Annotated in this window: 54 protein-coding genes and 2 pseudogenes (2 of these 56 running past the window's edge); 34 read left to right on the forward strand and 22 right to left on the reverse strand. The window is 37.6% G+C overall.

All coding sequences use genetic code 11. The features are described from left to right. Positions 1 to 866 carry the 3' portion of a glutathione S-transferase family protein gene (locus tag C9J45_RS05110; RefSeq protein WP_107261579.1) on the forward strand. 124 nt of this gene lie to the left of the window's left edge, so 866 of the gene's 990 nt are visible here — the last part of the coding sequence; its start codon lies off the left edge, out of view; its stop codon occupies positions 864 to 866. Between the two features lie 68 nt (positions 867 to 934). Here C9J45_RS05110 and C9J45_RS05115 read toward each other — a convergent pair whose 3' ends face one another. Then, complete coding sequence (locus C9J45_RS05115) at positions 935 to 1,585, reverse strand: HAD family phosphatase (RefSeq protein ID WP_107261581.1); 651 nt, start codon at positions 1,583 to 1,585, stop codon at positions 935 to 937. A gap of 210 nt (positions 1,586 to 1,795) precedes the next feature. Between C9J45_RS05115 and cqsA the strand changes: the two are divergent. Then, positions 1,796 to 2,966, forward strand: a pseudogene (gene cqsA, locus C9J45_RS05120) (alpha-hydroxyketone-type quorum-sensing autoinducer synthase). 62 nt (positions 2,967 to 3,028) lie between these two features. Here cqsA and C9J45_RS05125 read toward each other — a convergent pair. After that, a complete protein-coding gene (locus C9J45_RS05125; RefSeq protein WP_107208500.1) occupies positions 3,029 to 5,056 on the reverse strand; it encodes a hybrid sensor histidine kinase/response regulator in 2,028 nt (675 codons plus the stop codon). Positions 5,057 to 5,422: 366 nt separating this feature from the next. Between C9J45_RS05125 and betI the strand changes: the two genes are divergently transcribed. The 6 genes from betI to choV all read left to right on the forward strand — a co-directional run bounded on the left by betI (position 5,423) and on the right by choV (position 12,363). After that, positions 5,423 to 6,019, forward strand: coding sequence for a transcriptional regulator BetI (gene betI / locus C9J45_RS05130; protein ID WP_105062357.1), 597 nt, complete (start codon positions 5,423 to 5,425; stop codon positions 6,017 to 6,019). A gap of 16 nt (positions 6,020 to 6,035) precedes the next feature. After that, a complete protein-coding gene (gene betB / locus C9J45_RS05135) occupies positions 6,036 to 7,496 on the forward strand; it encodes a betaine-aldehyde dehydrogenase (protein WP_107292250.1) in 1,461 nt (486 codons plus the stop codon). An 18-nt stretch (positions 7,497 to 7,514) separates the two neighbouring features. Beyond that, on the forward strand, positions 7,515 to 9,215 hold the full coding sequence (betA, locus tag C9J45_RS05140) for a choline dehydrogenase (RefSeq protein WP_107208503.1): 1,701 nt from the start codon (positions 7,515 to 7,517) through the stop codon (positions 9,213 to 9,215). 54 nt (positions 9,216 to 9,269) lie between these two features. Beyond that, entirely contained in the window at positions 9,270 to 10,205 is a 936-nt protein-coding gene (locus C9J45_RS05145) for a choline ABC transporter substrate-binding protein (RefSeq protein ID WP_107261588.1), read from the forward strand. A 131-nt stretch (positions 10,206 to 10,336) separates the two neighbouring features. Continuing rightward, positions 10,337 to 11,179 (forward strand): choline ABC transporter permease subunit, encoded by an 843-nt coding sequence (gene choW / locus C9J45_RS05150; RefSeq protein WP_006645056.1) that lies wholly within the window; start codon positions 10,337 to 10,339, stop codon positions 11,177 to 11,179. Positions 11,180 to 11,181: 2 nt separating this feature from the next. Beyond that, on the forward strand, positions 11,182 to 12,363 hold the full coding sequence (gene choV, locus C9J45_RS05155; RefSeq protein WP_107292251.1) for a choline ABC transporter ATP-binding protein: 1,182 nt from the start codon (positions 11,182 to 11,184) through the stop codon (positions 12,361 to 12,363). A 52-nt stretch (positions 12,364 to 12,415) separates the two neighbouring features. On the opposite strand, the gene C9J45_RS05160 is transcribed toward choV, so the two are convergent. Together C9J45_RS05160 and C9J45_RS05165 are read right to left on the reverse strand one after the other, a co-directional pair. After that, on the reverse strand, positions 12,416 to 14,302 hold the full coding sequence (locus tag C9J45_RS05160; protein ID WP_107292252.1) for an FAD-dependent oxidoreductase: 1,887 nt from the start codon (positions 14,300 to 14,302) through the stop codon (positions 12,416 to 12,418). Between the two features lie 311 nt (positions 14,303 to 14,613). Next, positions 14,614 to 15,472, reverse strand: a pseudogene (locus tag C9J45_RS05165) (LysR substrate-binding domain-containing protein). A gap of 147 nt (positions 15,473 to 15,619) precedes the next feature. On the opposite strand from C9J45_RS05165, the gene C9J45_RS05170 reads away from it, so the two are divergent. Further along, a complete protein-coding gene (locus tag C9J45_RS05170) occupies positions 15,620 to 16,270 on the forward strand; it encodes a CatB-related O-acetyltransferase (RefSeq protein ID WP_107208507.1) in 651 nt (216 codons plus the stop codon). A gap of 69 nt (positions 16,271 to 16,339) precedes the next feature. On the opposite strand, the gene C9J45_RS05175 is transcribed toward C9J45_RS05170, so the two are convergent. Next, positions 16,340 to 17,746: an amidohydrolase gene (locus tag C9J45_RS05175; RefSeq protein ID WP_107247151.1), complete on the reverse strand. Its 1,407-nt coding sequence runs from the start codon at positions 17,744 to 17,746 to the stop codon at positions 16,340 to 16,342. 317 nt (positions 17,747 to 18,063) lie between these two features. Here C9J45_RS05175 and modA point away from each other — a divergent pair, with 317 nt between their 5' ends. The 3 genes from modA (at position 18,064) to modC (ending at position 20,845) form a co-directional block, all read left to right on the forward strand. Further along, a complete protein-coding gene (gene modA, locus C9J45_RS05180) occupies positions 18,064 to 18,834 on the forward strand; it encodes a molybdate ABC transporter substrate-binding protein (protein WP_107247152.1) in 771 nt (256 codons plus the stop codon). A 230-nt stretch (positions 18,835 to 19,064) separates the two neighbouring features. Then, positions 19,065 to 19,754, forward strand: a complete 690-nt coding sequence (gene modB / locus C9J45_RS05185) for a molybdate ABC transporter permease subunit (protein ID WP_107208510.1) — start codon at positions 19,065 to 19,067, stop codon at positions 19,752 to 19,754. Next, positions 19,754 to 20,845 carry a molybdenum ABC transporter ATP-binding protein ModC gene (gene modC / locus C9J45_RS05190; protein WP_107208511.1) on the forward strand — a complete coding sequence of 364 codons (1,092 nt, stop codon included), beginning with the start codon at positions 19,754 to 19,756 and terminating at the stop codon, positions 20,843 to 20,845. Before modB ends, modC begins: the two co-directional genes overlap by 1 nt. Before the next feature lie 66 nt (positions 20,846 to 20,911). On the opposite strand, the gene C9J45_RS05195 is transcribed toward modC, so the two are convergent. Then, complete coding sequence (locus C9J45_RS05195) at positions 20,912 to 21,922, reverse strand: DUF2955 domain-containing protein (protein ID WP_107247153.1); 1,011 nt, start codon at positions 21,920 to 21,922, stop codon at positions 20,912 to 20,914. 62 nt (positions 21,923 to 21,984) lie between these two features. After that, a complete protein-coding gene (locus tag C9J45_RS05200) occupies positions 21,985 to 23,052 on the reverse strand; it encodes an HlyD family secretion protein (protein WP_107247154.1) in 1,068 nt (355 codons plus the stop codon). Between the two features lie 117 nt (positions 23,053 to 23,169). Here C9J45_RS05200 and C9J45_RS05205 point away from each other — a divergent pair, with 117 nt between their 5' ends. After that, a complete protein-coding gene (locus C9J45_RS05205) occupies positions 23,170 to 24,033 on the forward strand; it encodes a LysR family transcriptional regulator (protein ID WP_107292253.1) in 864 nt (287 codons plus the stop codon). A gap of 29 nt (positions 24,034 to 24,062) precedes the next feature. Here C9J45_RS05205 and C9J45_RS05210 read toward each other — a convergent pair whose 3' ends face one another. From C9J45_RS05210 to C9J45_RS05240, 7 genes are all read right to left on the reverse strand, one after another. Further along, a complete protein-coding gene (locus C9J45_RS05210; RefSeq protein WP_107247155.1) occupies positions 24,063 to 24,815 on the reverse strand; it encodes an alpha/beta fold hydrolase in 753 nt (250 codons plus the stop codon). Between the two features lie 19 nt (positions 24,816 to 24,834). Next, a complete protein-coding gene (locus C9J45_RS05215; protein ID WP_107292254.1) occupies positions 24,835 to 25,911 on the reverse strand; it encodes a DUF2817 domain-containing protein in 1,077 nt (358 codons plus the stop codon). A gap of 84 nt (positions 25,912 to 25,995) precedes the next feature. Then, positions 25,996 to 26,271 carry a hypothetical protein gene (locus C9J45_RS05220; RefSeq protein WP_107247157.1) on the reverse strand — a complete coding sequence of 92 codons (276 nt, stop codon included), beginning with the start codon at positions 26,269 to 26,271 and terminating at the stop codon, positions 25,996 to 25,998. Between the two features lie 142 nt (positions 26,272 to 26,413). Then, positions 26,414 to 27,097, reverse strand: a complete 684-nt coding sequence (locus tag C9J45_RS05225) for a DUF4336 domain-containing protein (protein ID WP_107208518.1) — start codon at positions 27,095 to 27,097, stop codon at positions 26,414 to 26,416. A 137-nt stretch (positions 27,098 to 27,234) separates the two neighbouring features. Then, positions 27,235 to 28,140 carry a DMT family transporter gene (locus tag C9J45_RS05230; RefSeq protein ID WP_107292255.1) on the reverse strand — a complete coding sequence of 302 codons (906 nt, stop codon included), beginning with the start codon at positions 28,138 to 28,140 and terminating at the stop codon, positions 27,235 to 27,237. Between the two features lie 312 nt (positions 28,141 to 28,452). Next, complete coding sequence (locus tag C9J45_RS05235) at positions 28,453 to 29,736, reverse strand: sodium:proton antiporter (protein ID WP_199187082.1); 1,284 nt, start codon at positions 29,734 to 29,736, stop codon at positions 28,453 to 28,455. A 287-nt stretch (positions 29,737 to 30,023) separates the two neighbouring features. Further along, positions 30,024 to 30,746 (reverse strand): glycerophosphodiester phosphodiesterase family protein, encoded by a 723-nt coding sequence (locus C9J45_RS05240; protein WP_107208520.1) that lies wholly within the window; start codon positions 30,744 to 30,746, stop codon positions 30,024 to 30,026. Positions 30,747 to 31,092: 346 nt separating this feature from the next. On the opposite strand from C9J45_RS05240, the gene C9J45_RS05245 reads away from it, so the two are divergent. From C9J45_RS05245 to C9J45_RS05255, 3 genes are all read left to right on the forward strand, one after another. Then, the gene (locus tag C9J45_RS05245) at positions 31,093 to 31,671 is read left to right on the forward strand and encodes a nucleoside triphosphate pyrophosphohydrolase family protein (RefSeq protein ID WP_107247158.1); all 579 of its coding nucleotides are present in this window, start codon (positions 31,093 to 31,095) and stop codon (positions 31,669 to 31,671) included. Between the two features lie 87 nt (positions 31,672 to 31,758). Further along, complete coding sequence (locus C9J45_RS05250; protein ID WP_107292256.1) at positions 31,759 to 33,105, forward strand: MATE family efflux transporter; 1,347 nt, start codon at positions 31,759 to 31,761, stop codon at positions 33,103 to 33,105. 36 nt (positions 33,106 to 33,141) lie between these two features. Next, positions 33,142 to 33,960 (forward strand): alpha/beta fold hydrolase, encoded by an 819-nt coding sequence (locus C9J45_RS05255; RefSeq protein WP_107208523.1) that lies wholly within the window; start codon positions 33,142 to 33,144, stop codon positions 33,958 to 33,960. Positions 33,961 to 34,054: 94 nt separating this feature from the next. Here the strand turns inward: C9J45_RS05255 and C9J45_RS05260 are convergent, their stop codons facing one another. Continuing rightward, the gene (locus C9J45_RS05260) at positions 34,055 to 34,864 is read right to left on the reverse strand and encodes an alpha/beta fold hydrolase (RefSeq protein ID WP_107292257.1); all 810 of its coding nucleotides are present in this window, start codon (positions 34,862 to 34,864) and stop codon (positions 34,055 to 34,057) included. Between the two features lie 380 nt (positions 34,865 to 35,244). Here C9J45_RS05260 and C9J45_RS05265 point away from each other — a divergent pair, with 380 nt between their 5' ends. Further along, entirely contained in the window at positions 35,245 to 35,700 is a 456-nt protein-coding gene (locus tag C9J45_RS05265) for a helix-hairpin-helix domain-containing protein (RefSeq protein ID WP_107208525.1), read from the forward strand. A gap of 90 nt (positions 35,701 to 35,790) precedes the next feature. Here the strand turns inward: C9J45_RS05265 and C9J45_RS05270 are convergent, their stop codons facing one another. Further along, a complete protein-coding gene (locus C9J45_RS05270; RefSeq protein WP_107291085.1) occupies positions 35,791 to 36,894 on the reverse strand; it encodes a nucleotidyltransferase family protein in 1,104 nt (367 codons plus the stop codon). Positions 36,895 to 37,152: 258 nt separating this feature from the next. Here C9J45_RS05270 and cobU point away from each other — a divergent pair, with 258 nt between their 5' ends. The 8 genes from cobU to C9J45_RS05310 all read left to right on the forward strand — a co-directional run bounded on the left by cobU (position 37,153) and on the right by C9J45_RS05310 (position 44,339). After that, positions 37,153 to 37,707 (forward strand): bifunctional adenosylcobinamide kinase/adenosylcobinamide-phosphate guanylyltransferase, encoded by a 555-nt coding sequence (gene cobU / locus C9J45_RS05275; protein ID WP_107208527.1) that lies wholly within the window; start codon positions 37,153 to 37,155, stop codon positions 37,705 to 37,707. A 15-nt stretch (positions 37,708 to 37,722) separates the two neighbouring features. After that, the gene (locus tag C9J45_RS05280; RefSeq protein WP_107247160.1) at positions 37,723 to 38,349 is read left to right on the forward strand and encodes a histidine phosphatase family protein; all 627 of its coding nucleotides are present in this window, start codon (positions 37,723 to 37,725) and stop codon (positions 38,347 to 38,349) included. Between the two features lie 35 nt (positions 38,350 to 38,384). Next, positions 38,385 to 39,851: a cobyric acid synthase gene (locus C9J45_RS05285; RefSeq protein ID WP_107292258.1), complete on the forward strand. Its 1,467-nt coding sequence runs from the start codon at positions 38,385 to 38,387 to the stop codon at positions 39,849 to 39,851. A gap of 730 nt (positions 39,852 to 40,581) precedes the next feature. Further along, positions 40,582 to 41,061 (forward strand): hypothetical protein, encoded by a 480-nt coding sequence (locus C9J45_RS05290; RefSeq protein ID WP_107208530.1) that lies wholly within the window; start codon positions 40,582 to 40,584, stop codon positions 41,059 to 41,061. 325 nt (positions 41,062 to 41,386) lie between these two features. Beyond that, positions 41,387 to 41,992 carry a histidine phosphatase family protein gene (locus C9J45_RS05295; RefSeq protein ID WP_107208531.1) on the forward strand — a complete coding sequence of 202 codons (606 nt, stop codon included), beginning with the start codon at positions 41,387 to 41,389 and terminating at the stop codon, positions 41,990 to 41,992. A gap of 506 nt (positions 41,993 to 42,498) precedes the next feature. Then, a complete protein-coding gene (locus tag C9J45_RS05300) occupies positions 42,499 to 42,774 on the forward strand; it encodes a hypothetical protein (protein ID WP_105062330.1) in 276 nt (91 codons plus the stop codon). A 189-nt stretch (positions 42,775 to 42,963) separates the two neighbouring features. Beyond that, the gene (locus C9J45_RS05305; protein ID WP_107208532.1) at positions 42,964 to 43,893 is read left to right on the forward strand and encodes an SPFH domain-containing protein; all 930 of its coding nucleotides are present in this window, start codon (positions 42,964 to 42,966) and stop codon (positions 43,891 to 43,893) included. After that, the gene (locus tag C9J45_RS05310) at positions 43,890 to 44,339 is read left to right on the forward strand and encodes an NfeD family protein (RefSeq protein ID WP_107208533.1); all 450 of its coding nucleotides are present in this window, start codon (positions 43,890 to 43,892) and stop codon (positions 44,337 to 44,339) included. Before C9J45_RS05305 ends, C9J45_RS05310 begins: the two co-directional genes overlap by 4 nt. A gap of 35 nt (positions 44,340 to 44,374) precedes the next feature. Here C9J45_RS05310 and C9J45_RS05315 read toward each other — a convergent pair whose 3' ends face one another. Then, positions 44,375 to 45,658: a winged helix-turn-helix domain-containing protein gene (locus C9J45_RS05315; RefSeq protein WP_107208534.1), complete on the reverse strand. Its 1,284-nt coding sequence runs from the start codon at positions 45,656 to 45,658 to the stop codon at positions 44,375 to 44,377. A gap of 319 nt (positions 45,659 to 45,977) precedes the next feature. Then, positions 45,978 to 46,430 (reverse strand): DUF3069 domain-containing protein, encoded by a 453-nt coding sequence (locus C9J45_RS05320; protein ID WP_107292259.1) that lies wholly within the window; start codon positions 46,428 to 46,430, stop codon positions 45,978 to 45,980. Between the two features lie 235 nt (positions 46,431 to 46,665). Between C9J45_RS05320 and C9J45_RS05325 the strand changes: the two genes are divergently transcribed. From C9J45_RS05325 to C9J45_RS05345, 5 genes are all read left to right on the forward strand, one after another. Next, a complete protein-coding gene (locus tag C9J45_RS05325; RefSeq protein WP_107208536.1) occupies positions 46,666 to 47,640 on the forward strand; it encodes a diguanylate cyclase in 975 nt (324 codons plus the stop codon). A gap of 187 nt (positions 47,641 to 47,827) precedes the next feature. Next, positions 47,828 to 48,487, forward strand: coding sequence for a YceH family protein (locus C9J45_RS05330; RefSeq protein ID WP_199187080.1), 660 nt, complete (start codon positions 47,828 to 47,830; stop codon positions 48,485 to 48,487). Between the two features lie 124 nt (positions 48,488 to 48,611). Next, positions 48,612 to 48,920 (forward strand): GIY-YIG nuclease family protein, encoded by a 309-nt coding sequence (locus tag C9J45_RS05335; RefSeq protein ID WP_107292260.1) that lies wholly within the window; start codon positions 48,612 to 48,614, stop codon positions 48,918 to 48,920. Positions 48,921 to 49,102: 182 nt separating this feature from the next. Further along, on the forward strand, positions 49,103 to 49,642 hold the full coding sequence (locus tag C9J45_RS05340) for a YaeQ family protein (RefSeq protein ID WP_199187085.1): 540 nt from the start codon (positions 49,103 to 49,105) through the stop codon (positions 49,640 to 49,642). A 436-nt stretch (positions 49,643 to 50,078) separates the two neighbouring features. Further along, positions 50,079 to 50,744, forward strand: a complete 666-nt coding sequence (locus C9J45_RS05345; protein ID WP_107247165.1) for a YdcF family protein — start codon at positions 50,079 to 50,081, stop codon at positions 50,742 to 50,744. A gap of 138 nt (positions 50,745 to 50,882) precedes the next feature. Here the strand turns inward: C9J45_RS05345 and C9J45_RS05350 are convergent, their stop codons facing one another. Continuing rightward, the gene (locus C9J45_RS05350) at positions 50,883 to 51,239 is read right to left on the reverse strand and encodes a YibL family ribosome-associated protein (RefSeq protein WP_006643799.1); all 357 of its coding nucleotides are present in this window, start codon (positions 51,237 to 51,239) and stop codon (positions 50,883 to 50,885) included. A gap of 281 nt (positions 51,240 to 51,520) precedes the next feature. Between C9J45_RS05350 and C9J45_RS05355 the strand changes: the two genes are divergently transcribed. Continuing rightward, entirely contained in the window at positions 51,521 to 51,838 is a 318-nt protein-coding gene (locus C9J45_RS05355; protein ID WP_107292261.1) for a DUF4144 family protein, read from the forward strand. Here the strand turns inward: C9J45_RS05355 and C9J45_RS05360 are convergent. Continuing rightward, positions 51,835 to 52,713, reverse strand: a complete 879-nt coding sequence (locus C9J45_RS05360) for an AraC family transcriptional regulator (protein WP_107292262.1) — start codon at positions 52,711 to 52,713, stop codon at positions 51,835 to 51,837. The two genes, C9J45_RS05355 and C9J45_RS05360, sit on opposite strands and share 4 nt — an antisense overlap. Before the next feature lie 284 nt (positions 52,714 to 52,997). Here C9J45_RS05360 and nagE point away from each other — a divergent pair, with 284 nt between their 5' ends. Continuing rightward, positions 52,998 to 54,479: an N-acetylglucosamine-specific PTS transporter subunit IIBC gene (gene nagE, locus C9J45_RS05365; RefSeq protein ID WP_107292263.1), complete on the forward strand. Its 1,482-nt coding sequence runs from the start codon at positions 52,998 to 53,000 to the stop codon at positions 54,477 to 54,479. Positions 54,480 to 54,629: 150 nt separating this feature from the next. On the opposite strand, the gene hemB is transcribed toward nagE, so the two are convergent. Continuing rightward, on the reverse strand, positions 54,630 to 55,622 hold the full coding sequence (gene hemB, locus C9J45_RS05370) for a porphobilinogen synthase (RefSeq protein WP_107292264.1): 993 nt from the start codon (positions 55,620 to 55,622) through the stop codon (positions 54,630 to 54,632). Positions 55,623 to 55,827: 205 nt separating this feature from the next. Here hemB and C9J45_RS05375 point away from each other — a divergent pair, with 205 nt between their 5' ends. Both C9J45_RS05375 and C9J45_RS05380 read left to right on the forward strand, forming a co-directional pair. Continuing rightward, positions 55,828 to 56,007, forward strand: coding sequence for a delta-aminolevulinic acid dehydratase (locus C9J45_RS05375; protein WP_107247169.1), 180 nt, complete (start codon positions 55,828 to 55,830; stop codon positions 56,005 to 56,007). Beyond that, positions 56,004 to 56,894: an acyltransferase gene (locus C9J45_RS05380; RefSeq protein WP_107292265.1), complete on the forward strand. Its 891-nt coding sequence runs from the start codon at positions 56,004 to 56,006 to the stop codon at positions 56,892 to 56,894. Before C9J45_RS05375 ends, C9J45_RS05380 begins: the two co-directional genes overlap by 4 nt. A 520-nt stretch (positions 56,895 to 57,414) precedes the next feature. Here the strand turns inward: C9J45_RS05380 and C9J45_RS05385 are convergent. Then, positions 57,415 to 57,671, reverse strand: the 3' portion of a protein-coding gene (locus C9J45_RS05385; RefSeq protein ID WP_107207234.1) for a hypothetical protein. Its footprint extends 37 nt past the window's final position; 257 of the gene's 294 nt are visible here — the last part of the coding sequence; its start codon lies off the right edge, out of view — the gene reads right to left on this strand; its stop codon occupies positions 57,415 to 57,417.

Raw genomic sequence — 57,671 nt, forward strand, 5'->3', positions numbered from 1 at the left:
CTTCTGGAGAAGCGGGCTTTAAAGCTGAACCTCATCGTTATCACTTATACGTTTCCCTTGCTTGCCCTTGGGCGCATCGAGCGATTATTTATCGTAAATTAAAAGGGTTAGAGCCCTTGATTTCAATGTCTGTAGTTAATGCTTTCATGGGCGAGGACGGGTGGAATTTTGCATTAGGTGATGATGTAGTTGTCGATCCCATCATTAATGCTGAGTTTATGCATCAAATTTATACCCATGCAGATCCTCATTATACAGGGCGAGTTACGGTACCTGTGCTGTGGGATAAACAAAATCAAACCATAGTAACAAATGAATCAGCCGAAATTATTCGTATGTTCAATAGTGCTTTTGATGATGTTGGCGCAAATAGCAATGATTTTTACCCAGAAGCACTACAAACAGAAATTGATGCCTTAAATGATTTTGTCTATGTAAATATAAATAATGGTGTATACCGTGCTGGCTTTGCAACTACTCAAGAAGCTTATGATGAAGCCGTTGTGACACTGTTTAATGCGTTAGATGCGATTGAAGCGCGGTTAACGGAAAATCGATACTTACTTGGTGATAAAATAACAGAAGCAGATTGGCGTTTATTTACCACGTTAGTGCGATTTGATGCAGTATACGTTGGACACTTTAAATGTAATCTTAAACGGTTAGTTGATTACCCAAACATTTGGGGATATTTACGCGATTTATACCAAGCCCCCGGTATTGCTGACACGGTTAATATTGATTATATCAAAGCCCATTACTATGGCAGCCATGAAACCATTAACCCTACGCGTATTATTCCTAAAGGGCCTGTATTAGACTTTTCTGAGCCACATTGTCGTGAAAAATTGGGTGCTGAGTTATAGGTATAGTCAATATAAGAAAAGGGCATCACAGCTGGATGGTGATTGCCCATGTCTATATCAATGATGAGTTACTGCTTAAGTTTTGCAAGTACTTCATTCATTGATGTATATATCCCATGGCCTAATGCTTCAACTTCATCACTGGGCTGCACTAAATCAATTACCTGAAATGTTTCCATGCCAGCTGAAACTGCAGCTTTAACACCATTATTTGAATCTTCAAAAGCAATACACATACTAGGGTTAACGTTTAAACGCTTTGCTGCGAGTAAGTAAACCTCAGGATCAGGTTTGCCATTTGTCACTTCATCACCAGCTGTCACCGCTGAAAAATAGCCACTTAAACCAGCCATGGCTAATTTTTTTAATGCTAATTGCCGATTGGTGGAGGTTGCTACAACCATAGGTATATTCTGTGTTTGTAACCAATTAAGTAGATCAATAACACCATCTTTTACAGGAATAGCTTCATTTTCAACAATGTTTAAGTAAGCCTGTTTCCATTGCTTGCGAAATACAGGGTAGTCCATGGTTTCGCCATAACTGACTCGTAATAGATCTTCAACGCCAGCCTCATTGCGTCCAATGATATTTAAGTAGGTCTGTTCAAGGTAGGGAAGGTTAAAGTCCTGACAGGTTTGTTTAAATATATCCATACAGACACGCTCTGTATCGAGTAATAAACCATCCATGTCGAAAATAGCAGCGTTGTATGTCATATTATTAACTAATTTATAAATAAAGAAGTGATATTTTACAGATAAAATGCAGTTATTTAAATATGACTATTTGTAAATTTAAACAAATTAGTTAGTGAGATTAATGTTAATTTTTTATGAAAAAAATGATTAATAATATTATTATTTAGAATGAGGAAAGTATTATTGTTAATATTGTTACTCCTATTAACAAAAGTAAGAGTAATAAAAATGAAAAATATTAACGTAAAATCACTTCCAAACTTTATAAAAAAAAATTGATGCTCATCTAGAGGCAGATATTTACTCCCGAAAAAATAAAAAGCACTTAGTATTAGGTAAAATTCCCTCCGATACTTCAATTACATTACAAAGTAATGATTATCTCGCCATCACAGGGCATGAATATATTCGTCAGAAGCACTTAAAAGCCATCACAGATCATAAACATGAAGTAGTGATGTCTGCGGTCTTCCAGCATCAAGCTGAAAGTGGCGATACATTTGAAGAACAATTAGCTGCGTTAACAGGTTTTGAAAAATGTGTGCTGTCCCAGTCGGGCTGGGCGGCAAATGTCGGATTAATTCAAACTCTGATCCCTAAAGGTACACCGATCTATATCGATTTCTTTGCTCATATGTCGTTATGGGATGGAGCAAAACGTGCAGAGGGAAATATTCAAACATTTCTGCATAACAATATGCGTCATCTTGAAAAGCAAATTAAACGTGAAGGTCCTGGGTTAATCATGGTTGATTCGGTGTACAGTACAATCGGTACAGTTGCACCATTGCATGATTTAGTTGAAATAGCTAATCGTTATGGTTGCGCCTTATTGGTAGATGAATCTCACTCGCTGGGCACACACGGTAAAAATGGTTCAGGATTAGTCGCTGAATTAGGCTTAACCGATCAAGTTGATTTCTTAACGGCGAGTTTAGCAAAAGCCTTCGCTTACCGAGCAGGAGCGATTTTATGCAGTAAAGATGTAGCGAAATCGTTCCCATTTACGGCATATCCTGCCATTTTCAGTTCAGCACTGTTAAATCATGAGCTAGAAATCTTAAAAGCGACATTGGATGTCATTAAAGATGCAGACGATAAGCGTAACCAGCTGTTTATTCAGTCTGAGAAATTACGTAGTGGTTTAGTTAATCTTGGTTATAAGATTAAGAGCCAGTCACAAATTATTGCACTTGAAAGTGGTAATGATGAAGATACAGAAGTGATCCGTGATTATTTAGAATCTCGAGATGTATTTGGTTCTGTGTTCTGCTCACCAGCGACCCCTAAAAATAAAAATGTGATCCGCTTTTCTTTAAATAGTGATGTGAGTGACGAACAAATATCGACGTTACTTACTGTGTGTCGAGAGATGCGAGAGGAGCTATCGTTAAAGTAATAGAATAAATTCTTACCCATTATTGCTTTACGTTTACGTAAACGATAGTGGGTAAGTGTATTCTAGTTAATAAAGCGCTCAATACTGGAAAATATTTGCTCTTTAGTTGCAGGTTTGAAAATAAATCCATTCATACCGACTTTGCTAAGCTCTTGCTGTTGTTTTTCATCAAGTGAGGCTGAGAAACAAATAATGGGGGTATTTTTATGTGATTCATATCTTTTATTTGAACGAATTTGTTTTGTTGCTTCTAAGCCTCCCATTAAAGGCATTTCTAAATCTATCATAATAAGATCTACTTGACTTAGCTCAAGACTTTTTAGTGCATTAATACCATTCTCGGCATGAATAACATGAAAGCCACTGCGTTGCAGGAGTATTCCTGTATACATGCGTAATGACATATTATCGTCTACAAGTAGAATACTTTTTGTCTCTGTTGTAGATCGCGGTGTACTTTTTGGATTATTAAAGTGAATAAAAAAGAATCGACAGATATGATCAGTGAAATCATTCTCAATTTTACTAGCATTGATTAGTTTGTAGTTAATTTTTTCATTTAATATTAAATTTATTGCTTTAGGTTCACGGTATAAATACAAGACTTTCGTTGTTAATAATGCGAGTTTATCTTGTAACTTAGAGAAGTAATAATCATGTTCAGTGTAACTATCCAGATTAACAATAATCATATCTACTTGATCAAGAGACATGTCAATTAATTTAAATGGGCTAGTCGTGTTAAAATTGTAGCCATGAGAAAAGGAGTTTTTCTGAAGTTCAAAAACATCACTGTTGTTATCACCTATGTATAATAGGCGTTTTTTAGACATTAACTCATACTTTAGCTTATTGACTGATTTTGAATCGATTTTAGGTAAAAGTATAGTGAACTCAGTCCATTCACCTAACTTGGATTGACAGCTGATTACCCCACCAAATGCTGTGATCACTTTTTTACAAAAAGGCAAACCTAAACCTGAGCTATTTTTTTTACCATGTGTAAAGAAATCATCAAAAATAGCATCAAGATTATTCTTTGGAATACCAATACCTGTGTCTCTTATTTTTATAATATTATTGTTTTTATTAATATCGATATTAATATCAATACTGAAATTATTCTTTTCTTTGTAATAAAATGCGTTTTTCATAAGATTGAAAATGACATAACGAAATAAAATATCACTACCAAAATAATTTGTGTCTTTATTGAAATTAACTGAAACTAAACTTCTATCTTGTGAAGATTGATAGCCATAGCTTTCTACAGAGCTTTTAATAATATTAACAATAGAATATTCTTGAAATGTGTTTTTTGAAATAGCGTGTTCATTAATAGAGCTTAATAGTAAGTTAATTGTTTCATTACTATTATTAATAACAGTCATATTACTTCTAATGATAGATTTTAGCTCATTAGCATTATCTTTTTGGTTATCATTTTTTTGGCGAAGAATATCAAGCATGAGTTCCATGGAAGAGTAAAGAGAACTAAAAGGGTTTCTCATCTCATGGGCAATACCGGCACTAAAGCTACGAGCAAAAAGTAATTGATCTTCGTAATGAATGTGATTTCTATAATGTGAAGCAATACCTGTCACATATGAAAAACTAATAACTGCAATATAGCCCCAATGAAAATTATCACTGTTTATCGGATGGAAGCCATAAGAAAATAATGCGCCTAATGATATACCAATAATGGAGATTACGCTGATAATATAAGCATCGTAAATCAATAATATTGATAAAAATAGTGCAGCCATGAAAGACATGACCCAAGGGATAGACCAATCATTCATAATCAGCATAAAGCTGAAAAAGAAAGGCAGTCCTATGGTGATTGTAGCAATGAAATGAATCGCCTTATAACGTAAAAACCAATAAGGAAGATGATCTTTTAAAATGAATGGGATAAACAAACTGCCACAAAATAACCTGAGTAAAAAGTTCTCATAGGGTTGAGGAAAAAGATAATGCCAAACAAAGAAGTATAGTGGAAAACCAATGCTACCAAGATAGCCTATAATGATTAAATTAGGCTCAAAGTAACGGTAAACATTATTAATTCTATTTTTTATACTCATTGTCTATGAACTTCTAGTTATTAGCTTGAATACTATAAACCAAAATAACTAAATAAAAAAAACAAATTGAGTTTATGCTATAGAGCTCACCTTACTAATATTTCATTTCTCTCGTTACATATCATTTCTTAACGTTTAATAATTGCTCGTAATATGTCTCGGTTATTCGACTAGTATGTATCACTTTTTAATTTATACACTCATTGTTAATATTTTGTTACATTCGATATTGTGTTGATAATCTAGCGATTTTCTTTGCTTTGATGGTTTTTTAAACTGTGATTTTGGTTTTATTTTGATTTAATGTAAAAAATATGTCACATTTATACTTAATTGATCGTTCAATAAAAAATAGATGGGAGCATTATGCCAAAGGTTGGAATGCCTGATATTCGTAAACCACAGCTTGTAAATGCCACGATGGCAGTCATTGAACGAGTTGGCTTACATGCAGCAAGTATCTCGTTGATCAGTAAAGAAGCAGGAGTATCAACGGGGATTATCAATCACTATTTTGGTGGTAAGCATGGTTTATTAGAAGAGACTATGCGTGAAATTTTACGTCGTTTATCAATGAGCGTTACAACGTCATTAAGCCAGATACCCCGCAATAATCATCAAGCTCGAATTAATGCCATTATCATGAGCAATTTTGATGGTTACCAAGCAGAAAATAAAGTAGCGAAAACATGGTTAGCATTTTGGTCTTACGCTATGCATGACGCACAGTTGGGTCGTCTACAGCAAGTTAATGAAAAACGTTTGCTATCGCATTTAAAGATTGAACTTAAAGGGCTACTACCATCTTCTCAAGCTGAATTAGTTGCTCATGGTATAGCTTCATTAATTGATGGTATCTGGTTACGTGGGACATTAAATCCGAAAGGTATTGATGCGAATAATGCTCGCATGATCATTAATGATTATTTAGAAAAGCAACTGGCTTTTTATTCAAAATTATAATTTCTAAGAGTTTCAAATGGATATGAAATCACTATATATCGATGGTAACTATGTTGCTGCATCTTCTGATATTCAATTTACAACGATTAACCCAGCTAATGGTCAACCGCTAGCAACTATTGGGCAAGCCTCTCAAGCGGATCTTGAATTAGCGATTAGCGCAGCTAAAAAAGGGTTTGTTATATGGTCGGCTATGACGGCAACTGAGCGTAGCCGTATTTTACTACGTGCTGTGGCGCTACTGCGAGAGCGCAATGACGAATTAGCGGTATTGGAAGTCACAGATACTGGTAAACCGTTACAAGAAGCGATAGCGGTTGATATAGAAACGGGTGCGGATGTTATTGAGTACTTTGCCGGGTTAGCACCTGGGCTTCAAGGTGAGCAGCAACCTTTAAGTGAAAATCAGTTCTTTTATACGCGTCGAGAACCATTGGGCATTTGTGCAGGTATTGGTGCGTGGAATTATCCGATCCAAATTGCGATGTGGAAATCAGCGCCTGCGCTTGCAGCCGGTAATGCCATGATTTTCAAGCCATCAGAAGAAACACCGCTTTCGGTTCTAAAACTTGCTGAGATTTTTACTGAAGCAGGTCTACCTGATGGCGTATTTAACGTTGTACAAGGTGATTACCGAGTAGGGCAGATGCTAACGGCACACCCTGAGATCGCTAAAGTGTCATTTACAGGTGAAACCGGCACAGGTAAAGCGGTAATGGCTGATAGTGCTCAAACCTTAAAGTCGGTCACGATGGAATTAGGTGGTAAATCGCCAATGATCATTTTTGATGACGCTAATGTCGATCATGCTGTTTCTGCGGCAATGGTGGCTAACTTCTATACCCAAGGTGAAGTATGTACACATGGCACACGTGTTTATGTTCATGAGGCTATTTATGACACCTTTATAGAGCAACTTAAGCGTCGAACTGAGTTATTAATCGTTGGTGATCCGATGAATATGGAGACTCAAATTGGCGCATTGATTTCAACATCACATTTATCAAAAGTGTTATCAGCCATTGATGCCGCTAAACAAAGTGGTGCCACCTTGCTGACCGGCGGATACCAATGTACTGATAATGGGTTAGCACAAGGTAATTTCGTTCAACCTACTGTTTTTATTGATTGCGATGAATCGATGTCTCATGTTCAAAATGAAATTTTTGGGCCTGTGATGTCGGTAATTAAGTTTAGCGATGAAACCGATGTTATCGCTCGCGCCAATAATACTCACTATGGTTTAGCTGCGGGTGTGTTTACCCAAAACTTAGCGAAAGCCCACCGTGTTATCCATCAATTACAAGCAGGGATCTGTTGGGTTAATACATGGGGGGATTCTCCTGCGCAAATGCCTGTGGGTGGTTATAAGCAATCAGGGATTGGACGCGAAAACGGAATAGAAACCTTACAACATTATACCCAAACCAAAAGTGTACTTATTGAATTGGGCGATTACCAAAGTCCTTATGCTTAACGGATGGAGTCGATTTTGATGGATCAAAATAAGCAGCAAAATAACCCCCAACACTATGACTACATTATTGTTGGCGCGGGTTCGGCAGGGTGTGTATTAGCTGACCGTTTAAGTGAAAGCGGTGAATATGATGTGTTATTGCTAGAAGCTGGCGGTAGTGATCGCAGTATTTTTATTCAAATGCCAACGGCATTGTCATATCCAATGAACAGTGACAAATATGCATGGCAGTTTGAAACTCAAGCAGAACAAGGCTTAGACGGGCGTAAATTACATTGTCCACGAGGCAAAGTACTAGGCGGTAGTTCATCTATCAACGGCATGGTGTATGTACGTGGGCACGCATGTGATTATGACGAATGGGAACAAGAAGGCGCAACAGGCTGGAATTATCAAGCATGTTTACCGTATTTTCGTCGTGCTGAAACATGGATAAAAGGTGGTAACGCTTACCGCGGTAGCAAAGGTCCTGTTGGGACTTGTAATGGTAATGACATGGCACTCAATCCACTTTACCAAGCCTTTATTGATGCAGGTAAAGAAGCCGGTTATCCCGAAACGGATGATTACAATGGTTACCAACAAGAAGGGTTTGGTGCCATGCATATGACAGTCGATAAAGGTGTGCGTGCATCGACATCTAACGCTTATTTACGTCGAGCATTAAAACGCTCAAACCTGACGTTGAAAAAAGGCATTGTGGCACGCAAAGTTTTACTCGATGGCAAAAAAGCGGTAGGCGTTGAATTTGAACAGTCAGGTAAGCTATCTCAAGTATTTGCAACAAAAGAAGTGATATCTAGTGCTGGATCCATTGGTTCAGTCCAGTTATTACAATTGTCTGGCATTGGACCTGCTGCAGTATTAGAGAACGCGAAGATTAACCTTGTGCACGATCTTCCAGGGGTGGGGGCTAATTTACAAGATCACTTAGAAGTTTACTTCCAATACCACTGTAATGAAGCCATTACCTTAAACAGTAAATTAGATTTAGTCAGCAAAGGTAAAATTGGCGCGCAATGGCTACTAACTCGTACAGGTTTAGGTGCGACTAACCACTTTGAATCTTGTGCCTTTATTCGCTCACGTAAAGGGTTAAAGTGGCCAAATATTCAATATCACTTCCTACCTGCAGCGATGCGTTACGATGGCCGTGCTGCATTTGATGGTCATGGCTTCCAAGTGCATGTGGGGCCTAATAAGCCACAAAGCAGAGGGTCGGTAGAAGTTATTTCTAATGATCCACACGCGAAACCTAAAATTGAATTTAATTACATCTCTACCGAGCAAGATAAGCAGGATTGGCGCGATTGTATTCGTTTAACCCGTGAAATTATGGCGCAATCAGCATTGGATCAATACCGTGGTGATGAAATTCAACCGGGAGCAGATGTCACATCTGATCAGGCTATTGATCAGTGGGTAAAAGAAAATGTAGAGAGCGCTTATCATCCATCTTGTACCTGTAAAATGGGCGATGATAACGATGTGATGGCGGTTTTAGATTCACAGTGTCGTGTTCGCGGTATTGAAAACTTACGTGTTGTTGATTCTTCCATATTCCCGACGATTCCGAACGGTAACCTTAATGCGCCAACAATCATGGTTGCTGAGCGAGCCGCTGATTTTATTTTACAGAGAACCCCGCTTCCTGCAGGCAATGTACCTGTATGGATTGCCCCTAATTGGGAAACGACCCAACGAAACAATTCACAATAAGTACGTGGGAGATACGTACTTAATAATGATAAATAAAAAGACAAAGGAATAATTATGTCTGTTACTAAAAAAACACTTCTTGCCTTAGCGTTAAGCTCAGTCGCTTTTAATAGCTATGCTAACCAATGTGATACGGTACGTTTTGCTGATGTAGGCTGGACGGATATTACGGCAACCACAGCGGTAACTTCTGAGCTTTTAAAAGGAATGGGTTACAACACTAAAACTGATTTATTGTCAGTGCCCGTGACGTACTCATCAATGGCGAATGGTGATATTGATGTCTTTTTAGGTAATTGGATGCCGACCATGGAAGGCGATATTGCGAAATATCGTGAAGCCAAAACGGTTGAAACAGTAAAAGCGAATTTAGAAGGTGCAAAATATACGTTAGCTGTACCTAAATATGTTTATGACGCAGGTGTTAAGAGCTTTGCAGATTTGGCAAAACATGCGGATAAATTTAAAGGCCGTATTTACGGTATTGAACCTGGTAATGATGGTAACCGTTTGATTCAATCAATGATTGATACGAATGCGTTTGGTTTAAAAGACTTTAGTTTAGTGGAATCAAGTGAAGCTGGGATGGTTTCGCAAGTTTCTCGCTCTGTACGCCGTGATCAGTGGATTGTTTATTTAGGTTGGGCACCACACCCAATGAATAGCAACGTTGAAATGGAATACCTTGCTGGTGGTGATGACTTTTTTGGACCTAACTATGGTGGTGCCAATGTCTACACCAATGTTCGCAGTAACTATTTAACCGAGTGTCCAAACGTTGGACAACTTCTGAAAAATCTATCATTTAGCTTAGAAATGGAAAATAGCTTAATGGAAGCGATCCTTAATCAAAAGGTTCAACCTGAAAAAGCAGCACGTCAATGGCTGAGTGAAAATCCACAGCAAGTGGAAGCATGGCTAAAAGACGTCAAAACTCGCGAAGGTAAAGTGGCCACCACTGCGGTGTCGGATTACTTAAAGCAATCTTAATCCTTTCTTAAAATACTGCGTTAATAATCGCTTCTTATTTATTAGCGCAGATACTTCTTTGCTATTAGTTATTGTAAAACTTCATAAAAATAAGGTGGTAAGCATCGTCTTATCAAATAAAAGGCAAAAGTGTGAATTTCATTACGGATAATAAAATCCCTTTGGGTCAATGGATGGAAGCAGGTGTTGATTGGTTAACTATCAATGCAGCAGGGTTATTTGACGCCATTTCATTTTTCTTAGAAACCGTAATTCTATTTTTAGTTGATGTATTTAAGTGGATGCCGCCAGCACTGCCTATTTTAATCACCGCGGCGTTAGCATGGTATTTACACCGTAAAATTTCATTAGTGGTTTTCGTTGTTGCAGCATTATTAGTTATTTTAAATTTAGGCTACTGGCAGGAAATGCTAGAAACCTTTGTGTTGGTCTTTGCTGCCACAAGTATTTCAGTGCTTATTGGTGTCCCAATCGGGATCATGTCTGCGCATCGTCCGTGGTTGTATACATTGATGCGTCCTATTTTAGATTTAATGCAAACGGTGCCGACGTTTGTCTATTTAATTCCAACGCTGGTTTTGTTTGGACTAGGTATTGTGCCCGGGCTTATCTCTACCATTATTTTTGCTATTGCAGCGCCAATACGACTCACGTATTTAGGTATCACGAAAGTGCCTGAAGATTTAATTGAAGCAGGTAAAGCGTTTGGTGCAAGTCGGATGAAGTTACTGTTAAAAGTCGAGTTACCGGCGGCGATGCCAAGTATTATGGCGGGTATCACCCAATGTATTATGTTGTCTTTATCCATGGTGGTTATCGCCGCGTTAGTCGGCGCGGATGGATTAGGAAAGCCTGTTGTACGTGCGCTAAATACCGTGAATATTTCACAAGGATTCGAAGCGGGACTTGCGATTGTATTGGTCGCGATCATTTTAGACCGATTATGTAAAACCCCAGCACAGAAGGAGCTGTAATCATGAATGCAATAACGATTAACAATCTGGATGTGGTGTTTGGCGATAAACAGCAACAAGCCTTAGCGTTATTAGATCAAGGAAAAAGCCGTCAACAAATTATTGATGAAACAAACCAGGTGGTTGGAGTAAATAACGTTAGCCTGCAAATCAAAGAAGGCGAGATTTGTGTACTAATGGGCTTGTCTGGTTCGGGGAAATCAAGTCTATTACGCGCAGTTAATGGGTTGAACGATATAAGTCGTGGCGAACTATTGATTAAAGATGGTGAACAAACCGTAGATTTAGCGAACTGCTCAAAAGCCCAGTTACAGCATCTTCGTACTCATCGCGTTTCAATGGTATTTCAAAAATTTGCCTTAATGCCATGGCTAACCGTGTTAGATAACGTTGCTTTTGGACTTGAAATGCAAAATGTCCCGAAGAAAGAACGCCATCAGCGCGCAAGAGAGCAGTTAGAAATGGTGGGGCTGGCTGAATGGGAAGATAAATACCCATCAGAGTTATCGGGCGGGATGCAGCAGCGGGTGGGTCTTGCACGTGCATTTGTTATGGATACCGATATTTTACTGATGGATGAGCCTTTTTCAGCACTTGATCCGTTAATCCGTGCGCAGTTACAAGATGAATTATTAGCACTGCAAAGTAAGCTAAATAAGACGATTTTGTTTGTCAGTCATGATTTAGATGAAGCACTTAAAATCGGTAATAATATCGCGATTATGGAGTCAGGGGAGCTGATTCAACACGGAAAACCGGAAGAAATCGTGCTCAATCCGAAAACAGATTATGTGCGTGATTTTGTCGCACATACTAATCCGTTAAATGTCTTGAAAGGACGCTCATTAATGACGCCATTAACCGCGTTAGAGCAACGGGGAAATACTTATAAAGTGTGTGATGCTGATGAGCTTTGGATCGCCCAAAATGAGGATACGTTGTCTATCGTGAATGAAGGTAATCTTGATTGCCTTTCATGGCAAATTACAGATGCTATTCCAAGCCATATAAATGATTCCACTATAGTGATGGTCAGCCCTGATATTAGTATGCGAGATGCCATTGAGCTGAAGCGACTGAATAATAAACCATTACTTATGGTTGAAAATAATCAATTGATTGGGGTGTTACATAACAAAGATGTTTATAACGCGCTGCTAGGTGATTTTCAGCTAGCGTCTTAATGAAAATCGGTCAACAAAGACGATATAAAACGTCATTGTTGACCGTGATTTTTTAGTTCGCTAAAGGTACGGCACGGTTGATAAACAATTTACGATCAACTTTATAATCTGTTGCATAGTGACGAAGTTTACAGTCGTTGCCTTCATCACAACCACAACTTAAACAACGGTTAGCTTCATCAATAGCGGCTTGCTGTGATAGCCCCGTTTCAACTTCATTGAAGCTCAAATGACGCTGTGCCAGTGTTAGCTCTGGCATTTTAGCGCGTAACACTTTAGCTAGGGCGTGATTTAACATCTGTTCGGTTTGCTTAGCGTTATCTCCAGTGGCAATACTTGCCATAACACGTTTTAACTTTTCAATATGTTCAGGCTGAATAAGATGACTTCTTTCAACATTGCGAGATCGGAATGACTCGGTATAGAGTTTTTCCATGGTGCCACCAAAGAACTCATCAATCCCTTTTGCCGCTTTTCGCCCATCAGCAATCGCTTCAATCGCTGTTGCTGGCCCTCGACGAAAATCACCAATACCGAAGATATTTTTAACCCCAGAGTGCATCGTTGTTTCATCAACATTGATGGTGTTCCAGCGACTAAATGAAAGTTCGATATCTTCGTTAGCAATAAAGCTGGTATCGGTTTTTTGCGAGACAGCAGCGATAACGGTATCAAAGTCTTCAACAAAATATTCGCCGGTTGCTTTTGGTGAGCAACGACCAGAGGCATCAGGTTCACCCAATGCCATTTTTTCAAGTTTTATCTGACAAACATGACCATTGTCATCTGCAATATTTTCAGCAGGATTGGTTAGAAAGTGAAATTTAACACCTTCGTGCTCTGCTTCTTCAATTTCATAGGTTTCAGCTGGCATTTCATCACGCGTACGGCGATAAATAAGTGTGGTATCTGCGCCTAAACGTAATGCAGAGCGGGCGCAGTCAATTGCAGTGTTACCACCGCCAATGACCGCGACTTTTTTACCAATAGTATATTGTTTATCGAGTGTCTGATCTTTTAAGAAATCAACACCAAGATAACAGCCTGCTAAATCACTACCGGTATACTTCATCTCACTGGCTTGTGATGCACCAATCGCTAAACAAACAGCATCAAATTCTTCACTGATCGAAGAGAGGGTAAAGTCTTCACCTAACTTTTTATTGGTTTCGATACTCATGCCGTTACGACACATAATATCGATTTCTTTATCTAGAATATCTTTAGGTAAACGATACTCAGGAATACCGTAACGTAGCCATCCACCGGCTTGTGGCATCGCTTCATACACGGTGACGTTGTAACCTTCATTGCTAAGGAAATAACCACAACTTAAACCGCCAGGTCCTGCACCCACAATGGCAATACGTTTACCTTTATCGTCTTTTTTGATTGGGGTGTAGCTATTTAGTTTTTCAAGGTCAATGTCAGCGGCGTAACGTTTCAATTGACGGATCGCGAGTGGTTCATCGACTAAGTTACGCTGGCATTTTGCTTCACAGAAAGCAGGGCAAACACGACCAATAGAAAGTGGCATAGGTAATGTTTTCTTTATTACTTCTATGGCTTTTAAGTGTTCATTGTGAGCGATAAAGTATAAATAGGATTGGATATCAACGCTTGCTGGACAGGCAATCTGACAAGGCGGTACGCTGCAGTTGGTATTGGCGCGTTGTAAAATTCGCTCTAAATTGCACTTTCGAATATTTGACAATAATTGCGATGAGGTAGTGACGACCATTCCATCAGTAGATTTAACTTTGCACGCTTTCACAATCCCTTTACCTGCGATTTCAACATCACAAAGTGCGCATTCATCTGTGAATGTGTCTATGTCGCAGAGTGATGGGATCTCAATACCGCATTGTTTTGCTGCTTCTAATAAGTTCTGATCTTTGTCGACTTGATAGCTATTGCCATCAATATTAATAGTAACCATTAATTGCCTCTATTGTTATTTATTTACTGGGCAGCAAGATTGCTTGGTTATTTGCAGTTAATGATTATGTGAGAAAATTGAATATATTTTTGAAAAGATAAATAAGTAGGGTAAAAGTTATTTATCACTCAGGTGTATTGCGAAGCAACAGCATTGAGCAGCTATTGTATTCACTTTTTATAATCACTATACAAATCTTCTTAATTATATCCTATGCCTTTTACGAATAGAATATGGGTGATTAAGCGTTGTCAGGCCAATATTAGAATTTTAAAGGCCGTATGCTTCTTTTTATTTCTTTCAATCTATTTTTAATTCTCATTTGTTTTATCAAATTTTTGACGAATAAAATTAACAAATAGACTTGTACGTTGGGCAAGATGTTTACGTTTAGGATAAAGGATATATAAAGGCAAACGATTAGGTGTAAACCAATCAGGTAAGATATTAATAATATGTGTTCGTTTATCACTATCTAAGTGACTGAGCGCCATTTCATCAAGCATAGCAATACCACAGCCTTTGATCATAGCCTCGGTCATGACGGTGACTAGGCTAAAACTCATGGCAGGTTTAAGGATAATATTTGTCTTTTCTTGTGTTGTTTGATTAATAAAGCACCATTTATCGAGCGTGAATTCGCTATTTCTATAAATAATGTGGTGATGATCGCGCAAATCCAATGGATGAGTAATCGCTGGATGATCTGCTAAGTAGCTTTCATGAGCGAAGGGTTGGCACTGAAGGTGGCGGATATAATGACCGACATAGCCTTCTGGTGGCGTCTCGGTGAAATAAATGGCGACATCAAAACCTTGCTCTATTAGATCTAATGGGGTTTCAGTAAAAGCGACTTCTAATTCAATGTTTGGATGACTTAAATTGAAATCGGCAAGATGTTCACTTATATAGCATCGAGCCAAAAGAAGCAGACGCTGCGATACGAAGTTTGCCATAAACCGAATTAGTGACATCTAATCCTTCGTTTATGGCTTCTGCATGAGCAAACAGTGCTTTTACTTGCTTATAAAATTCAAGCCCATCATAGGTGAGGTTAAATTGGCGAGTTGTTCGCTGTATAAGCTGAGTATCGAGTAGTGCTTCGAGTTGGCGCAACTGTCGACTGATATGCGCGCTTGAGCAATTCAATCTTAGCGCTGCTTTTGCAATGCTTTTTTATTCACATAACGCCAAATAGATGGGTACGTAACTTAGCCACTTTATTTCCATATGGTAATTATTAATCTCTTAATGGTCACTTCTGGTAAGAATAAAGAACAATTAGACTAACTGCAATCAATCAACAGGACGTTTAATATGCAGTTTGAAACATGGCTTGAAAGCCAAAAATTAAAAGACACGATTACTAACCCCAACATAGAAGTTGGTGATTACAGTTATTATTCTGGTTATTACCACGATAAATCTTTTGAAGATCAAGCAGTACGCTATTTGCTTGGCGATAAGCCAACCAAAGAGGTTTGGCAAAGCGGTATGTTTGGCGAAGTGGATAAGCTGATCATTGGTAAATTTTGCTCTATTGCTTCTGGCGCGACTTTTATGATGGCGGGTAATCAAGGACATCGTATCGATTGGATTTCAACCTTTCCCTTTGGTAATGATTTTGGTGAAGATGTGCCCAGTGGTTTTAAGCGAGCAGGCGATACCGTGATTGGCAATGATGTATGGATTGGCTCTGAAGCGATGATCATGCCTGGAGTAAAAATTGGTAATGGTGCTGTAATTGGATCAAGGGCGGTGATCACCAAAGATGTTGAGCCTTATAGCGTGGTTGTAGCGAATAATCATGTGGTGAAACAGCGATTCACGGCAAAGCAAATTGAGATGTTGACTGAAATGCAGTGGTGGAATTGGTCAGAGCAGCAACTGAAACAAGCGATGCAAGTTATGTGTAGCGGTGATGTCGAGCAGCTTTATGGATACTATCTTGAAAACATTAAGCGTTAGCCACTTTTATACTAAGAATTGCAATAGGGCAGCTGATACTGCCCTATAAGATGAGATAAAAGATGTTAATTACTGTACGATTTCACCGCTTTCAATAACGGTTTGACGTACTTTATCTGCAAACTGCAGCGCCTCTTTACGAATGTTATCTTCATTAACAGTCAATACGTTTCTGTTTTCCATAATCACTTTACCGTCAACAATCGTATGCTTTACGTTCGTTGCGTAAGCAGAGTAAACCAGTGCTGAATATGGATTATAGACAGGTACCATATTTGGCGCTTTGGTATCAATAACGATCACATCTGCCAACTTACCGACTTCTAAAGAGCCAACTTTATCTTCCATATGGAGTGCACGAGCAGCACCGATCGTTGCCATTTCAATTACATTTTTAGGTGGCATGGCTGCACGATCTTTATTAACTAACTTATGTACTTTTGCAACTTGGTTAAACTCATCGATAGTACTTAGCGTATTGCCTGACATTGGACCATCAGTGCCTAAGCCTATACGTAAGCCGTCATTAAACATTTGTAATGCTGGTGATACACCTTTTGCTGATTTAATGTTTGCACTCATATTATGTGCAATACCCACATCGTACTTTTTCAAGATAGCGATATCTTCTGCGTTTGCATCAATAACGTGTGCTGCGACTAAGTTCTCGTTTAGTGCGCCAATAGACTCCATGTATTTTACAGGAGATAGGCCACCAGAACGTTTTGCAATAACCTCGCGCTCACGATCTGATTCAGCTAAGTGCATCATCACTGGAACATCGTATTTCATCGAAAGTTTGGCAATAGTTTGCAGAGTTTCTGTTGAGTTGGTGTATGGGCCATGTGGCGCAAATGCCATTGTGATACGTGGGTGATCTTTATATTCATTAATCAGTTTTTCTGCGTATTTAATGCCATCTTCCGGTGTTTTAGCACTTGCTACAGGGAATTGAATAATGGTTTCACCTAAAATCGCACGCATACCAATTTGATCTACGGTTTTAGCTACTTCGTCTTCAAAGTAATACATGTCAGCGTAAGTTGTTACGCCACCTTTCACCATTTCAACGTTACCCAATTGAGCACCGATACGTACCATTTCACGTGATACCAGCTTTTTTTCTAATGGGAAAATGTAACGGTGAAGACGATCTGGTACATCATCTGCTAATGAACGGAAAACAGTCATAGATGCATGAGTGTGGGTATTAATAAGACCTGGCATCACAATATCGCCATCAGCATCGATTGTTTTTACTGATTTATACTCATTAATGTCTGAGCCATCAGTAACAGCGACAATTTTATTATCTTTAATTGCAATTAAACCGTTATCAAAAATCGTTTTTTCACGATCCATGGTCAGTATTTGACCATTCTTGATTAATAGATCAACATTTTCGATCGCAAAAGCAGAAGCGCTTGGAAGAGATAAAGTTGCTAATGATGCAGCAAGTAATGTTTTCTTTAACATCGAGTATCACCGAAGGAAGGTATTTTTCGCAGATAATACTGAGTAATTTTTTATTGAAAATAATAATTTCAGTTATTACTTTTAATTGTGATCAAAATCGCTATGTCCGGGGTGTTTTATGCTTGTCAGCGATAATAAAAGGCATGTAATCGTTTGCTATTGGAAGGTGAGAGAATTAATTACTTTTCAGATGACAATAAAAAGTGATGTTGAAGACAGATATATTGTAGTTTAAACACTAAATTTCTATGACACAGATAATACTTGAAATAACCGATATGTAGTTTACTATACATCGAAATATTAGGAGCATCGTCATGACACGTAAATTAGCTTTCGCAACAGCAGCGTTACTCTCAACACTCTCTTTTTCATCTTTTGCTGCTGATAGCAACATTACGGTATTTGCGGCTTCGTCATTAACCAATGCGTTAAATGACATTGCAGCTAAATATCAAAAGGAGACTGGGGTTAAAACCACGCTTTCATTCGCTTCATCTTCAGCGCTAGCGCGGCAAGTTGCACTTGGTGCACCTGCAAATATTTATTTATCAGCTAACGAAAAGTGGATGGATTATGTAGAGCAGCAGGGCGCGGTCATTGATAATAGCCGTGTCGATGTTCTAAAAAACAGTTTAGTGATGGTTTCGCCTACTGATTATCCACAAAATAATATCAAGCTGACAGCAAGCTGGGATTTATCTAAAGCCTTAGACGGTACACGTTTAGCGGTGGGTAATCCGGCAAATGTTCCAGCAGGACGTTACGCTAAGCAATCGTTAGAGTATCTAAAATTATGGCAGCAAGCAGAGCCCTTATTGGCAATGGCGAATAACGTACGCTCGGCATTAGTGTTAGTTGAACGCGGCGAAGCGAAACTTGGAATTGTATATAAAACCGATGCAGAGATTTCTAAAAAAGTAAAAATCGTTGCGACTTTCCCTGCTGATTCTCATAAGCCAATTACGTATCCAATGGCATTAGTCAAAGGTAATGCGACGCCTGCGGCAAAAGCGTTTTATGAATACTTACAGCATGACGAAGCCAAAGCTATTTTTAAACAATATGGTTTTGGTTTTGTTAATTAAGACAAAAAGTTAGATAATAAATCAATCATATTATGGTTAAACGACGTTATAGATAAAACGAGGCACTGAGCACTTCGCTCCGTGCTTTTTTGTTTATTTATAGAGCAACTACGAAGTTTTATACACATCGTTACTGACTATGATGCAATGATTACTTATGCTATCGCTATTATTACGAATCTCATGCAGAAAAGAGCATGGGTTTAGATTGAAACACAGGATTGTTCGCTTTGCTCACTGATTATGAATTACAAGCGTTATTATTAAGCCTTAAAATTTCAAGTGTTGCTGTGCTATTTAGCCTTCCTTTGGGTATTGCTTGTGCTTGGTTATTGGCTCGTCGAGATTTTTGGGGTAAATCATTATTAGATGGTTTCATTCATTTACCCCTTGTTTTACCTCCTGTTGTGATTGGTTATTTATTGTTAATTTCAATGGGAAGACAAGGCGCTATAGGCAAATGGCTTTATGAGTGGTTTGGCTTTAGTTTTAGCTTTAGTTGGCGAGGGGCAGCTTTAGCGGTTGCCGTGGTCTCTTTTCCATTAATGGTGCGTTCTATTCGCCTTGCCTTAGAAGGGGTCGATAAAAAGCTCGAACAAGCTGCTCGTACACTAGGCGCATCCCCCCTACGTGTATTTGTAACCATTACGTTACCATTAACGATCCCTGGTATTTTAACAGGCACAATTTTAGCCTTTGCTCGTGCTCTAGGTGAATTTGGTGCAACGATTACCTTTGTTTCTAATATTCCTGGTCAAACTCAAACGATTCCATTGGCAATGTATTCCTTTATTGAAACTCCAGGGGCTGAAAGTGAAGCGGCCCGTTTATGCGTGGTCGCGATCGTGATTGCCTTGTCTTCATTATTTGCTTCTGAGTGGCTAACACGGCTTGCTAGAAAACGGTTGGAAGTGATGTAATGACAACTAATAAACGATTAAAAATTAAATTTAAACAACAGTTGGGTGATTTGTCGCTAGATGTTGATCTCGATGTGCCCATGAAAGGGATCACTGCGATCTTTGGTCGTTCAGGAGCAGGTAAAACGTCGTTAGTGAATGTTCTTTCGGGCTTAACAAAGCCAGATAACGGGGTTATTAAGCTTGGTGATAGAACCCTTTATAGTAGTGAAGAGCGGATATTTCTTTCGCCAGATAAACGCAAAATTGGTTATGTATTTCAAGATGCGCGTTTATTCCCTCATTACAGCGTCAAAGGTAACTTAAACTACGGTGTGAAAGTGCCTGATGAAACGCATTTTAATGATGTCGTAAAACTGCTTGGTATCGAAGCGTTATTACACCGTTATCCCTCGTCACTCTCCGGTGGCGAAAAGCAGCGGGTCGCGATTGGACGTGCGTTATTAACTAGACCTGATATGTTGCTGATGGATGAGCCATTAGCATCATTAGATATGCCGCGGAAACAAGAGCTAATGCCTTACCTTGAGCGTTTAGCTAAGAGTGTGAACACACCGATTATTTATGTAACCCATAGCCTTGATGAAATCTTACGCCTTGCCGATTCTATGGTGATGCTTAACCAAGGTAAGGTATTAATTTCGGGTCATGTGAATTCAGTGTGGAGTTCACCTGAAATGCGCCCTTGGTTACCTGTTAAAGAGCAAAGTTCATTACTCAGTGCACGGATTAATTATAATCATCCTAAATATGCATTAACGCAGGTAATGTTAAGTCATGATTCATTCTTATGGGTCAGCCGATTAGAGCAGCAGCGAGGTGAATGGGTGAGGGTACGTATTTTTTCAAATGATGTATCTATTGCTCGTGAACAACCCACTCAAACCAGTATTCGTAATATCTTAGCCGCAAGCATTGACAAAATTCATTATGCTGAAGGTGAACGTGTCGAAGTAAAATTGCGTGTTGGTGAAACGCATTTATGGGCAAATATTACTACATGGGCTGCTGATGAATTAGCGTTAAAGATTGGCGATAAAGTCTATGCGCAAATTAAAGGCGTAAGTGTGACTAAAGATGATTTAGCATAGTGATAATCGCAAGATGATAGAGAAAAACCAACGTAGTATTGATACTAGCTGGTCTATTTATCGTTTTTAAAATTGCTCATTAGGGGCTTTGATTACCCGAATTAAAAAGTGGTGGGTGATCCAAATTACGATTGAAGTTGCTATCACTGCAACGAAAATAGAGCTGAAGCGATATAAAATAGAGAAAAAGGCATCTTTTTGCTCGGGTATTAATGATGTTGTAAGCGGTACGGTTAAGGCCGACATCGCAGAAAAAGCAATACTTGATTTTATGGTACCTTGTGCAATCCAGTGACAGAAAAAGCCTGCAGCTATCGCATAAGCCATCAGAAATAATATGCCGTTATTAACCCATGAATAAAGCCCTAACTGGATAATCATACCCGCTAAACACCCCAAAAATGTCCCTGTAATACGTATTTTAGCGACAGCGATGGAGCCTATTAGTGTCATTGGCGCGAGCACAATGAAAATAGAAGCTTGCGCGGATAATGAATCGCGTAAATCCCCAAATTGAAACAAAAGAAAAGCAACCATTGCAACTATCCAACCCAGTGCGGCTTGGCGGATCATCCCGATACGATCAACGCGCTGCGTGTCATTATTTATACTAGGTGCTGTTTGTTCTTTATCAGATTCAGGGAAAAGAAAATACGCAAGGGCGCAAATAGGTGCAGTTATTAATCCACTCATCCACAAGGTGATATTGAATTCTTCAAGATCAAATCCGGTATAACTCGCAAAGTTAAGCGCGATTGAACCAACTAACAAACCAGTGAACCCAAATAAATAGGTTTTAGGGTTTATCATCGCTTTGCATTTTGCCATTAGCATAATACCAACAGCGATAGTCATTAAAACAGGGTAGGGTTGCAAGAAACCTGAAATAAAAGTCACTTGTACTGTAACCCAGATAATTCCTAAAATCAGTTGCACAAGCAATGATAAATTCCAGCGTTCTGCCTTCATTAATACCATTATTGGCAGTAAAGCAGCGAAAAAACCATAAGACCAACCAAAAATCATACTAATAGCGAGCCCTAAAACACATCCAAACCAGATCCGCATTGTTTTCATTATTAGCTCCTTTTTTAAGCGATAAGAAAGGGCGATCAACCATAAGATTGATCGCACTGCGGTTAGTAGATGTAGTGCAACCAACTCGCTAGGTGAATTTGAATACTCGCTAAGGCTTGCCATAACAAGCTGTTATCTGAATAAATAACAACAGTAGCACGTGAGCCAATAAACAATTGATGTGGTAACGGCGTATCACTGGTTAAATTAACGCGCACACGCTGTGCGTCACGTACCCAGCGGTTATTAACCTCAACAGCACTTAATTGACCGTTTGGTGTTTCTTGTGCTGCGGCGACACCAAAGTCTCGATTAGCGATATGGAAATTGAAAACTTGACCGGGTAATGCATCGTAGGTGACATAGGCAACAGAGTCTTTATTAATTAATGCTGTAGACTTTTCACGATAATCAGCTGAAACCCACATAGAACTTGTTGGAATAAATGTAAGCATAGGTTTGTTTGCTGTAGCCATTGTACCTACATCAACTTGTAGATTAGTAATGACGCCGTTACTTGGTGCAATAATTTTAGTATGTTTTAAATCAAGTTCTGCCTGTTGTAGAGCATTTTTCGCGGACATGACTGGTGTTGTTTCACCGACTGTATTTCCTAATTTAGCTTTAACGGCTAACAGTTGCTGTTGTGCTGCATGTAATGTCGATAATGCACTACGATCTTTCGCGAATGCTGAATCACGCATAGACGCAGAGACTAATTTCTTCTGCGCCAGTTTATTTATACGACCATATTCATTTCTTGCGTTGTCATAATTGGCTTGGCTGGTGGCAACATTCGCTTTTGCTGCCTCAACTTGTGCTAACAAAGATTTTTCTTGTTCCAAAGATTGTTGTAATGCCAATTTTGCGCGGTCAACGGCAAGCTCATACTTAGATGGATCTATAGTTAATAACACCTCACCTTTTTTTACTTTCTGATTGTTAGTGATCGAAACTGAGGTGATATTGCCAGAGACTTCTGGAGCAATTTGAACGACATAGCCACGAACACGGCTTTCTGTTGTAAGTGGAATATGCCTATCTGCAACAATGATATACCCCATGAAGAGTAAAAACAGGATGATTAATCCTTTCATCCAGTGACGGAATGTTGTGTCAGCATTTGCCATGAGCGTCTCTTTTTATAGTGATCTTTATCACATTATTATAAAGAGTGTGTATTTGATTAAATAGACTAATAAGTATTACACTTGCGTTCTATTTTTAGGACAATGGTTGTATGTGTTATGAAAGCATCGTTAGATGATATTTATTTATTTATGTTAACGGTCAGACATGGTGGGATCAGTGTTGCGGCAAAAGCACATTCATTACAACGTTCTAAAATTAGCAGAAGAATACAACAACTTGAAAAAGATCTTGGTTGTCAGTTATTGATAAGAACAACACGACAAATTGAATTAACTGAAAATGGACGGTTGTTTTATCAATATATCAACCAGCCATTAAGTGAAGTTGACCAAGCGGTGAATTTAGTGAAAAGCCAGCAACAAGCATTCAGTGGTGTGCTTAAAATGGCGATTCCTGCAGCCTTTATTTCATCCTCTGTTTTTCTTGAAATATTGGATCGATACACAGAACAATTTCCAGATGTAACATTAGATATTATTCATCGGTATGAAAGCATCGATTTAAAAAGAGAGAATATCGATTTACAGCTATTGCCAAACATTGTTGATGTGATTAACGAAAACTATGTTCAACAAACGTTTCTGAGTACAGCGAACCGTTTGTATTGTTCTCCTAAATATCTTGAATCATACCGTTTACCAACAACGATGGAAGCGCTTTATCAACACCCGATTTTAACGAGCCGATATAACTCAACGTTATTGCCAGAAAGAATGAATGTTCGTTTGGTTTCAGAAGATTTTGGTTTAATTAATCACTTAACTGAATCAGGTAGAGGAATCGCTATACTGCCAGTTGTCTTATTTGAAGATAAAGTTGCCAGCGGCGATTTAATTCCAGTACTTCCAGATACCTTTGAAATAGATATTGTTATGACGTTAGTGTATCCATCCCGTCGTTTTATTCCGAAAAAAACACGAGCAATGATTGAATTACTACGTGAGCAATTTTCAAAGTAATTAAACTGATAATGAAAGAATACGTGAGATTATAAGAAACGTTTAGCGTGCTCACAAACCCACAGTGGGTCATCAAGCGGTATATCGTGACCTGCTGTGGGGTGAATATGAACAGGCAAATTCCAATAGTTAGCTAAATCAATACTGCACTGGTAATTTACGAGCTTGTCTTGCTCGCTTGTAAGTAAACTAATTGGCTGAGATAGCTTATTCGGTAATATAAACTCACGACTAGCATTGAGTTGATTAAACATGTTGGAGCATGAAATGGGATGTTGTTCTTTCCAGTTAGCCCAGCGATGAGATAAAGCAATAAGTTCAACGCTATCCCATTGTTTATTTGATGTTAAATGAATGATTTTTTCTTCTTGTTTTAAGTTTGGTAACCATAAAATTTGGAAAATATCGATATAGCGCTGCCAACGTAAACGTTGATGAAAGGGAGAAAGGCTTTGGGTACTGGTATTAATCAATATCGCTTTACGAATATCATTTGGAAATAATGTCATCCACTTTAAAGCAATCATTCCTCCCATAGAAATTGCAATAATATCGGCTTGATGATCTGGCTGTAAAGCATGGAAATGTTGGTGCAGATCTCGAGCAATGCCTTCAAGGCTCGATGGTGTTTTTTCGTTATTACGAGTGCCATTGCCTGCAATATCAAGACAAACAATATTTGAGCGGGGAAAGTTTGATTTCAGCGTTTGCCGAAAGTCCCCCCAATGAAATTGGTCTCGGAATAATCCTCGCAATAATATAATAGTGTGTTGTTTGGTCATATTTAAAAGCCACAGTAGTTTATTGTTGTTTTTTATACCAGCGAGATAATGCTTGTTGTTTGTAGTAAGGGTTATCTGCGTGATTGAACCATGATGGGTAGTTTGCAGTCGCATTGATCATGAAATCCATCAGCACAATGTGTTTTTGTAATACGCGTTGTATGCGTTGAGGTTTCATGGGGTTAAAAATACCCAATGCTTGCCGAATTTGAAGTGGATTTTTCTTTATCCAACGCCAAGATCCCATTTCTAATGTTAGTGGTAGTATAGCCTGTTGTTGCCTTAAACATTGTAGGGTGATGTGATCCCATAAATCCCCATGACAGAGATAGTGCAAAGCCTGAGGCTCAAAAATATAATTTTGATTAGGGTAAGTCGTCATAAATCTATGTCGGAGATGGTAAACATCACCAATATAAGGGAAGGCTCGTTTTGCACTATGGGCATAAGGAAACCAAATTCTATCTTTTAAACCAAAGCCGGAGTGACAATCTAACGACAGTGTTACAGGTCGAGATGTTGTTAAGTCGGTAACGTAACGGGTTAATGCTTCTGCTTCTAATTCCATTTGTTGACTGTTGTTTCCTCTAAACCAAGGGATGCGAGGAGATAAGCGATGTCCACCAATTAAAAAAGCTGTATTTTCTTGACTGTTTAAAGGTGCATTTCGCATTAAATCAACATGATTACCATTTGAACGGTAATTTTTCGCCATCCCTACAGGGTTTACTAAAGGAATAAAAACGATTTGAATCTGCTGTAAAAGATGATGTAGCGTGGTATCCCATGTCATGCGTTCGATGATTGTATGCAGATATGACAGCAGTACTTGAGTGCCAATCCGTTCCAAACCATGAACACCGCCTACAAATAGCATTAATGGTGCATTTGGATCAGGCGTACCAAGATGAATCGCATAGAGTGGTAAGCTATTTTTATTGTGCTGAGGAAAATGATCATTGCAAGGGATGTGGGCAAATACATTACAGTGAAATGGAACAGGGGATATGTACTGGCTTAACCTTTCAATTAGCGTTTCAAGTTGTAAGAGTTCTGGTAATAACGTTGAAATAGGGGAAGTTTTAGCGTTTAGCAAAAGAGCCTCACACACAAAGATAAAAAAGAAACAATATCAGTGTATGTTGACAATTAGATGTCAGGCTCTTTTTCTATTAAAAGCTTATGCTGACTCTTTCTTGGCTTTTACTAAGCGAAACTGTGTTGTTTCCGCTATCCATTTTGGTCGGTTGATAGCATAGCCGAGTAACAATGCTGGGACTAAAAAAACAATGTGGGTCATCGCAAGATGAAGATCTTTAGCAACTAAATCTGTTGCCCCTGTCATATAGTGAATGGCTCCAACAGCCGCAAAAATAATCCCAAGCATTGCTAAGATAAACATACCGACAACACCAAGGCCTAAAATGTCGCGAATATAAATTCTTATTGGATTCATAGTATGGTTCCGAATCAAACTTATCTGAAAAAGTGATAAGCATGGCGATAATAATCAGAATACTATGCGCTTTAGGTTGAATGTATTTATTGATCTGTCTCACAATTACTGTGAGACAGATGAATAAATAAGCATTATTTTGCTAAGCGTGGAATAACCAGTGAAAAGCTGTTGAGAATAACTGTTTGCCGTTTGTCTCAATAACTTTACCTTTTGCAAAAATGATACGGTCAAAAGGCCATGTTAAGATCTCTTGAATTGATTGGCGTAATCTTACGCGGTCGGTAAAACTGAGTCGTAAATAGAAAGGCATGGCTGGGTGAATATAGCAACCGTTTAGAAGCCCATAACCTATACTCAGTGGGTGCTTCTTATCAACCATCCATGCAAGTAAATCACCCAAAATTAATGTTTTTGATAAAGGATCACAAAAGGCGATTTCTTCAAAGTTGTCACTACCCTTAATTAAGGTTTGTAATAGTTGTCCTTGCCATAAAGCGGGAGTGTACTGGCGTAATACGTCGTCAAACGTTAGATCTCCACGTTTTTGTTGTAAACCAGGAGCGGCAAAGAAATAGGCATCTGGATAAGCGAGCCACCACTCTGATAAATAGTGATGATAGCTTTGATTGGGAGTGACAACGGCGACAATTTCACCCAGTTGCTCTATGGTTGATTTCAATGCATTGTCGAGTTCAACAGGGGAGTGAATAAACAAACGATCATCGTCTAATTTTATCACTGTCATTTTACAACCAACCGCAATACCGTTGGTTTTCATGGCAAAATCTTGATACCAAAGTCTATTTTTATAACATTCGATCATACCGCTTCCTGCGTACTACATTGATAGATTATGTTGTAAACGGTCATTCCTTGACCGTAAATCATCATGAAAATTCTTTCATTAGATTATCATTAAGATATTGTTAAAATCCATCACTCTTTATGTTTCTTCAATACTTATACCGTGGTGCGTTTAATCTTTTTCATCATGTTGTGGCCAAACAGATTCACAACAGCTCCCGAAATAATCAGTACACCACCGAGGTAGGTCCAAATAGATGGGACTTCTTTGAAGATTAGAAATCCAAGGATGATGGATAAGACAATTTGAACATAAGAATAAGCTGTTGCTTTTCCAGCTGTTTGAGTTTGCATCGCTTTTGTTAAGCCGACTTGTCCTACTTGTGTAAAAATGCCGACTAATATTAGGCAGATAGTGGTAGGTAAATCAGGGACAACGAAGTTATCAGCGATCAAAAGTAGGGCTAATGGTAAGGTGATCAGCGGGAAGTAAAAGATAATGACGGAGCTATCTTCCGTGCTACTGAGTTTTTTCACAATAATATATGAAATAGCACTAACGAAAGCACCGATTAATGCAATCATGACGCTAAATAAGGGCAGGTGAGAACTTCCAGATGTTAATGTTGTTGGATTAACGATAAAAAATAAGCCTAAGATACTCAAAAAAATGCACACTAGCGTTGAAAATTGAACGCGCTCTTTTAAGAAGATGACGGCAAGTAAAGCAGTAAATACGGGATTGGTGTATTGCAAAATGGTAGCTTCGGCAAGGGGAAGTGTAGTAACAGCATAATAAACACATGAGAGTCCAATAGTACCTACAATACCTCGAACAACTAATAATGGCTTATTATTCCCCCAGACCGAAATGCCTTTACGCTTAATATCTAAATAACTAATGATAAGAGAAACAACAGCACGCGCCGCAACAATTTCAAAGACTGGAATGCCTATTTGGTTAACGTATTTAACGGTAGAAGACATTAAGGCAAAACCGAGGGCAGAAAGGAGCATAAAACGTGCGCCTAATGGAATTAAACTCTCATTGCTGGTGGTCATTAATATATGTCTTATTTAAAGTGATTAAAAATATCATAAAGGAAGCGATTTTATTAACAATGGTTGATTGTAAAAATGTAGTTAATTATTCAAAAGTAACGATCAATGCAATACTTGCTCGAATTAGACGTTGATCATAAAAAAAGAGATAAAAACATAACGGTTCTTTATCTCTTTTGTATGGATTTGTCTCTGGTTTGGCTGTTCTTATTTCTGCTTATAAAGCCCAATAAGGCCGGCACCAAAGGCAGCAATTAGACCAACAAATGCAATAATAATGTGATGGTGATGGATCCAATACATGTTCTCTCCTTAGAATGGTTTATTGTCAACCGCTTTTGCTTTCATGATCATTGGGGTAATGGTTGAGCCTTGGATCAATATTGAAAAGATCACAATAGCGTAAGTCATTAAGACAATGATTTCTTTAACACTGACATCCGGATGAGATGGTAAGTAAATATGGGCTGGGATAGCCATCGCCATAGCAAGTGCTAAGCCACCACGTAAGCCGCCCCATGTAAGAATTTTAACAGACTCTGGGTTGTATTGGCGGTAACGTGTAAAACCGATATAAGAGAGACGAATACTTAGATAACGACTTAATAATACGAGTGGGATTGCAATAATTACCGCGATGATATCAATGCGGTGGAAGCTAAAGGTGATCATCACAAAACCGATAAGAAGGAATAATACGGCATTTAAAATTTCATCGACCAATTCCCATAAATGTGCCATTTGGTCTGCCGATTGTTCTGAAATGTATTTACGCGTGATATTGCCAATTAGGATCCCTGAAACAACCATTGCAAGAGGGGCTGAAACTTCTAAATGTTCACCTAATACATAACCAAATGTAGGAATAAGCATGGTTAATATTAAGCGCATCATATTATCGCTTGAACCTTTAATTAGGTAGTGGAATATACCGCCTAACACTGCACCAAAAGCAATACCGCCAAGGGCTTCACGAATGAAAAGTAGTGCAGTACCAGATACCGTTGGCGTTGTTTTTCCAAAAGCGACTTCAAAAATAGTAACGAAAATAACTAAACCTACGCCATCATTAAATAATGATTCACCTTCAATTTGAGTTGAAATACGTTGTGGCGCCTTTAATTTTTTCACAATTGCTAATACAGCAATTGGATCGGTAGGAGAAATAAGTGCGCCGAATAAACAGCAATAAATAAAGTTGAGATCAATACCGATAAGATTGAATATTAACCATATGACAATGCCGATAAAAAAAGTAGAAAATAGCGTGCCGACAAGAGCAAGAAAGGTAATTTCAAATTTTTGGTCTTTTAAATGGTTTAAATCTATATTTAGTGCACCTGCAAATAATAAGAAACCAAGCACACCTTTTAGTAAGAAGTCTTCAAATTTTATATGTTGAATAAGCTCTATTAACGCATTTTCTTTATCTATTGAAATATAACCAAAGCTAGTTAATGCTAAAAGAATAAGCGATATAGCGATAGACCAACCTGTAATCGCAATGGTTGTTTGAAAACGTCCAATCTTATGGTTAATTATTGAAATAAAGACTGCAATTGCCGCCATAATACATATAGTGTCATATACTGACATGAAGATTTTTCTCCCAATTCTGATTATTTTCTGACAATATTATTCAGTTACGGTTATTTATAATATAGAGCGATTTTTCAAACAGAGAGAATCACTATCAATATATCATTCATATAGTATTAATATTACCCACACATATTGAAACATTTTATACAGATTGCTATTAGAATTATTTGTATTATTTCGGAATATAAATAATCAAAAATATAGCTTGAATTATAATTTATCCCTTAGCTTGTAAGGGGGAGATAAGCGCTTGCCAATAAGCGCTTATTACAGAAAAGATGTTAGTCGTTAAGCACTGAAATGAGTAATGCAGGATCATCTGTGATGATTGTTGATACGCCCCATCGAGTAAATTTAGCTACTTTTTTAGGGTCATTCATTGTCCAAATTTGCAGTACTTTACCGGCTTGGATAATTTCTTTTGCAAGTTTTTCATTGAGAAGATGATGATCGAGATGGATACTGTACAACTTCAATTTTTCATCTAATCGTTCAATATCAGGTACCCAATCTTCAATAATTAACCCTCGGCGTACTTCAGGCCATTGCTCTAAGCATTGATGAACTGCGTTATAAGAAAAACTAGATAAAATAAGACGTTCTGGATCAAAGCCATAATTTTTTATCGCTTCAATTGTTTTTGTTACTTGTAAGGCCACTTCTTCTTCGTAATGTACCTTTATTTCAAGGTTAAGATTAAGTCCATATTCATCACAAGCGGCAAGTAGCTCATGTAACGTAGGGATGGTTTCTCCTGCAAACTCTGGTGAAAACCAACTGCCAGCATCAAGTTGTTTCAATTCCTGTAGCGTTTTATGACGAACACTCCCTGAACCATTCGTACATCGACGTACGCTTTTATCATGGATAATAACAGGCACTAAATCTTCACAAAGTTGAGTATCAGTCTCAATCCACTTTGCACCTGCATCAGCGGCAGCTTTCATGGAAATCAATGTATTTTCTGGTGCAACAGCGCGTGCACCACGGTGTCCTGCAATCATATGAGAGTCCAAAATAAATAACCATGGGTTGTAAATTAACAAACTGATTTTCATCTATTTTAATGAACAATCAAGTGTTAATATCGCAATATCATGATGTCATTTTGTTACATTTGTACACATACATTCAATGATTTTTTCTCTACTCACAAGACATAAGGGTTACGTTGCATATCTTTGAAGTGATGGTTTTAGCAACAAACGAAAACTGATTTCATAATTGGTTTTGTATCTAGTCTCTGATTAGATTAGTATTCTTTGGTTGTCTGATTAAAAATATTTATCGTTACTATTTACGTCGTATTTTTAATGACTAGACCATTATAATTTGAGACAAGGAAAACGAATGAGACTGTCAGTGCTAGACCAACCTCTTTTTGATCATCTTTACCGCGATATTAGAGAGTTTCGTTCTACATTCGATCTTGATATCGAATCACCTCAAACACTAGATATTCAAGCAGACGCCTTACATACATCACTTGCTGTTGAAGAAATGACAGAACTAGCAGAAGCGGATTCTTTAGTTGAGCAAGCGGATGCGATCGTTGACTCTGTTTATGTGTTAATGGGGCGCTTAGTTCATCTAGGTGATAAACAAGTAGAAGATAATATCGGTATTAGTTATTTGATTGATATTCTGTTGCAAATGTCAGCTCGCCTAGGTATTGATTTTATGGCTTGCTGGAATGAAGTCCATTCTAGCAATATGAGTAAAGTGTGCCGTAATGCTGAGGAATACGCAGACACTGAAGCGTTTTATGCAAAGCAGGGCGTTGCACTAACGGCTAGCACCAAAGGTGATTATATTATTGCTAAGTGTGCTCAAGATGTAGATCTTGATGGGAAAATTATTCGTCAAGGTAAGGTACTAAAATCGGTTTATTATCGACCTGCCGATTTGGTCAAACTTGTTATCCGCTAATTGTTTAATTAGAACAACTATCCTCGCTCATGCGGGGATTTTTTGTTTTTATGTAATAACTATTTATATCAGTAAGAGAAGCGATCTATGAAACTACCTTCTAATACTCGAATTTTAACTCAAGACCTCTTTAAAATGACATGGCCGATGTTATTCGGTGTGTTATCGCTGATGAGTTTTCAACTTGTAGATAGTGCCTTTATCGCTCAGCTTGGTGTACTTCCACTCGCTGCTCAAGGCTTTACACTACCAATGCAAATGGTGGTTATTGGTCTTCAAGTTGGTTTAGGTATCGCGACTACTGCATTGATTTCACGAGTGTTAGGTGCCAATGAAGAAGTAAGAGCGCAACAACTCGGCGGTTTAGTTGTGCTTGTTGGCGGTATTGGTATCGCTTTACTCTGTGGTGTCATTTGGTCACTTCGTGATGTGATCATGCATTTACTTGATGCGCCAGCAAATGTACTTCCTATCATTGATACTTATTGGCCTATTTGGCTAATGAGTGCATGGTGTGGTTCGATGTTGTATTTTGCTTATAGCTTATGTCGATCAAATGGTAATACTTTGTTACCGGGTACCATGATGATGGTAACAAGCTTATTGAATATTGTTTTAGATCCGTTGTTCATCTTTAAATTTGGACTGGGTATTAATGGTGCAGCTTGGGCAACGATTACTGCATTTATTATTGGTATGCTGGTGGTTTTCCCATTAGTGATGAAAAAAAAATGGTTAAGCTTTCATTGGGCTGGCTTGAATATTATTCAGTCGATTAAAGAGCTTGGACATATCATGGCACCGGCCATGATGAGTCAATTATTGCCTCCTGTATCTTCTATGTTAGCGACGAAATTAGTCGCAGGTTTTGGTGCCGCTACAGTCGGCGCTTGGGCTTTGGGGTCGCGAATTGAATTTTTCTCTATCGTCGTTGTATTGGCTTTGACTATGTCTATGCCTCAGATGGTAGGAAAGCGGTTAGGTAAACGAGATATTCAAGGGATCAAAACCTTGATAAACATTGCCGTCTCTTTTGTCCTTGCATGGCAATTTATTATAGCAATCATCATTTTCTTACTGTCGTCACCATTAAGTTCATTATTGTCATCTGATGTCAAAGTACAGCAAGTGCTTTTAATGCACCTAACACGCGTTCCTATTAGTCTAGGCGCATTGGGTGTTTGTATGATTATGGTATCGATTTGTAATGCGCTAGCAATGCCGATGCGCGCATTATTTATTTCAGCGTGGCGTTTGTTTATCTGTTTCCTACCGATTTTATGGATAGGATCGCAACTTGCAGGTCTTCCAGGTCTATTTACTGGAGCAATGCTTGGTAATTTTGCGGCAGGGATCAGCGCATGGATTTTTTATCGAAAGGGACTTGCCTTGATCGATAAAAAATATCAATTTGAAGTAGATGCAGTAAGATAGCGTGTGAAACACGTATAAATGATGACAAGGATATGCATGCAAAGTTATGTAATTGAAGATCGTAAATTAACGTATTTAGATCAAGGTAGAGGCCCTGTACTCGTTTTGGGCCATAGCTATTTGTGGGACAGCAAAATGTGGCAACCACAAATAGAGGCATTGAGTCAGCATTATCGTTGTATCGTGCCTGAGTTATGGGCACATGGTCAGGCTGATGCTGCACCTGAAAAAACACGTACGCTGCGTGATTACGCTGATGATGTTATTGCACTACTTGATCACCTTAAGATAGATAACTTTTCGCTTATTGGCTTATCAGTGGGAGGCATGTGGGGAGCAGAGCTTGCCATAAAAGTACCTCAACGTGTTACAGCATTAGTATTGATGGATACTTTTTTAGGTTACGAGCCTGAAGTATTACATGCTAAATACTTTGCAATGTTAAATACAATTATTGAGCAGCAGGCTATTCCTGAGGCAATTATTGATAGTGTTGTTCCTTTATTTTTCCGTCGTCAAGCCGAGCAATATACGCCAGAGCTTGTTGATAGTTTTAGACAACATTTAGTGTCTCTGAAAGGTGATAAAGCAGTAGCCATTGCACAAGTGGGTAAAATGGTGTTTGGTCGTCGAGATACGTTTGACGATATAGCGCAACTTAAAGCACCTACTTTGATTTTATCAGGTATGGAAGATAATCCACGTCCGCCACTAGAAGCGCAGTTGATGCATGATGAGATCAAAGATAGCGAATATGTATTGATCCCAGAGGCTGGGCATATTAGTAACTTGGAACAACCTGAATTTGTAACCAAGCAACTTGAAGCTTTCTTAGCTAAGCACATTGAACGCTAATTAATAAATAAACATAAAAAAATGGCATAACGTGCACTTAAAGGTCTAGAAAAAGATCATTAAGCAGCGTTATGCCTTTTTTACAATAGAAATGTTAAGCCGTATAACTGACTTTATGTTGTTTAATAAATTCGATCGAGTGTTGATTAAAATCATCCGGTCTTTCTACGTTGCAAACGTGCCCGCAATCTTTTAATTCAGTCAAAAAACTAAATTTATGTCGTTGAACCATCTCTTTTACTGGCTTGATAAACATATAGTCATTTGCCCCCATCAAATACAATGTCGGTATCGACAGTTCTTTTTCTTTAAAGTACTTCATGATGGGATTTACTTCTGTTGCCAGTTTAAACCATCGCTTAAATTCATTTTGACACAACTTTTTCGCTTCTCTGACGAATAAATGTCGAGACTCGCGTTGATTTTTTTGCGGCATAACAACATAGGCAAATAAACGATATAACCACATATAAGGAATAATGTGCTTACACATATTACCTAGTTTCACTAAAATTTGAGAACGAGTGTTTAAACGTGTTACTGCGCCACCTAAAATCATCGTTTTAACTCTGTCTGGTGCTATCTCTGCTAAGTTACGAATAATGATTGTGCCCAGAGATATTCCGACAAAGTGTGCTGATTGAATCTTCAAGTGATTAAGTACATGAACGATATCTTTCGTCACACTTTTAAAGGTATAGGGATTAGCGATCATGTCTTTGAACATGTTATTGGATTTACCATGACCACGTAGATCGAGAAGTAACAAATTAAAGTGTTGTTTATACGCTTTAATCTGTTTGTACCAAATTGCTGAACTGCCACCGGCACCATGCACAAACACTACCCATTCATTACTGCTTGGGTGCGGGTAGGTTTTATAAAAAAGCATGTTGTCTGTCATCAAAAGTCCTTTATACGCAAGAAGCGTGAATCATAGCATGGTGTTATTTATTAGCTCACCTGACCACAAGATAGCTATCTTATAGCCAAAGGTAGCCACTTAGTAATGAATAATTGTAATAATTCTAACAAGATCGCATAACCCAACACTACATTGAACACAAATTAAACTACATGCTATGTTTTCTTTACTAGATATAAAAATCACTTTAAAAACATATGGATAAATCTATAAATAAAAGAAAGTGAGAGTCTTTACTGATGGTTTAAGCCGTAAAGGTGAATAAAAACGATGGTTTAAACGCTTTATGATGTTTTATTTTATTTTTTTGTATCAATCGTCTTTAATCTACACTGGATTATCTATAAAGGAGTTTTCTAATGTTTAAAAAATTATTATTAACACTTGCGTTCATTGTGCCATTTGCATCTCAGGCAGCTACAACTGATACCACTAAGCTTATCAAGAAATGTGAAACCAAATATAAGGCAGATAAGCAGAAAAAAATGGATTGTATTACCAAGGTGAAGAAGTCTGCGAAAAAAGAAGCAGATAAAGCAAAAAAGATATCTTCATCTAAAGTAACTGATAGTAAAAAAGCGTCCACGACAAAGTCAAAAACAGAAGTTAAAAAGCAACTTAAAGCCGTTAATGTGAACACTGCTTCAGCCTCAGAGCTTGCAGCATCACTTCCTGGTATTGGTGAAGCAAAAGCAAAAGCGATTGTTGACTACCGCAAAAAGAATGGAAAATTCAAAAGTAGTAAAGATTTAGAAAAGGTAACAGGGCTTGGCGAAAAAAGCGTCGGTAAAATGAAGAAATACTTAAAGTTCTAAAGTAGATCTTCGCTATAAAGCCTCTTAAACACACTAGGCTACTTATTGGTTGAAAGTGCTTAAGAGGTTTTTTGATTAAAGAGAAATGCATTAGTAAATGATTTCTTCATCTTCCTCATGTGGCATCAAATTAAGCACACTCCGTTTAATAATGTGCGGCACAATTGCATAAATAGGCATACGTTTTAAACGGCCACGAAAGCGTAATGATTTAACTGCAAAATGGTAATTAGAGTTTTGGTGTTTTGGAAAAGCATGATTGATAACTTCAGTAAATCTATCTTTATAAAGCCAGAAAATTGTACGCTGGGATTGTGATTGATTTAAATATTGTTGCATGTTGCTAGGAATCGGTAAATCGAATAATTTTTGACATAACGAAAGTGCAAGATACAGGCTGTTATCTTTTCCAATTTGCTGGTGAAGTTGAATTAAGTTATGCCAGAATAATCGCTGTTGTCCATAATGCTGAAATTGTAAATTTAAGTCGTATATATCACGTAAGCCATGATGAAAATCAACTTGATTAAAGAGCATAATAGCCTGATGAAGTACCATAGCCTCAGGAGATAAAAGCGTTGCTGGTAGGGCAATACTGGGAGATATATGATGGTGAAGTAAAGGTGCTTCTTTTAATTTATGGGTTAGTGTTTTAGGTAATAAATGATAATGAATAGCTAACTCAGTTCGTCTTTCTTTATGAACTAACGGCGTCGTTTGCTGAGACCAACGACAATAGAAAGTTTCCTCGTAGTCGGTTATATATTTATAACGCCATCCATTATTTAACAACCGTTGTAAAACAGCTTCTACAAATGACTTAGAAATTAATATCTCAATATTGTTTTTAATCCTACCTGAAAATGCCTCAACTTCAGAAAGTTGTAATGCGCTACCGCGAATATAGCGCCATGACGGTAATATACCTTGAAACTGTTTGGTTAACTCCTGATGTTCAAATTCTAATGATTGCTTTTGTTTTTCATAACTATGAAAGCCTGAAATTAGCTGTTGCTGGAAGAAAAGAGGAAGATCTTGCCAAATTTCATTACGTTCACAGGTTTTTTTTAATTGTCCTAGTAATGATAAATATCGAGCTTCCGTAATAATTTGGTAGAGAGATCTTGAATCTAAGGAAAGCAAAACCGTTGGAAGTCTCAACACATCAACCAGTCGTACTTGTTGAGAAGCCATAATTTCTTCCTAATAGATTGTTTAATTCATAGTCTAAGTATTAGTCTTTAATAATAAAAATCAAATTTACTCATAATGAAAGAGAATTTTTATTGCTAGGCAATCTTGAAATTCAGACACTTTTGGCTTCTATTGCTGCCGTTTGAAATTTGGTGACTGTAAATATTTTCTATCCATGTTCATAACTGTGAAATGCCACAATACAGCATGGTATTAATAAGTTAACATTCTGTATTTTATATAATTAATAGGTTTATTATGCATGTAAAGCCGTTGCTGGGTACAGAATTGATCTTGGGTGGTGCACGTTCTGGTAAGAGTCGTTTAGCGGAACAGCTCGCAGAACAATCTGGCTTGGTTGTTAAATATGTAGCAACAGCAACCGCTTGTGATAATGAAATGGCTGAACGCATTCTAATTCATAAACAGCAACGTCCTTCTAAGTGGATGCTGATTGAAGAGCCTTATGATTTGGCAAATATTATTCGTGAACATAGTAACAATCAGACATGCTTACTGATCGATTGTTTAACGTTATGGTTAAATAACTGCTTATTTCAACCTATTGGTAACCATTCATGGCAACAGGCAAAAACAGACTTTCTACACGCTATTAGTGAAGCAAAAGGGCATATCATTTTAGTGAGTAATGAAGTAGGGCAAGGAATAGTGCCGCTAGGTGAAGTTTCTCGTCGATTTGTCGATGAGAGTGGTTGGCTGCATCAAGCGATTGCGAAACAATCTGCACGGGTAATATTTGTAACTGCTGGTATACCACAAGTATTAAAAGGCCCGACGTTAAGCGTTGTATAAAAGGATGAGGATCTAATGGCAAAGATAACCCAAATAGATATTCTACGGCATGGTTTACCTGAAGGTGATAATTGTTTACGAGGCCACACTGATTTTGTACTAACTGAACAAGGTTTTGAGCAAATGAAGGTGGCCATCGAAAATCTCAAAGACCTTGATTGTATTGTAAGCTCCTCATTACAACGTTGCTCTTCATTTGCTGATTTTATGGCACATAAATTCATGATTAATGTTTTGCATAGCGATAGTTGGCGAGAAATGGATTTTGGAGATTGGGATGGGTTAACGCGTCAGCAGTTAGTTGAACAACTTGGGGATAATATTGACCATTATTGGCACGATCCCTGGCACGTTTGTGAAGACGGAACAGCGCCACATAATGGCGAAACGCTAGAGCAGTTTGATATTCGGATAAAGCGAGCTTGGCAAGATTTATTAACACAGCATAAAGGAAAAAAAATCTTATTGGTTACGCATTCTGGCGTTATGCGTCAGCTGTTACGTCTGTTACTAGAAATGCCACGTAATAACACCTACCTTCATCGCATTCATTTACCTTATGCCGCCAGAATGCGCATTACTGTCTATCATGATAATCAACAAGATTGGCCTCAGCTACAATGGCCGCCATTTTGTGATTAATTGCAATATCTTTACAGGATTTAATAAAACAAAACATGGATAAAATAGCGAATACAACACGGACATTAATGGTTCAAGGCACAACATCAGATGCAGGGAAAAGTGTGCTTGTCGCTGGAATATGTCGTGTACTTGCGCGTAAAGGCATTCGTGTTGCGCCATTTAAATCACAAAATATGGCGCTTAATAGTGCTGTAACGAAAGATGGCGGCGAAATTGGTCGAGCACAAGCCGTACAAGCTTTCGCTTGTGGTATTGAGCCCACCGTTCATATGAATCCAGTGTTATTAAAACCCAATACGGATATTGGAGCCCAAGTAATTGTTCAGGGTAAGGTGTTGGAAGATATGAGTGCGATTGGCTATAACAGCTATAAGAAAGTTGTTATGAAGCCTATATTAGAATCTTTCCAGCGGCTGACGGAAGAATATGATGCGGTAATCATAGAAGGCGCTGGTAGTCCTGCTGAAATAAATCTTCGTGAAAATGATGTTGCCAACATGGGCTTTGCTGAAGAAGCGGATGTCCCTGTGATTATTGTTGCTGATATAGACAGAGGAGGAGTATTTGCGCATCTCTATGGCACATTAGCTCTATTATCTGAATCTGAACAAGCGCGAGTGAAAGGCTTTGTTATAAATAGATTTAGAGGAGACATTAAATTATTAGAATCAGGGCTTGATTGGCTTGAGAAAAAAACAGGTAAACCGGTTATTGGTGTGTTGCCTTATCTGCATGGTCTAATGCTAGAGGCTGAAGATGCCATTAACGTTCAACAAATCGATGCAGAAGATAATGCTATTACGGTTATAGTGCCCGTGTTTCCACGTATAAGTAATCATACCGATTTTGATCCGTTGCGGATGCACCCACAGGTTAACCTACAATTTATTGGTAAAGGACAAGCGATCCCCCCGGCTGATTTAATTATTTTACCGGGTTCTAAAAGTGTGCGCAGCGATCTAGATTATCTACGATCTCAACATTGGGATAAACAGATACAACGTCATTTGCGTTTCGGTGGCAAAGTGATGGGAATATGTGGCGGTTATCAAATGCTTGGAGAGTCAATTTCAGATCCTTATGGTATTGAAGGGGAAAGTGGAAATACACAAGGGCTTGGGTATTTACCTATAACGACTGAAATTAAGCAGCATAAGCAACTTAAGCAAGTTTCTGGCTCTTTAACATTAACCGCGAATAATACCGTTGCTGTCACAGGCTACGAGATCCATGCGGGGGTTACGTCTGTTGAAACCGAGCAAGATGCGCCTATTAAACTCACCGATGGAGTGGATGGTATGTTAGGTGTAGATAATCAAGTTTTTGGTACGTATTTACATGGGATCTTTGAGCTGCAATCGGCTTGTAATGAAATCTTAGCTTGGGCTGGTTTAACAGATATCCGAACTTCTGATTTTCAACAAACGAAAGAAGATGGGATTAACATAATTGCAGATGCAGTAGAGCAGTATTTAGACTTAAATAACTTAGGGTTTTAGTTAGTCGAATCGAAAAAGATAGTTATTAATATATTATATTGGTTTTCTATTACTGGAATACGCGGTATATACAAACGCTATCATTAAGTTATATCAAGTAATGTACGTATTTATAATATTTAATACGTACTTTTTTTATTCTATTGACATAAAAAATGGAAAAGCTAAGTATGTAGTTTATTGACAGGCGTGGTACTTATTGGATATATGTAAAAATATAACATCAAGTAGTGGTTTAACTGCGGTATTAAATCCCTTCATTTAAAGGCAGTGGAGTTGACAATAATTATTTTTATAGAGAATTTAGTATTATCTTTGTCAATATATTACTAGTCTTAACATGGGTTTATACTATTGAGAAATCTGAAAAGGATTCACAATTAAGCAAGTAATTTGATTACTTAGTTGTTATTTTGTGCGGTTAATCTCTCATAAATTAAATGAAATTTTAATTGACCATTTTGCGATAAGGGGCAAATTTAAGTATGTAATGGTAATATTAACTGAAGATTAAAGTGATATAAATCCCAGATTTATACAGTTCAATGTCTATTCATAATATTAATTACCTTACAGGTTGGTAATAAAATACAGAAAGTATGTATAAAAATTTCATGTTTAGCTTTAATGGGTCCAATGATTCTTTTGATGACGCATAACATTGCTGTTAAACTGATTAAAAAGAACGTTCTTCTTTTATTGTGGCTGTTATTGATGTTAAAGGAATAATATGAGTAAGCTGTTATGTATCGCATCTTTATTAATGATGATGTGTTCATTAAATGTGAAAGCAGAGGATTGGAACTCATCAAGTATTGACGGACATTACGTTTTATCTGCATTGATCACGCCACCAGAACTCGGTGGAAAAAAGTTATTCTTTAAACTCTACAAAGCGAAGTATAACAATAATGGCTTTGAGCGTTTTTTAAGTCAATGCAATATTCAAGGTCTTAATGGTACCGTATCCATGCTCATTAATGGCAAGAAAATTGAGATGGAAAAGCATTGTAAGAGAAATGAAGACAATTTGAATTACTGGGCTTATACACCTAAAACTAATAATGATTTAACCTTTGTTGTATCTCAATTTAGAAATACAGAATTTGTAGATATAGAAAAAACATTTGTTAATGTTTATAAGCAAAAAGATGATTTGTTTTTTCATATATCAACACAGCGCTTCAGTGATATTTGGATGAGCCGCTAAATATATAGCTATACCATATGTATGGGAGAAGGTTTACTCACTATTCTCCCTCTCTTTCCTTTCTCCTTCTGCACACATGCACGTAGTCGATTTAGCAATCTGCGTTGTGACTATCCTCAAGGAGGAGTTGTCTTGATCTATATAGACGATACTTTTAATTTAGAACAGTTAGACTATTGATTCGTTCTTGTTCCTGTAAACCAAGCCATTCCCATTGTGTTCATTATGTTAAGGCTTGATGTATGCCTTTTTGCTATTAAAAGGCTATTCAACTTGTCGTAAGGTAGTAAGTGGTGTAATTTCTTCTTATCGCAAGGGGAATACAATGTCAAAAAGCATTTATCTATTACGCCATGGTCAAACAACGTTTAACGCTCAACAACGCTTACAAGGACATTGTAACTCAGGCTTGACGGAATTAGGAAAAGAACAAGCATCTATGATTGGCTCATCTATCAATCTAAAAATTGGTAATAAAAAGCATTGGGCTGTTTATTGCAGTCCACTTGGCAGAGCGATAGAAACAGCCAAAATAGTCTGTGAAGAGTTAGGAATAGATAGCAATTTAATAACGACTGATGAGCGCTTAAAAGAGTTTAGTTTAGGTGACTGGGAAAAATGTTTTATTCCTGATTTAGTTCAGAATAATCCGAAGCTATTGAATCATCGTGATTGGTATCTCTCAGCACCAAATTGTGAATCATATGAATCAGTTGTTCATCGAATTAAAGATTTTTTACATGATGACTTAATTCCTGATCATCTTATCGTTGTTTCACATGGTCTAACAGGTGCAGTGTTCAGAGGGGTATATGCTGCCATGAGCTACAGTGAAACCTTTGAGCAAGATTTACCACAAAATGCATTTTTTTTATTAGCAGATCATAAGATTAGCCGCATACAGTGTGAAGTATCAGTGGAAGCTGTGTAAAACAACACGTACTCGCTGTTTATTATTGCTTTTATAAATTTTAAAGTGTTATAGTTTTAAAGCTTTAGGCGACGGCTTGAAGCAGGGAGTGCAGAGAATAATAGTAATCAGCGACTATAATCTGGCTTATCACGGGTTGTGCCGACCTAACTTGCGGTGACGTTAAGTTAGGACATCGCCGACATGGCGGGATTAAGGTTCGATGAGATCGGAGCTGACTCATTGTTGTAGGTATTCCATAGTCCTACCTCCCACCTTATATAGAAACAGGCTCTTTATAGTTTGTATTATCACTAACGGTCTTTTGTAAGTTTCAGTTTTCGTTAGAGAATACGTAGATTGTGAACAATAGGTTATATGTTCATCTTCGGTTCATCTTCAGTCAGTTAATTTAGTTGTAAGCTAAAAATAACTGCTACGAGAGAGTGCAGATCAGTTTAGAAAGAAAATAGTAACAAGTGAGTTAACTATTGTTCTATCTAAATTTTATAGAGAGAGGCTTAGCCATGAAAAATTTACTTACTGGTTTTGTTGCTGTAGTTATTGGATTATTTACTGTTTCTTTTGCTGCGATAATGGCTCTTTTAATGGGCGTCGTGGCATTAATTGCAAAACCATTTATTAAACGCAAATTAGCATCAGAAGGTGTTCAATTTGAAGAGCGTACTTTTAGTGAAGGTTTTGCTGGACGAGATCGCAAAGTTGACACGGATTACCGTCAACAATCAGCACATACAGTGATTGATGGTGAGTTTGAAGATGTAACTATGCGTAAATGCTAATTATGTAGCAATCATCAATACACAATAAGTACTTAATTAAACGCCAAATGTTTATTCATTTGGCGTTTTCTTTTTCTGGTCAACTACGATTTACTGTTCTGTTTTAACTATGTCTCATTTCTTGTGTGTTGATGCATATTTACTTACCCCGATGGTACAATGCTTTAACGCTTATTAGGGAGAGACGCTATGCCATACGATTCGTTAATCACCATTGCTATATTTATTTTTGTTGCGATAGTCATTATTGCATCCTGTGTTAAAACTGTTACTCAGGGATCTGAATGGACAGTAGAACGTTTTGGACGCTATACCAAAACACTTCGTCCAGGTCTAAATTTGATTATTCCTTTTATTGATAAAGTCGGTAATAAAGTGAATATGATGGAGCGAGTGTTAGATATTCCTGCGCAAGAAGTTATTTCTCGTGATAATGCTTCAGTAACAATTGATGCAGTTTGTTTTATTCAAGTGTTCGATGCGGCAAAAGCAGCATATGAAGTATCAGATCTTGAACTCGCTATTCGTAATCTAACGTTAACGAATATGCGTACGGTGTTGGGCTCTATGGAGCTTGATGAAATGTTATCGCAACGAGATACCATTAATAGCCGCCTACTCACAATTGTCGATCAAGCAACCAATCCGTGGGGTATTAAGATCACTCGTATTGAAATAAAAGACGTACAACCGCCTACAGATTTAACCGCAGCAATGAACGCGCAGATGAAAGCTGAACGAAACAAACGTGCTGAAATTTTGGAAGCTGAAGGTGTGCGCCAAGCTCAAATTCTCCGTGCTGAAGGACAAAAGCAATCAGAAATTTTAAAAGCTGAAGGTGAAAAACAGTCAGTGATTCTGCAAGCAGAAGCGAGAGAGCGTGAAGCCGAAGCTGAAGCCAAAGCAACGAAAATGGTATCAGATGCAATAGCGAACGGTGATGTTAAAGCAATTAATTACTTTGTCGCGCAAGGCTATACGGAAGCACTAAAAGCGATAGGGCAGTCTGAGAATGGTAAAGTCATCATGATGCCATTAGAAACCACGGGCTTGATGGGTTCTGTTGCCGGTATTGCCGAGTTATGGGGTAATAAAACAGATAAAGGTGGGAATGCATGATCGACTTACTAGAACAAATGAATTTCTGGCATTGGATAGCATTAGGCTTAGTGTTATTGCTACTTGAACTACTTGGCACTGCTGGGTATTTATTATGGCTTGGTATTTCAGCTGTTCTAGTCGGCGTCTTATTAATAATGTTACCTGTTTCATGGCCCTTACAGTGGGTTTGTTTTGCAGTATTTGCGCTATTTACCACTTGGTTATGGTGGAGATACCAGCATAAAAAAGACAAAACGGATGCCTCTGTTTCAAAATTAAATCAACGTGGCGCTCAATTGATTGGTCAAATTATTACAGTAGAAAAAGCAATGAATGCTGGAAATGGCCGATTGCAACTTGGTGATACCACATGGAGTGTTAAAACAGACGTTGATTTAGTTGAAGGGCAGAAGGTTGTGGTCGTTGATGTAGAAGGCATAACCTTAATTGTAAAACCTTCATAATAAAAAATGCGCAGTACAGAGTACTGCGCATTTAATTATTTATTTGTTGAGCTTGATGAAGAGTATGAAAAAATCGCATAAGGATTTGCTTCACTGGTGTTATTCCAGACAAATCCTGTTGTATTATCAAGCATTAATACTAGATGAGGTTGCTCGTACACTAAGTAACTAAAAAAAGGTTTATTATTTTGAAAACCTTGTTCAACTAAACTACTATGCTTTAAAGCGAGTGATTTCTTTTCATCAAAATTTACACTTGGTTGATAAGACCAGTGAAACATTTCAGGCTCAATTTTCACCGTTTTCAAAAACTGAGAACCTTTATCATACAATATTGCTTTGGCTGCGCTGATAGAGAGAGGGTGAAACATGCCACTCTCTTTCTCTTGAATAAAAGACATCATTGAATAATTAAAGATGCCGTTTTTATTGGTTGGAGTAAGAAAGAGATGCGTAACCTTTGATTGAATACCTGATTTATCAATATATGACGTGTAGGCAATTGACGTTGGTTCTTGCGTATTCTCAGTATGAATAATCGGTGTACCGTGATAGTTCTTTTTATTGTTAACGACAATATCAGCAAATGTCGACCACTCATTTGGTACTATTTTATAGCTAAAATCACTATTCTTTTTACAAACTTTATTGCTGTCTACAGTGCACCATGCCGCAGAATAAAAACTATCTGTCTTATAAAGATAGACTCGTTGATTTTTAGTCGTAATTGAACCGAACTTATTAACTTGTTGATTAATAATCTCTTTTACTTTACCCCGTAGATCTGCGAGATCTTCAGCATTTGACGCTATATAAGTAAAATCATTGCTACCAACTCGATCTTTATCAATTAAATAGTATTTTGGCGATCCAGAATAAGGATATTTCATCCAAGCGATTCCACTGATAATCACCACTAAACTAATGGCGGAAAGAGCGATTGTTTTTTTTCCGATTTTCTTTAATGGAGATAAACGTTGAGAGTCTGATAAATCAACCGTCTCTCGAGTGAATTCTCGAATTTGATAACCGACACGTGGCAATGTTTCTATTACATCACCTTTTTTTTCTTCATTCAGCTTCACACGTAGAGCGCGAATGACTTGAAATAAAGAAGCTTCAGTTACAATGCGATCGGGCCAACCTACATTTAAGAGTTCATTTTTTGTTACGGGTTTACCATAATTATCTATGAGATACGATAAAATGTATTGCTCAGATAAGTTTAACTTGAGCGTAGATTCTGGTGTTTTAAGAACGCCTTGGCTCTCTACATAACACACATTTGTCTGGAATCTTATCTGCTCAGTATTTGGCATCCATGAACCTCTAACTATTGAAATCATTCAATTTTGTATAATATCACGAAGTTATGTAAAACTGCTGCATTAAGTTTGCATTGAGCATTTTAAATTGTTGCAACTTTTTAATTAAGAGGGGATTTAACCGTAGAGTATGATTAGTAAAATGAAAACAATATCAGCAGTCAAAAAGACAAATTGAGGCGTTGAATATCATTTTATAAATTGATGTTATGCTTATTCCTTTGTTATCTTGATTACATTCGCACTTCATTTTTCTAACAAAAAAAGGAGCAGCAAATGCTACTCCTTATGTTCTATAGTTATAAAAATATAACTACTTTTGAAAGATCATATTGAATTCACGTTTCATTGGTGGATTTTGACGTGCTTTCTTAAGTTGCTTACACATATCTTTCACACAGCTATGAAGAACTTTATCAAGTGCAGATGCTTTGTATTCTGCTTGCTCTTCAGCACTCATGTCTTCAGGGAACGTTGTACCTTGCATTTCACTTAGGAAATCAACACCTGAGTAGCTTTGGCTTAGTGCAACTAGAGCATGAAATTGCTCGAAGTTATCTAATACATTTTGCGCACTTGCAGGCAGTGAATTCCATGCTTCGCGTGTACTTGGCTCAGAAACTTTGTAGACATTAACTAGCATATCAATAAGTTCTGCTGGTACTTTCTCAAATTTTACAACTTGACGAAGTTCTGGTGAACAGTCTTCTAGCGTTAACGTTTCTTCTTCAACGATTTGACCATCGTTTTTGTTCATCTCAGACATGGCTTTTTCCTACAGCATAAGTTTAAGGAGGAGAATCCTATATTTCTAACGTCAAATGTCAATATATCATGTAGAGAACAGTAATAAATCGATGTTTTACCTTGATGTGATTATTGTCCCATCATGCTTAAAAAGCTTGTTTTCATCTCAACTATTGATCCATTGTAAGCCTAAATTAAATTAGGCATGTAAAATGCTTAATAACTTAGACTAAAAATACTTTTAAGGTATCTTTATGAAGCCGATGAACATTTTATTAGTTGATGATGTCTTATCTGAACGACTGTATCTTGAACTAAGGTTGAAAAATCTGGGTCATATGGTTAAAGCTTTTTCTTCAGGACAGGATGCACTTAACAGTTATGCTAGCTTTGATCCCGATTTAGTGCTTTTAGATATCTGTATGCCAGATATGCAAGGTACTGAACTTGCACAGAAAATACGTGCGTGTTTTCCTGAATGGGTACCAATTATATTTCTGAGTGCGCATTCAGAGCCTGAACTCATCGCAGAGGCGATTGATAAAGGTGGTGATGATTATCTGATCAAGCCTGTTAATAGCATGGTGCTATCGGCTAAAATTAAAGCTATGCAACGTATATCGGTCATGAGACGCCAATTAAAACAAACCTCAATTCAGCTACAGCAAGCAAATGATCTATTGTCACAGCAAGTCAATGAAGATGGCCTTACTACTTTAGCCAATCGTCGTTATCTCGATCAAAAATTGAGTGAGCTAGTGTCGCTACATGGCCGAAATGGTTTGCCGTTAACGATTATTATGCTTGATGTCGATCACTTCAAATCATTCAATGATCATTATGGTCATATTGAAGGAGATACTATCTTAAAGCTGTTGGCATATCAGTTGAAAACTAAATTCAGCCGTGCGGGAGAAATTTGTGCACGATATGGTGGTGAAGAGTTCGTTATCCTTCTAAGTAATTGTAATAGTCAACAAGCTATCAAAGAGTGTGAACGCTTGAAAGAAGGGATTATCTCTTTAGCAATTAAACATGAATATTCTGATACAGCGAAAATTTTAACCGTGAGCCAAGGTGCTATTTCTTGGATACCTACAGGTTTAGAAAGTATTGAGAATTTATATCAGGAAGTAGATAAGTTGCTTTATCAAGCGAAAGCAAAAGGGCGTAATCATTATGTTGCTGCGGATTACCTTAATCTACCTGTTGATCAAAGTGAAAACTAATATTGTGAGTTAATAGAGTAAGTTATTGTTGTCTGAAAAGCAGACAAACTGTAATTTTACAGCTTGCTGTTGGCATATAACGTGATAATCTCTTGTTAAGAACAAAAATAAAGCTTCAATGTAGTCGTTAATATATCGATATTATCTAATTTTAATGAGTTAGTTTTATAAAGGGTGAAAGATGGGCATGGAAATTAATTTAACGCAAAATCAAGCTCGCGTAATTGGTTGTATGCTTGAAAAAGAAATCACAACTCCAGATCAATACCCATTGACACTTAATGCGTTAACCACGGCATGTAATCAAAAAAGTAGCCGTGAACCTGTTATGTCACTTGATGAAGCAACAGTACTCGACACTGTTGAGGAATTAAAAGCAAAACGTATGGTTGCCGATGTCAGCAGTTTTGGTAGTCGAGTATCAAAATTTCAACATCGCTTCTGTAATACCGAGTTTGGTAGTTTACAATTTACAAAACAAGAGCTCGGAGCAATGATAGTGTTATTACTTCGAGGGCCGCAAACTGCCGGTGAAATCCGTACTCGTACTAATCGGTTATGTGAATTTACGGACGTACGTGAAGCTGAAGCTGTGTTAACTAAGCTATCAAGTGATGAGAAAGGCCCATATGTTGTAAAACTACCTCGAGAGCCAGGTAAACGTGATTGTCGTTACATGCATTTGCTAAGTGGTCAGATTGATATTTCAGCATATGAAAGTGCAGTACAAGCTGTAACAAGTGGTTCAGGCAATAATGAACGTATTAGCCAACTTGAAAACGATGTAGAAGAATTAAAACAAAAAGTGGCAGAGTTACAGGCAATCATTACTTCATTAACTGAATAGATCTGATTAAATGGATACGTTTAGCATTGTTTTATTGCGCTATTAAACCATCCATGATTGAATACCCACACGAACAGGTTCAGCATTGCTGAACCTGTTTTTGTTTTCATGAGATGAGTATTGGATGAGTAAAGAAACGACAAAAGACGTAACATCTTGGTATGTCTATTTAATCAGAACTTCCTCTAATACGTTATATTGCGGTGTAACGACCGATATAGAGCGTCGGTTTGCAGAGCATCAACACGGTAAAAAAGGTGCAAAGTACCTTAAAGGAAAAGGACCACTCACATTGGCTTGGTCGCAAAAAGTACTCAATAAGCGTGATGCGATGGTGTTTGAATATAAAATAAAAAAAACACTGACTAGAGTACGCAAAGAACAGTTAATAAAAATAAACACTGATCTTTATCTGTTATTTCCGCAAAATTAAGCCGCAGTAACATACAATCCTCATCCGCTGTAAAGCATATTGATAACTAATTGTTTTTAAACAGTTAGCCGAAAGGACAAAAATTTTACTGTTATGCGCGCCAGAAATGGCACTAATTATGTAAGACATAACCTCAACGGAGGGCGTATAACATGCAACAGAACAATAATAAGGTTTACTATATGGCTACCAATGCCACTATTTACAAAGTACAAATGAACGTGGCAGACATGGATCGACATGTCTATTTAGATCAGCAACATACTATTGCTTGTCATCCATCAGAAACTTTACAACGTTTCATGTTACGCGTCATTGCTTGGGGCTTAAATGCGGATCACAACTTGCAGTTTACAAAAGGTGTAAGTAGTACGGAAGAGCCTGATTTATGGACGAAAAGTTTAATTGACGATATTGAATTATGGGTTGAGCTTGGCTTGCCTGATGAGAAACGTATCCGTAAAGCGTCACATAAATCAGAGAAGGTGATTATTTTTGCTTATGGTGATAATGCAGCTTCTATTTGGTGGCAAGCAAATGAAAGTAAAATCAATGCATTAGATAATGTTTCTGTGGTCTATATTCGCGATGAAGTGTTGAAACAGCTAGAAAGTGTGGTGGAACGTACCATGCAATTACAGCTAACAATCGAAGGTGAACAGGCTTGGTTGAGTGCGGCGAATGCGAACGTAACAATCATCCCTGAATGGTGGAAGCGCTAATTTTAATTATTAAATGTTTCGCTTAACATTGGTTGTATACGAATAATTTACGACATAACCCCGAAGTGGATTAGTAGCGAGTTAAACGTGTCATACCGTAAGTTATAATGTTAAGACCAAACATACTAGGTGACGTAGACGAGTCTATGTCACCTTTTTTTTGCTTGTTTTATGATTTGATTCAGTTTTTATTAGTCGGTGCCTTATATAATAAAGCAGTAACAGCTTTACGTTTTTGTGAGTTGTGATTAATTATGATTATCAATATTGAAACAGTTTTATCAGTATTAAGTGAGTTTCTTATCTTTGTCATTATGCAATCATAACTAAGACGCATTATGCCACTTATCCCTTATTAAAAAACAATATAGGGCTGTATCAACAGCGTGAAATATCAGAGAGTATTCATTCATCTTGCTGCGAATAAGGACGATTTATGCCTAAACGAATTTATGAACTAGCAACCATAATTTGGGATTATCACCAGTTGAGTCATGAGATAGTAAAGAGTGATTGTATCTTTGTGCTAGGAAGTAACGATGAACGTGTCGCTGAGCGAGCGGTAGAACTTTATAAGCAAGGACTTGCACCTTGTATCATTTTCTCTGGTGGCGTCGGTGAGCTAACCGAAGGCTTATTTAACACTTCAGAAGCCGAACATTTTGCAAAAATAGCGCTAGATATGGGGGTGCCAAAAGAGGCGATTTTGATTGAGCCTGAGTCAACCAATACAGGTGAGAATGTCCTTTTTACCCGTCGTTTATTACAGCAAAAAGGGCTGACACCGAGCAGCTTTATTCTCGTTCAAAAGCCTTTTATGGAGCGACGTACACTGGCGACGTTTGAACAACAATGGCCTAACATGAAAGCTATCGTGACATCTCCGGTAATTCGTTTTGATGATTATGCAAATGATACAATCAGTTTTGGTGATTTGATTAACGTGATGGTTGGTGATTTACAGCGTATCCGTTTTTACCCAGAGTTAGGATTCTCAACACCACAACCAATACCTAATGAAGTATGGGATGCGTTTGAGCGTTTAGTCAGTTACGGTTTTGATCAGCATTTATCAGCAGAATTAACAGCAAAAGCGTCTTAATGCTTTTATCGTATAGTATTGGTTAAAGAAGATGAGCTGAGTTGATTTTTATTTAATAACTTATAGTTTAGAAAGTCGTTTAGAAAGCAAAAAGGCGAACAATGAATGTTCGCCTTTTTCTTTGACACTTAAAGTCTATTAAAATGCTTTAGGTGCGTAACCTGTAACTTCTTTTAAACCCATGCTGCGGCCTAAAGCCGTCATAGGGTGAACAACAACTAGGCCTTTAACTGTTTTCTTCAGTTTGCCCATATCTGCTTGTTCAGCTTTAGTTAGTACACGGTTAAAAGCAAGAGACTTAACATCTTTACCTTTGCTACTCACTTCAGATGATTTACGGTGTTTAACGTTTTGAGCTTTTTTATTTAGCTTGGTAAGCTCATCTTTAAACTGTTTGATGATAACTTTGTCATCTCGTTGAATAGCAGCAGCAAGTTTACGCTGGCACTTGTCCATACGGTTATTAAGATTTTGAAGCTCTTGGTTTAAATTCATGTGTTTTCATTACCTTCGTATTTACGCTCGCAATACACCAAATCGCAGTGTTTTCAGCGAGTAGGGTATTGAGTTCTGAATATTATACCTTATATATGCTAAATCGTGAGCAATATCATGAAAGTATTTTTAGTTCTGATAGGGAAACAGACTTAAAAGCAGCACGACTCATCTTTGGTGACATGGTATAGCGCTTATTTTAGCCACTTATCGGACAGTAAACCGTGTTTGTATTGTGGTTCTTTTTTGATAAATATCGACTTACTTAAGAGGTAAGAGTGATGATTAATTGGCCGTGTTTCTTTAAGTTAGAAGGTGATGATGAACTCATTTACCTAGGCTCAGAAAGTGACTTAATGGATGAATGCCAGTCACTTATTTGGAGTGATGCAGATGTTATCGTCGATAGTGATGGTCAACAGTTTACGTTTGCTCTTTCCAAAAACCATACGTTTTGCTTTCAAATGAAAGGTGATCCTCTAACATTAGAGGTCGTTACAGCTTTAATTCAAGCCCATGAATTTTCAAAAGCAGAGATGTGTTTAACCAAAATTCAGTTTAGAGCAATAGATGATGCGATTGAATCATTGTCATTTTAGACCTTAGCATCAAGTTTATAAGTACGCCTATATTCACGCGGAGTCATATTCTTATATTGTTTAAACTGGCGGTTAAAATTGGCTTGATTTCGATAACCGACTTGCTCTGCAACATGAGAAATTGGGTCACGGCTTGATACCAATAATTCAGATGCATGGTTTAAACGAAGCTTTTTAAGGTATTGGCTAAAGGTTTCATTAAAATGCTGTTCAAATAAGCGATGAATAGTGCTTTCACTGGTACAGATAAAGTTAGCCACCTCTTCTAGGGTTAAAGGTTCTGCATAATGTTGATCAATAAAGGCACACAGACGCTCAATTTTCTCCTTATTGCATTGGTCATGGTTTTTGCTCTCGACATTATGAGAGAGTAAGGTTTGACTGGATTTGTCTTGGCAAAGCACTTCAAAAATATGAATTAATTTAGCCAACAGGTTAATTGGATCAAAATGTTTTTCATCGATAGCCTCGACGATAGTGATCACCTTTTGTGTTGTCTCTGGACTAAAGAGTAAGCCTTTCTCTGCGCGCTTTAACAGCGAGTCGACCTTCCTTAACTCCTGACAGCTGAACATCATATTCGCTATCCAGTCTTGCTTAAACCACACTACAAAAGTTTCATAGCCTTTGCTATCAGGTGGACTAATTGACTCGATGCCATGCGGCACATTAGGTGCAATTAAGATCATCGTGGCTTGATCGAAGTCATCTTGGTAGTGACCAATATGACAGCGTGAGCGGAAGTTACGGTGGATCAGTAACTCAAATTCTTTTTGGTGATAATGCCAACTAAACTCTTTTGCCGGCTCTAGGATCTTTTTAAATCGCCATGAGCAACCTATACGCTGTGGTACCTTTTCTAATGTCGCTTTCAAATTCTGAACCCCTAAGATGATTTTAACTAAAAAATAAGAACTGATAGAAAAGTATTATTTTCTAGCAACATAGTATCGAAATTACCGCTAAAAATACGGTTGTGATAAAAAAGTATTACTATCTGGTAAAAAAGTATCAAAGCTTGATTGGTGAAAAGATTATTGTATGGCTAAAGGCAAGCGTAGGGATAAACAATGAATGTTGTCCGTATACTTAAGGTGAAATATAAATTCCCCCTTATATTTCACCTGCCTTATCTATCCTCTATAAAAGGCATACATATATGGTTAATTTCGCTTATTTTCAGCGATTAGGTAAAGCATTGATGCTGCCTATCGCGACATTACCGATAGCGGCGTTATTGCTGCGCTTTGGACAACCCGATTTGTTAGACATCTCTTTTATTGCCAAAGCGGGTAGCAGTATTTTTGATAATCTTCCCTTAATCTTTGCTTTAGGTATTTCGGTAGGTTTATCAAAAGACGGCTCAGGTGCTGCAGCATTAGCTGGGGTTGTGGGTTATTTTATTTTGACACAAGCGACAACGGCTATTAATCCTGATGTAAAACTAGGATTCTTTGCTGGCATTATTGCCGGTATTATTTCAGGGCATGCTTATAATTATTCCTATCAAGCAAAAATGCCTGATTTCTTAGCGTTTTTCTCAGGGAAGCGATTAACCCCGATTGTTGCTGGATTGTGCTGTTTAATTATGGCTGTCGTATGCGGTGAAGTATGGGTATATGTGCAGCAAGGTATTGATAATTTCAGTGGGTGGATAGCTCATAGTGGCTATATCGGTGAATTTATTTATGGCGTATTAAATCGTGCGTTAATACCTTTAGGTCTACATTACTTCCTACATTCTGTGTTCTGGTTCAGTCTTGGCGAATGTACCAAAGTGTCGTATGAACTCGGTTCATCACTGCATCAGATTTGTTTAAACCCAAGTATTGTTTCACATTTATCAATAGGGCAAATGGTGCCGAATATTGATGGTTCAGTTATTACTAAGATTGCTGATATTACAACCCGTGGTGATTTAAATCGTTTCTTTGCTGGCGACCCAACTGCTGGTGTTTATATGGCGTGGGCATATCCAGTAATGATGGGCGGTTTACCTGGAGCGGCTCTAGCCTTAACGCTAGCATCTCCGAAAAACAAACGTAAGTTAGTCGGTGGAATGTTGTTATCACTTGCTTTTACAGCATTTTTAACCGGTATTACAGAGCCGATTGAATTTAGCTTCCTATTTATCGCGCCAGTTTTATACGGTATTCATGCACTGTTATCTGGTGTATCGATGGTGATTTGTAACTCACTGGGTATCTTACATGGTTTTGGATTCTCAGCTGGATTGATTGATTTTGTTCTCAACTGGGGACTAGCAACGAAGCCATCGTTACTGGTGCCATTAATTGGTGCTTATTTTGTGATTTATTTTGTGATTTTCTACTTTGTTATCAAGGTATTTAAATTACCTACACCTTCAGTTGATGATGACGAAAGTAAAGTATCACAAGAAGTCGGGCTTAATCCTGTGGCTTATATTGAAGCGTTGGGTGGCGAAAGTAATATTATCTCTGTTGATGCGTGTATTACACGACTTCGTTTAGGTGTGAATGACTGTAGTTTATTTGATGAAGAAGCACTTAAAGCCCTTGGTTCAAAAGGTGTAGTGCGGATTGGTAAGAAAAGTGCACAGGTAATTTTAGGTCCTAAAGCGGAATCTATAGCCAATAGTATTAAGGCGACGATGAGTTAAAATTTTGAGTTAATTTTTAAGCTAAAAGGAGTAACTGTCCAACAAGTTACTCCTTTTTTGTTTACTTTTTTCGATTAAATATTCATTTAAATGTCGTCTTAACCATTTGTAGATTGCACAAGGTTTAAGATGGAAGTAGAAATAAGTTTCTTACGCGTTGTCTTGCGCCATCCACTCAGCCACTTGCTTGGTATAGTAACTGACAATTAAATCAGCACCTGCACGTTTAAAGCCTGTTAATGTTTCGTATACCACACGTTTTTCATCAAGCGCACCTGCTAACGCTGCAAATTTGATCCCAGCGTACTCGCCACCGACTTGGTAAACAGCAAGAGGAAGGTGAGTTTCGCGACGAAGATTCGCAACAACATCAAGGTAAGGTGTTCCCGGTTTCACCATTAAAATATCTGCGCCTTCTTCTTCGTCAAGTAATGCTTCTTGTAATGCTTGACGACCATTAGCACAATCCATTTGGTATTCTTTGCGATCACCTGTTAATTCACAATCAACCGCAGTACGGAATGGGCCATAAAATGATGAGGCGAACTTAACCGCATGAGCAAGAATAGCCACATGCTCAAAACCTGCGGCATCTAACCCTTCGCGAATAGCTTTAACTTGACCATCCATCATGGCTGATGGCGCAAGCATATCTGCACCAGCACGGGCTGCCGTAACACTTTGTTTAACTAGTAGTTCTAATGTTTCATCGTTTAAAATATGTTCGTTATGGTAAACACCACAGTGACCATGCGTAGTGTATTCACAGAAACAAATATCAGGGATCACCATCATATCTGGGCATGCTGCTTTAATGGTTTTCACCATACGTGCCAGTAAGCCATCATCATTCCATGTATCGCTACCAATCTCATCTTTGGTGTGCGAAATACCAAAAGGCATAACATAACGCACACCCAGTTTATAAAGCGTTTTCACTTCATCTGCCAACAGAGTTTCAGGAATACGTGAGATCCCTGGCATCGTGCTGATAGGCACTTCTTCAGTTAACGTTTCTTCAATAAAGATAGGGTGGATCAGATCGGCTAATTTGAATTCGTGTTCACGAACAAGATCACGCATATTTTCACTGCGACGCATACGACGGATACGTTTTAATGGGGAAGTGAGTGTAGTAGTCATTGGATTATGTCTTTTAATAATAATTAGACATATATCATACAAATATTACAACGCAGATCAAATTTTTATGCAAAGAAAGTAGCTATTACAGCAATAGGAAGGTGAGTAGTTAGAGCGGTCATACTGGATATTTATAACTATTATTATAAAGTTAGAATTTATACTTTTAAGGTACAATTTAGAGAGAAAAAGAAGACATATAGCGATGTTAAATATAAAGAAAGCGAAAATTAGCTTATTCATCTTGTTGGTTTTATGTTTCTTAGTAGCCGGTTTTTTTGCAGGTCAAGCCTATCGTGAACACGCCGATCTTGCGAAAGAAAAATCAGAAGAAGCCGCTATAATAAAAGCGAGACTTGAACGATGGATTGACAATGATAATTGAACCATATAACACAAGTTTGTTTTTTCTTCATATCAGCTTACTTTGTAACATCTTCTCAAGAACGTAAAGGCCAACGATTATTTATAAAAGATAAATGTATTCTATTAGGTATCCCGGTTTTAATCTCATTAGTCGCTATTAATCCATTTATTGATAATGGTTTTATCAATAATTTCACCATTTTTATTAAAACTGGAAATATAGATCTTGGTGTAAGATGGTTTTGTTGGACACTAATTGTTTTTTCTATTGTTTACTCAATTGTTGTAAATAATAAAGCTATGGTAGAAGAGCGTATAGATTCACCATTCCCTGCTGTTTGGATAATTATTGTCTTTGCATTTATTTGGATACCTTTAAATTACATATTCTTATACTTACAAAACGTGGGTGGATATAATTTAATGGGCTTTCGTAGCTTGGGTAATTTCCCTGCTTATATGGCCATGTTTTGTTTAGGTATTCAAGCCTATAGATATCAATGGTTAGATAAGCTAACCGTTAAACATGCAAGTGTCGGTATTTGTATGTGGCTGTTCGCATTTATTACTATGTTTTACTTACACGCAATTAATAGCGAATACACTTCATCTTCATATGTGTTGATTAGGGGCTTTACCGCTATCGGTATGTCAATGTGTGTACTTTATGTATTTAAAACTTTTTTCAATAAAAATAATGACTGGACTAAATGGTTATCTAGAACTGCTTTTGCAGCCTATGTTTTTCAAGATATCGCTTTATATTTTGTCGCTAAGATTTATCAGCCCTTGATGACACAAACCCCACTGATTAACTTTGTTGTCGTAGGTATACCAAGCGTGATCATTGCGTTCGATTTAGCTGGTGTGATTTGTAAAACACCGAAGCTTAAAGAGATATTTTAAAGTGATTATTTGCAGTGATATAAGAAGAACAATGGATAAAGCCACAAAAGGAATGCAGATAATTTTACTCATTATTGCAATATGCTAGCTGGTGTTTTTTCTGGTAAACATTACCGCGAGCAAAAGAAGCCGCTATTTAAAAGATGAGGCTAGAAAAATGGATTGATAATAGTGAGTAAATTGGGTAGGAAATACACCTATTTATCTTATTGGTATTATAGTATTTATCGAGTATTCAACTTCTACACATAACATGGCGTGATGTTATACATAACATATCATTTATATATGATTACAATTGATTCCAATAAAATACATGTCAATATCATAAACTTTATCTTTATATGAGTTTGTCAGGCCAAATAAAAGTTAATGATAATTTTTTAATGGGTGGTTGAAGTGGTGATATTTATTTTAATATTCTTAATTATATTGTTAACTGTATATTGACTATGAGGGTAATTATATGAGCGTTATAAATTTTATTATCAAAGGGGTTATGTATCTAACCCCAATGTTATTATAAATCGCGCATAATAATTTCATAATATTCATCGGCTTCATTCATCATTTTACTTACGGTTTCTGCATCCTGTTGAGTAAGGATAATATCCCAAGAACTTTTTTTTGAACGTGTTTTATATATCAAATCAACTCCTGTATTTATTATCTTGAATGAAAGATGATGAAAATCGCCTTTTAGAACTTGTTGATTACCTTCTATCATTACTTCAATATCGCCTGTTGGACTAATGAAAACGTCAACCTCTGAGGTAT

Origin of the sequence: Photobacterium sp. GB-1 (assembly GCF_003026165.1) — a bacterium.
Taxonomy (GTDB): domain Bacteria; phylum Pseudomonadota; class Gammaproteobacteria; order Enterobacterales; family Vibrionaceae; genus Photobacterium.

Excerpts from the sequence above, each read along its gene's own strand:
- C9J45_RS05115 (WP_107261581.1), bottom strand. The coding sequence starts at position 1,585 with ATGACATACAACGCTGCTATTTTCGACATGGATGGTTTATTACTCGAT.
- C9J45_RS05125 (WP_107208500.1), bottom strand. The coding sequence starts at position 5,056 with ATGAGTATAAAAAATAGAATTAATAATGTTTACCGTTACTTTGAGCCT.
- betI (WP_105062357.1), top strand. The coding sequence starts at position 5,423 with ATGCCAAAGGTTGGAATGCCTGATATTCGTAAACCACAGCTTGTAAAT.
- betB (WP_107292250.1), top strand. The coding sequence starts at position 6,036 with ATGGATATGAAATCACTATATATCGATGGTAACTATGTTGCTGCATCT.
- betA (WP_107208503.1), top strand. The coding sequence starts at position 7,515 with ATGGATCAAAATAAGCAGCAAAATAACCCCCAACACTATGACTACATT.
- C9J45_RS05145 (WP_107261588.1), top strand. The coding sequence starts at position 9,270 with ATGTCTGTTACTAAAAAAACACTTCTTGCCTTAGCGTTAAGCTCAGTC.
- choV (WP_107292251.1), top strand. The coding sequence starts at position 11,182 with ATGAATGCAATAACGATTAACAATCTGGATGTGGTGTTTGGCGATAAA.
- C9J45_RS05160 (WP_107292252.1), bottom strand. The coding sequence starts at position 14,302 with ATGGTTACTATTAATATTGATGGCAATAGCTATCAAGTCGACAAAGAT.
- C9J45_RS05170 (WP_107208507.1), top strand. The coding sequence starts at position 15,620 with ATGCAGTTTGAAACATGGCTTGAAAGCCAAAAATTAAAAGACACGATT.
- C9J45_RS05175 (WP_107247151.1), bottom strand. The coding sequence starts at position 17,746 with ATGTTAAAGAAAACATTACTTGCTGCATCATTAGCAACTTTATCTCTT.
- modA (WP_107247152.1), top strand. The coding sequence starts at position 18,064 with ATGACACGTAAATTAGCTTTCGCAACAGCAGCGTTACTCTCAACACTC.
- modC (WP_107208511.1), top strand. The coding sequence starts at position 19,754 with ATGACAACTAATAAACGATTAAAAATTAAATTTAAACAACAGTTGGGT.
- C9J45_RS05195 (WP_107247153.1), bottom strand. The coding sequence starts at position 21,922 with ATGAAAACAATGCGGATCTGGTTTGGATGTGTTTTAGGGCTCGCTATT.
- C9J45_RS05200 (WP_107247154.1), bottom strand. The coding sequence starts at position 23,052 with ATGGCAAATGCTGACACAACATTCCGTCACTGGATGAAAGGATTAATC.
- C9J45_RS05205 (WP_107292253.1), top strand. The coding sequence starts at position 23,170 with ATGAAAGCATCGTTAGATGATATTTATTTATTTATGTTAACGGTCAGA.
- C9J45_RS05210 (WP_107247155.1), bottom strand. The coding sequence starts at position 24,815 with ATGACCAAACAACACACTATTATATTATTGCGAGGATTATTCCGAGAC.
- C9J45_RS05220 (WP_107247157.1), bottom strand. The coding sequence starts at position 26,271 with ATGAATCCAATAAGAATTTATATTCGCGACATTTTAGGCCTTGGTGTT.
- C9J45_RS05225 (WP_107208518.1), bottom strand. The coding sequence starts at position 27,097 with ATGATCGAATGTTATAAAAATAGACTTTGGTATCAAGATTTTGCCATG.
- C9J45_RS05230 (WP_107292255.1), bottom strand. The coding sequence starts at position 28,140 with ATGACCACCAGCAATGAGAGTTTAATTCCATTAGGCGCACGTTTTATG.
- C9J45_RS05235 (WP_199187082.1), bottom strand. The coding sequence starts at position 29,736 with ATGTCAGTATATGACACTATATGTATTATGGCGGCAATTGCAGTCTTT.
- C9J45_RS05240 (WP_107208520.1), bottom strand. The coding sequence starts at position 30,746 with ATGATTGCAGGACACCGTGGTGCACGCGCTGTTGCACCAGAAAATACA.
- C9J45_RS05245 (WP_107247158.1), top strand. The coding sequence starts at position 31,093 with ATGAGACTGTCAGTGCTAGACCAACCTCTTTTTGATCATCTTTACCGC.
- C9J45_RS05250 (WP_107292256.1), top strand. The coding sequence starts at position 31,759 with ATGAAACTACCTTCTAATACTCGAATTTTAACTCAAGACCTCTTTAAA.
- C9J45_RS05255 (WP_107208523.1), top strand. The coding sequence starts at position 33,142 with ATGCAAAGTTATGTAATTGAAGATCGTAAATTAACGTATTTAGATCAA.
- C9J45_RS05260 (WP_107292257.1), bottom strand. The coding sequence starts at position 34,864 with ATGACAGACAACATGCTTTTTTATAAAACCTACCCGCACCCAAGCAGT.
- C9J45_RS05265 (WP_107208525.1), top strand. The coding sequence starts at position 35,245 with ATGTTTAAAAAATTATTATTAACACTTGCGTTCATTGTGCCATTTGCA.
- C9J45_RS05270 (WP_107291085.1), bottom strand. The coding sequence starts at position 36,894 with ATGGCTTCTCAACAAGTACGACTGGTTGATGTGTTGAGACTTCCAACG.
- cobU (WP_107208527.1), top strand. The coding sequence starts at position 37,153 with ATGCATGTAAAGCCGTTGCTGGGTACAGAATTGATCTTGGGTGGTGCA.
- C9J45_RS05280 (WP_107247160.1), top strand. The coding sequence starts at position 37,723 with ATGGCAAAGATAACCCAAATAGATATTCTACGGCATGGTTTACCTGAA.
- C9J45_RS05285 (WP_107292258.1), top strand. The coding sequence starts at position 38,385 with ATGGATAAAATAGCGAATACAACACGGACATTAATGGTTCAAGGCACA.
- C9J45_RS05290 (WP_107208530.1), top strand. The coding sequence starts at position 40,582 with ATGAGTAAGCTGTTATGTATCGCATCTTTATTAATGATGATGTGTTCA.
- C9J45_RS05295 (WP_107208531.1), top strand. The coding sequence starts at position 41,387 with ATGTCAAAAAGCATTTATCTATTACGCCATGGTCAAACAACGTTTAAC.
- C9J45_RS05300 (WP_105062330.1), top strand. The coding sequence starts at position 42,499 with ATGAAAAATTTACTTACTGGTTTTGTTGCTGTAGTTATTGGATTATTT.
- C9J45_RS05305 (WP_107208532.1), top strand. The coding sequence starts at position 42,964 with ATGCCATACGATTCGTTAATCACCATTGCTATATTTATTTTTGTTGCG.
- C9J45_RS05310 (WP_107208533.1), top strand. The coding sequence starts at position 43,890 with ATGATCGACTTACTAGAACAAATGAATTTCTGGCATTGGATAGCATTA.
- C9J45_RS05315 (WP_107208534.1), bottom strand. The coding sequence starts at position 45,658 with ATGCCAAATACTGAGCAGATAAGATTCCAGACAAATGTGTGTTATGTA.
- C9J45_RS05320 (WP_107292259.1), bottom strand. The coding sequence starts at position 46,430 with ATGTCTGAGATGAACAAAAACGATGGTCAAATCGTTGAAGAAGAAACG.
- C9J45_RS05325 (WP_107208536.1), top strand. The coding sequence starts at position 46,666 with ATGAAGCCGATGAACATTTTATTAGTTGATGATGTCTTATCTGAACGA.
- C9J45_RS05330 (WP_199187080.1), top strand. The coding sequence starts at position 47,828 with ATGGAAATTAATTTAACGCAAAATCAAGCTCGCGTAATTGGTTGTATG.
- C9J45_RS05335 (WP_107292260.1), top strand. The coding sequence starts at position 48,612 with ATGAGTAAAGAAACGACAAAAGACGTAACATCTTGGTATGTCTATTTA.
- C9J45_RS05340 (WP_199187085.1), top strand. The coding sequence starts at position 49,103 with ATGGCTACCAATGCCACTATTTACAAAGTACAAATGAACGTGGCAGAC.
- C9J45_RS05345 (WP_107247165.1), top strand. The coding sequence starts at position 50,079 with ATGCCTAAACGAATTTATGAACTAGCAACCATAATTTGGGATTATCAC.
- C9J45_RS05350 (WP_006643799.1), bottom strand. The coding sequence starts at position 51,239 with ATGAATTTAAACCAAGAGCTTCAAAATCTTAATAACCGTATGGACAAG.
- C9J45_RS05355 (WP_107292261.1), top strand. The coding sequence starts at position 51,521 with ATGATTAATTGGCCGTGTTTCTTTAAGTTAGAAGGTGATGATGAACTC.
- nagE (WP_107292263.1), top strand. The coding sequence starts at position 52,998 with ATGGTTAATTTCGCTTATTTTCAGCGATTAGGTAAAGCATTGATGCTG.
- hemB (WP_107292264.1), bottom strand. The coding sequence starts at position 55,622 with ATGACTACTACACTCACTTCCCCATTAAAACGTATCCGTCGTATGCGT.
- C9J45_RS05375 (WP_107247169.1), top strand. The coding sequence starts at position 55,828 with ATGTTAAATATAAAGAAAGCGAAAATTAGCTTATTCATCTTGTTGGTT.